The following is a 57,671-nucleotide window of genomic DNA, read 5'->3' on the forward strand; positions in this document are numbered from 1 at the left end:
CGTCCACCCCAAATCCCCGCAGCGCGGTTGAAGGAGGAGCACTCATGATCGACAAGCTGGAATTTTTCATCGCGCTTGCCCGAGCCGGGCACTTCGGACGGGCCGCGGAAGAATGCGGGATTTCGCAGCCGACGCTTTCAGCAGCGATCCGACAGCTTGAGGATCATCTTGGCGTCGTTCTCGTCGTACGCGGGTCGCGCTACCAAGGCCTGACACCGGAGGGCCAGCGCGTTCTCGAGTGGGCGCGAAGGATCGTTGGCGATACACGCACCATGCGTGAAGAAATGCGCGCAGCAAGAAAAGGTCTTGCTGGACATATTAGAATTGCCGTCATCCCTACTGCGCTGGCCATGGTCCCGAGGTTGACGGAACCTTTTCAAGCGCGGCATCCCGACGTTACCTTCTCGGTAACCTCCCGTACCTCCTTGCAGGTTCTCAGCCAGCTTGAAAATCTCGATATAGATGCGGGAATCACCTATCTCGATAATGAGCCACTCGGTCGCGTGACGACGGTTCCTCTCTATTCAGAACGCTATCACCTGATCACCGCTGCTGGCACACCCTTGGCGGATCGCGAAGTCGTGACCTGGAAAGAGGTATCGGACCTTCGGCTTTGCCTATTGACCTCGGACATGCAGAACCGCCGCATTATCAATCAACACATGGCGGAAGCCGGCGCTCCGGTGAAGCCAACGCTCGAATCCAATTCAATGATCGTTCTCTTTTCTCACATACGAACAGGCAAATGGGCCTCGATCATGCCACGTAACGTAGCGGAATCATTTGGCTTTCCTGAACAAATCAGAATGATTCCGATTTCCGAGCCGGATGCCGAGCATCTTGTGGGCCTGGTTGCGACCCATCGGGAACCGCACACCCCCCTTGTCTCAGCGCTCCTGCACGAAGCAAGGTCGCGCGCTGCGGCATCCGCCTTTGATAGAAATTTTCTATCGATCGACGCGAAGGCGTTATTGACCTGATCCAGTCAATTTCGTCATCTTTGACGAGAGCCAATTTAACGGCTTGCGCATTTGCTTTCGGTCGTCGTTTACCGAAAGCGTGGGTTGGCAGAGTTTGAGGTTTCGCCAATCTTGCGTCGGTTTGGGAGGACTGACCATGAACATTCGAGCGGTTGCCGCTACTGAGGCAAGCCGGATATCAGAGATCATCGATCACTGTTGTCACTTGGAAGGGCCCATGCTGCCTATCCTGCATCTTGTGCAGGCGGAGTTCGGCTATATTCCAGAAAGCGCCAAGCAGTTGATCGCTTCCGCGCTGAACTTGTCGCGCGCCGAGGTCCATGGCGTCGTTACCTTCTACCACGATTTCCGCGATCAACCGGCAGGACGTCACAGCTTGAAGCTCTGTCGCGCCGAAGCCTGTCAGTCCATGGGCGGCGATCGGCTAGCCGAACGGGCGAAGGCAAAGCTCGGCCTCGACTGGCATGAGACTGCACCTGACGGCTCGGTCACGCTGGAACCGGTCTTCTGTTTAGGGCTCTGCGCCTCTGCTCCCGCAGCCATGCTGGATGGAGAACTTCATGGGCGATTGGACGAACACTGTCTGGACGACATCGTGGCGGAGGTGAGCAAATGACCATCACCGTTTTCGTTCCCCGCGATGCAGCGGCTCTCGCCGTCGGCGCCGACAAGGTCGCAGCAGCCATCGAGCGTGAAGCAGCCTCCCGTGGCACTTCGATCCGCGTCGTGCGTAATGGCTCACGCGGCATGCTCTGGCTGGAAGTACTTGTCGAGGTGGAGACCGACCAGGGCCGCGTGGCCTATGGGCCAATCAAGGCATCCGACGTTCCTTCTCTGTTCGAAGCGGGCTTCCTGGCGGGAGGTGCGCATGCACTTTGCCACGGCCTCACAGAAGAAATGCCCTTTCTGAAAAGCCAGACGAGGCTGACCTTCGCCCGTTGCGGCATCACCGATCCTTTGTCTCTGGATGATTATCGCCAGCATGGCGGCCTTCAGGGACTGGAAAAGGCCGTTGCGATGGCGCCTGCGGATATCGTCCGGCAGGTCACTGACAGCGGTTTGCGCGGACGCGGTGGCGCTGGCTTTCCGACAGGCATCAAATGGAAAACGGTCGCGGACGCCGCCGCCGATCAAAAGTACATCGTCTGCAACGCGGATGAGGGCGATAGCGGCACCTTCGCCGACCGGATGATTATGGAAGGCGATCCCTTCGTTCTCATCGAGGGCATGGTGATCGCCGGTATCGCGGTGGGTGCCACCAAAGGCTATATCTACACGCGCTCGGAATATCCGCATGGAATCGCTGTCATGGAAGAGGCGATCCGCATCGCCCGTAATGCCGGTATTCTCGGCGCTTGCGTGATGGGCTCGACCTATGCGTTCGACCTTGAAGTTCGCATGGGTGCGGGTGCATATGTCTGCGGCGAGGAAACCTCGCTTCTGAACAGTCTGGAAGGAAAGCGCGGCATCGTCCGTGCCAAGCCGCCGCTGCCTGCGCTTCAAGGACTGTTCGGCAAACCCACCGTCGTCAACAACGTTATGTCGCTGGCGTCCATTCCGGTGATCATGGATCGCGGTGCACAGTTTTATCGCGATTACGGCGTTGGCCGGTCTCATGGCACAATCCCGATCCAGCTTGCCGGAAACCTGAAACATGGCGGCCTCTACGAAACCGCCTTTGGCATGACGCTCGGCCAGCTCGTCAACGATATCGGTGGCGGAACTCTCTCCGGTCGTCCGGTCAAGGCAGTCCAGGTGGGCGGCCCGCTCGGGGCTTATTTTCCGCCATCGCTTTTCGACACCGTCTTTGACTATGAGGCCTTCACCGCCGCTGGCGGCCTGATCGGGCACGCGGGGATCGTCGTTTTCGACGAAAGTGTCGACATGCTCAACCAGGCGCGGTTCGCGATGGAATTCTGCGCGGTCGAGAGTTGCGGGAAATGCACGCCTTGTCGCATAGGCTCGACACGCGGTGTCGAAACTGCCGATAAGATCGCGCAAGGGATCGAGCCCGAAAAGAACCGCCAAATTTTAGCGGATCTCTGCAACACTATGAAGTTCGGCTCGCTTTGTGCGCTGGGCGGCTTCACCCCATATCCGGTGATGAGTGCGATGACGCACTTCCCGGAGGATTTCGCACCCACCCCACTTGTTGAAGCGGCGGAGTGATACAATGACCCTCGTTCCAGAAATCGACTATGGCACACCGGCTTCCAAATCCACCGAAATGGTGACGCTCACCATCGATGGCCGAGACATTACTGTGCCCGCTGGCACCTCCATCATGCGCGCTTCCATGGAAGCAGGCATTCAGGTGCCCAAACTCTGCGCCACAGATATGGTGGATGCTTTCGGCTCCTGCCGTCTCTGTCTGATCGAGGTGGAGGGCCGAAACGGCACCCCCGCCTCCTGCACCACGCCGGTTGCGCCAGGCCTCGTCGTCCACACCCAGACGGAGCGGCTGAAGCAGATCCGCAAGGGAGTGATGGAGCTTTACATCTCCGACCACCCGCTGGACTGCCTCACCTGCGCTGCCAATGGCGATTGCGAATTGCAGGATATGGCAGGCGCTGTCGGCCTTCGCGATGTGCGCTACGGCTATGAGGGCGACAACCACGTCAAGGCCCGTTCGACCGATGGAGCGATCAACGCGCAATGGATGCCGAAGGACGAGTCTAACCCCTACTTCACCTATGACCCGTCGAAATGTATCGTCTGCTCGCGTTGCGTTCGCGCCTGCGAAGACGTGCAGGGAACCTTCGCGCTGACCATCGAGGGCCGCGGCTTCGACAGCCGCGTTTCAGCCGGGGCGCATGAAGCCTTCCTCGATTCCGACTGTGTGTCGTGCGGTGCCTGCGTGCAGGCCTGTCCGACCGCGACACTGACCGAAAAGTCGGTGATCGCCATCGGTCAGCCGGAACATTCCGTGGTCACCACCTGCGCCTATTGCGGCGTCGGCTGCTCCTTCAAGGCGGAAATGCGCGGCGAAGAGCTGGTTCGCATGGTTCCATGGAAGGATGGCCAGGCAAACCGTGGCCATTCCTGCGTCAAGGGTCGATTTGCCTATGGTTATGCCAGCCACAAAGACCGCATCCTTAACCCTATGATCCGCGAGAAGATCTCCGATCCTTGGCGCGAAGTCACTTGGGAAGAGGCCTACGCGCATGTCGCATCCGAATTCCGTCGCATCCAGAACCGGTATGGCAAGGAATCGATCGGCGGCATCACCTCTTCTCGCTGCACCAATGAAGAAACCTATCTGGTTCAGAAGCTGATCCGCGCTGGCTTCGGCAACAACAACGTCGATACCTGTGCCCGCGTCTGCCATTCGCCAACCGGTTACGGCCTCGGTCAGGCCTTTGGCACCTCTGCCGGCACGCAGAATTTCGATAGCGTCGAGCATTCCGACGTGGTGCTGGTCATCGGCGCGAACCCCACGGATGGACACCCGGTCTTCGGCTCTCGGCTGAAGAAGCGGTTGCGCCAGGGCGCCAAGCTGATCGTCATCGATCCACGCCGCATCGACCTTGTGCGCACGCCGCATGTGGAAGCTGCCTTCCACCTTCCCCTCAAGCCCGGCACGAACGTTGCGGTGCTGACGTCGCTTGCGCATGTCATCATTACCGAAGGGCTTTTCGACGAATCCTTCATTCGCGAACGCTGCGACTGGTCTGAATTCGAGGACTGGGCAGCCTTTGTGTCGGAAGAGGAGCACAGCCCGGAAGAGACCGAAAAGTTCACCGGCGTTCCGGCGGCGGACCTGCGCGGCGCCGCACGGCTTTATGCGCGCGGCGGCAACGGCGCAATCTATTACGGCCTGGGCGTAACCGAGCACAGCCAAGGCTCCACCACTGTCATGGCGATTGCAAACCTTGCAATGGCGACCGGCAACATCGGTCGTCCGGGCGTTGGCGTGAACCCGCTACGCGGTCAAAACAACGTCCAAGGTTCGTGCGATATGGGCTCCTTCCCGCATGAGCTGCCGGGCTATCGGCACATTTCTGATGACGCGACGCGCGAAATCTTCGAGAAACTATGGGGTGTCACACTCAATAACGAACCCGGTCTGCGTATTCCAAACATGCTGGATGCCGCTGTCGAAGGCACCTTCAAGGGCCTCTATGTGCAGGGCGAAGACATCCTCCAGTCGGACCCGGATACCAAGCACGTATCCGCGGGACTGGCTGCCATGGAATGCGTTGTGGTGCATGATCTGTTCCTGAACGAAACCGCCAACTACGCGCATGTCTTCCTGCCGGGATCGACGTTCCTTGAAAAAGACGGCACCTTCACCAATGCCGAACGCCGCATCAACCGCGTGCGCAAGGTCATGAGCCCGAAGAACGGCTATTCGGACTGGGAAGTGACGCAGAAACTCGCGCAGGCGATGGGGCTGGACTGGAATTATACTCATCCGTCTCAGATCATGGATGAAATCGCGGCGACGACGCCAAGCTTTGCGAGCGTTTCCTACGATTATCTGGAGAAGCACGGCTCCGTTCAGTGGCCTTGCAACGAAAAATTCCCGCTCGGCTCGCCCATCATGCACATCGATGGCTTCGTGCGCGGTAAAGGCAAGTTCATCCGCACGGAATATGTGGCGACCGACGAGCGCACGGGGCCACGCTTCCCGCTGCTGCTGACAACGGGCCGCATCCTGTCGCAGTACAATGTCGGTGCGCAGACACGGCGGACCGAGAACGTCGTCTGGCACGAAGAAGACCGGCTGGAAATCCACCCGCATGATGCGGAGCAGCGCGGCATCAACGATGGTGACTGGATCAAGCTTGCAAGCCGGTCGGGCGATACGACGCTGCGCGCGCTGATCACCGATCGTGTGTCGCCGGGTGTGGTCTATACGACGTTCCATCACCCCGACACTCAGGCCAATGTCATCACCACCGACTTCTCCGACTGGGCAACCAACTGTCCGGAGTACAAGGTAACGGCGGTCCAGGTCTCGCCCTCTAACGGTCCGACGCAATGGCAGGAGGAATATGAAGAGCTGTCCCGCCAGTCCCGCCGTATCGTTGCGAAACTGGACGCTGCGGAGTAGGACGGGGGATGCAGCGAACCCCCAGCAGAACGATCGAAGAGTGGCGCTTCCGGCAGGGACGGATCGAGGCGGGTCACCGCATTGTTCCGGAAGAAGTGCCGATCGCTTTTTCCTACGGCGGCTCCACGCACGCCGTGATGATGGCAACGCCTGCGGATCTTGTCGACTTCGCATATGGCTTCTCGCTGGCCGAAGAGATCGTAACCTCGGCGCAGGATATTCTGGAGGTGGAGCTAGTCGAGGCTGGGCGCGGGATCGACGTGCAGATCACGTTGCGGGACGCGACTGCCGATGCGCTTGTAGCGCGCCGTAGGCGTATGGCTGGACCAGTCGGCTGTGGCTTGTGCGGCATTGAGTCGATCGACCAGGCAACCCGCTCTGTCAGAACGGTAAACGACCCAGCATCGCGCTGGCAGCCGCGACAGGTCAGCGAGGCCATCCGCATGCTGGCAGACGGGCAGAGCCTCAATCGCGAGACTCGCGCCGTTCACGGCGCGGGTTTTTACCGACCGGAAGGCGGCATTGTCGCCATTCGTGAGGATGTCGGGCGGCACAATGCTCTGGACAAGCTGTCCGGCGCGATCCTTCGATCGGGGCTGTCTCCACTCGAAGGTATTGTAGTGGTTACGAGTCGTCTTTCCGTGGAGATGGTTCAGAAAACGGCTCTCCTCGGCTGCCCTGTTCTGGTCGCGATTTCGGCGCCGACGGCGCTCGCCATTGAGACAGCAGACGGATCCGGGATCAGCCTCATCGGCATTGCACGCGCCGATGAATTTGAAGTGTTTACCAGACCCGATCGTCTGGCATCGGGGGAGACCAGTCATGTCGCTTAGTCACACAGATGAAAAACTCGTTCGCATGGCGAACCAGATTGCCACCTTCTTCCTCTCGCAGCCACAGGACGTGCAGGTGGACGGTGTCGCCACTCATATCAACAAATTCTGGGAGCCGCGCATGCGGCGGCGTTTCTTCGAGATGATCGATGGCAGCCACGAAGGATTTCTGCCGCTGGTTTTGACCGCAGCCAAACAGATCAAGCGTCCAGAAGATTCGACGTCGCAGGCAGTCGGACTTGGTTCAGATGCTGCAAGGGGCGCGCCGGGTGGAAAGGGAGTAGTGGCGGGAGAGTCGCTGTCGGAGCCCAGCATTCCACCAAGTGGAGCATGAGAGTGAAGGGCATCGTCACCGGGTCCACCTACTGTCACAATGCCGTTGAAAAACAAATGGAGACCACTGGCTCTCCGATTTCTCACAGATTTTCAATTCATTGATTGTCGCTCATTGCATTTGAGCGACCATCATTAGAGTAGTCCTGACATTCCAAGAGGGAGGTATTGTCGATGGCAGTTACAGGCGTAAGCGGAGGAGGCATGGCGGGGACCGGTCTTCTCGATCGAGAGCGAATCATCGCCAAACCCGGATTCAATCGTTGGCTGGTTCCGCCCGCCGCACTGGCCATTCACCTGTGCATCGGTATGGCCTACGGCTTCAGCGTATTCTGGCTCCCCTTGTCGAAGGCTCTTCCCGCCACAGATCCAAGCTGCTCGAGCTTGACGCTGATCGGTGCCCTCTTCACGACTGCCTGTAACTGGCGCGTGGCAGATCTTGGGTGGATTTACACTCTGTTCTTCGTTCTCTTGGGCTGCTCTGCGGCCATCTGGGGCGGTTGGCTGGAGCGTGTCGGCCCGCGCAAAGCCGGCTTCGTTTCCGCGTGCTGCTGGTGCGGCGGTATTCTCGTCGCGGCGATCGGTGTCATGACCCATCAGTTGTGGTTGATGTGGCTCGGTGCAGGTGTCATCGGTGGCGTGGGCCTCGGCCTTGGCTATATTTCGCCCGTATCGACGCTGATCAAGTGGTTCCCGGACAGGCGCGGCATGGCGACGGGCATGGCCATCATGGGATTTGGCGGCGGCGCGATGATCGGCGCTCCACTCGCCAACCTGCTGATGGGCCATTTCAAGACCGATACGACCGTTGGCGTCTGGCAGACGTTCGTCGTCATGGCGCTGATCTACTTCGTCTTCATGATGGCCGGTGCTTTTGGATACCGCATCCCACCCGCTGGCTGGCGCCCGGAAGGCTGGACGCCGCCTGCTTCCAAAAGCGCGATGATCACCACGCGCCACGTGCATCTGCGTGACGCCCACAAAACCAAGCAGTTCTGGCTAATCTGGGCGGTTCTTTGCCTCAACGTCTCTGCTGGCATTGGCGTGATTGGCATGGCTTCTCCCATGCTGCAGGAAATCTTCGCCGGTTCTCTCATCGGAGCGCCAGGTGTCGCCTTCGCAGACCTCGATGCAGCGCAAAAGGCACAGATTGCGGCGATCGCAGCTGGCTTCACCGGGCTTTTATCGCTCTTCAACATTGGTGGCCGTTTCTTCTGGGCCTCGATGTCAGACAAGATTGGCAGAAAGAACACTTACTTCTGCTTCTTCATTCTGGGCATCGTGCTTTATGCGCTTGCACCGACGCTTGCGCTGATGGGCTCGAAGGCTCTCTTCGTCCTTGCCTTCGGTATCATCCTGTCCATGTATGGCGGTGGTTTCGCCACCATCCCGGCCTATCTCGCGGATATCTTCGGCACACAGTTTGTCGGCGCCATCCATGGTCGCCTGCTGACGGCTTGGGCAACGGCTGGTATCGTTGGTCCCGTCGTGGTCAACTACATCCGTGAGGCACAGATCGCCGCGGGTGTCGCACCGGGCCCTGCTCTCTACACCAGCACGATGTATATCCTAGCCGGCATGCTGGCGCTCGGCCTCATCGCCAACGCCTTCGTCAAGCCACTCTCCGACAAGTGGTTCATGTCAGACGAGGAAGTTGCCTCGCTTCAGGCAAAGACCGCAGCTGCCAATGCCGGCCCTACAGGCTCCTTCGGCATCGGCAAAGGCGGTTTCGATGGTAAGGCGGCTCTCGCCTGGGCCGCAGTCGGCCTCCCGCTCCTGTGGGGTGTATGGGTTACCCTGAAGAGCAGCTTCGCGCTCTTCGGGTAAGTGCAGCAAGACAGGTCAAAGATCATCGGGAGCCGGTGTAAGCCGGCTCTTTTTTAGCCACTCTGAAGTGATCTGGGCGTGTCGCGACCTTGAGCTTCGCTCATACGCTTTGATCGGATGATGTCACCCCAAACCGCTGCACAGTTTCACGCGACAGGCTCTAAAGATAGGTTGCGATGTGGGATTCGATTGGCAGGAAGGGTGTTTCAAAAAGCTCTTCGCGCTCGAAGCGACTGCCGGTCTTTGAAAAGCGGGTCATCACGCAGCGCCCATCTTCAAGGATGATCGGGGCAATCATCATACCGCCGGACACGATCTGCTCAGTGAAGAAGCGCGGCATGGCGGAAAAGGCGGCGGTGGAAACGATGCGGTCAAAGGTTCCCTCACCCACAAGACCGTTCGAGCCATCGGCCTGACGGATGACCACATTGCGGATGCTGAGATCGTCCATCCGATTCTGTGCCGCTTGAACCAGCGTTTTGTATCGCTCCACGGAGAGTACACGTTCCGCACGTCGCCCAAGGACCGCGGTCATGAAGCCGCTACCCGTGCCGATTTCAAGCACACGCTGGCCGGGCTTCACCTGGAGCCGGGCGATGATCTTCACCGCCATATCGGCGCCTTCCATGAAGGCTCCGCAGTCGATGGGGATTGTGCGGCTGGAATAGGCGTCTGCGGCGAGAGGCGCCGGCACGAAGAGGGAGCGAGGCGTCTGCTCGACCGCCGTCAGAAGATCGAGGTCGGAAATGCCCGCGGCCCGCAGTCTGAGGACAAGCGCGGCGAAGCCTTCTTTCTCCACCATGGGGGATTTCAATCGTTTGCTCCGAATCCAAGTGCCTTGGCGATCCGATCCTTGACCGAGTAGTCGGTAAGGTCAAGCTTGAGGGGGGTTACCGAAATCTTGTTGTGCTTGACGGCATGGATATCGGTGCCCTCCATGAAGGTACCGAGGCGTTCGCCGAAACGCAGCCAGTAATAGGGTAGACCACGGCCATCATGGCGCTCCTCCACCATCAAGCCAAAGTCGAGCTTGCCTTGTCCCGTTACGCTGACACCTTGGACGTCTTCGGGTCCGCAGTTTGGGAAGTTGAGATTGACAAAGGTACCATCCGGTAGATCGACCTGGCTCAACTTGCGAATGAGATCCGGCGCGTAGGATTCGGCAACCTCCCAGGGAACGACCCGCTCGGCTGTACCCGTATAGGCGTAGGCTTGGCTCAGCGCAAAAGAGCGGACACCCTGAAGCGTGCCTTCGATCGCACCAGCAATCGTTCCCGAATAGGTCACGTCGTCGGCCATATTAGCGCCGGAATTGACACCGGAGAGAACCAGATCTGGCTTACCGGGAAGAACTTCACGGATGCCCATGATAACGCAATCGGTCGGCGTGCCGCGTACCGCGTAATGCTTGTCCGATATCTTGCGCAAGCGAAGCGGCTCGGAGAGCGTCAGTGAATGGGCAAGACCGCTCTGATCGGTTTCCGGCGCAACGATCCACACATCGTCAGACAGCGTGCGGGCGATGCGCTCCAGCGCGGCCAGACCCTCCGCGTGGATGCCATCATCATTCGTCAGTAAAATCCGCATGATCTTCTCCCTCATCGCTTCGTCCCGTGCCACCACCGCGCCAGCAACCGCTCAACCGGAAGGCAGGCCGAGCGGGTACACTCCTCATGGTAGAGGTGACTTTCCGCGCCGGTGACGCGGAGAGTAGAATTCAGAACTCAGGCTGCCTTCTCGATTCGCTTCAAACCGCCCATGTAAGGCAGCAAAACGTCCGGAATGGTGACCGAGCCATCTTCGTTCACATAGTTTTCCAGAACCGCGATCAGGCAACGTCCGACGGCGGTACCCGAGCCGTTCAATGTGTGAACGAACGTCGTGGCCTTGTCGCCCTTGCCGCGATAGCGCGCATCCATGCGTCGTGCCTGGAAATCGCCGCAGACGGAGCAGGACGAGATTTCGCGATAGGTGTTCTGGCCGGGCAGCCAGACCTCGAGATCGTAGGTCTTGCGCGCGCCAAAGCCCATATCACCGGTGCAGAGCGTCATCGTGCGGAAATGCAGGCCCAGACGCTTCAGCACTTCTTCGGCACATGCCGTCATGCGCTCATGCTCTTCAATCGAGCTTTCAGCATCGGTAATCGACACAAGTTCGCACTTCCAGAACTGGTGCTGGCGCAGCATGCCGCGGGTGTCGCGACCGGCGGAACCTGCCTCCGAGCGGAAAGAAGGCGTCAACGCCGTGAAACGAAGCGGTAGCTTTTCCTGTTCGAGAATTTCACCGGCAACCAAATTGGTCAGCGTCACTTCCGCGGTCGGAATGAGGTATCGTCCGTCCGTCGTCTTGAACAGGTCTTCCTCGAACTTGGGCAGATTGCCCGTTCCATACAGCGTTTCAGCACGCACCATAAGCGGCGAGGAGACTTCCGTATAACCGTGTTCGCTGGTGTGCAGGTCAATCATGAATTGACCGAGCGCACGTTCCAGCCGGGCAATCTGGCTGGTTAGCACGGTGAAGCGCGAGCCCGAAAGCTTGGCAGCACGATCGAAATCCATGTAGCCCAGGGCTTCACCGATCTCGAAATGCTCCCTCGCCTGGTGGTTCCAACCGGGTTTCTGGCCAACGACGCGCGTCACGACATTGTCGTTCTCATCCTTGCCGACCGGTACATCGTCCAGCGGAATATTGGGAATGCGCGAGAGGGCATCGTTGAGCTGACCGGTAACCTGACGGTCTTCCTCTTCCAGCTTCGGCATGCTGTCTTTGATGTCAGCGACCTCGCCCTTCAGCTTCTCAGCCAGTTCAGCATTCTTCTGCGCCATGGCAGCGCCGATCTCCTTCGAGGCGGCGTTTCGACGGGACTGCATGTCCTGCAAGGTCTGGATGACGGAGCGGCGCTTCTCGTCGAGCGCAATCAGGCCCGCGGACTGAGGTTCGGCTCCGCGCTTGGCAAGCGCAGCATCGAAGGCTTCAGGGTTTTCGCGTATCCATTTAATATCGTGCATCGTCGTTCCAGACCGTGGTTTTTGCGTCTTGGCTTGTTGGAAAACAAAACGCCGGGACAAATGACCCGGCGTCTGGAGAAAAGCGTTCAAGAACCGTTAGACCTCTTCGGGGCCTTCAAGCTCCCGTCCAGCAACTTCGGCAGCGCGCTTCTTCTCCACGAGTCGAGCCATATAGATTGAAACCTCGTAGAGAAGGATCGCCGGCAAGGCAAGACCGATCTGGGACATGGGATCGGGCGGGGTCAGAACGGCAGCGACGATGAAGGCGGCGACGATCGCAAACTTGCGCTTTTCTCTCAGCCAGTCGCTGGTCAGCAATCCAACGCGTGCCAGAAGCGTGGTGACGACCGGTAACTGGAACACAAGCCCAAAGGAGAGAACGAGCGTCATGATGAGGCTCAGATACTCAGACACCTTCGGCATCAGCGAAATAGCCACCTCGCCATCTTGCGGCAATTGCTGCATGGCAAGGAAGAACCACATCACCATAGGCGTGAAGAAGAAATAAACGAGAGCGGCGCCGAGGAGGAACAGCAGTGGAGAAGCGATAAGGAACGGCAAAAAGGCCGCGCGCTCATTCTTGTAGAGGCCGGGTGCCACGAACTTGTAGAGCTGTGACGCAACCACAGGGAAGGAAATCACCATGGCGCCGAACATGGCGACCTTGATCTGGGTGAAGAAAAATTCCTGCGGAGCCGTGTAGATCAGCGAGGATTTCGCAACATCCAGACCGGCCCAGATGACCGCCCACTTGTACGGAATAACGAGTAGATTGAAGAGATGCTTGGCAATGGCGAAGCATGCGAGGAAAGCGATGAAAAACGCGCCGAGCGACCATATGAGCCGGGTGCGCAGTTCCATGAGGTGTTCGATAAGCGGCTGCGGCTTATCCTCGGTATCCTCACTCATGCTTCATCCTTCTTGGCCTTGGCGGTCCGGGTCTTTTTCAACGGCGTTTCTGCGGCGACGTCATCGGATCTGGCGCTTTCGATTTTCGCCTTTGTGACGCCCTGCTTCTTCGGCGTTACGGTCCTTGTCGTTTTCGATTTTGCCGCCGTTGCAGCCATCTCTGTAAGTGCCGGTGTAATGGCGGGTTCGGCTTCCATGTCAGCGATGGAGGCAACCTTCGGCTTCTTTGCATCAGCCTTGGCGGCTATGGTGCGAGACGCACGTTTCGGTTTTGCGGCAACCGTTTCCGCCTCGACTTCCTGAGCAGACTTGGCGGATGCCTTCCGATTGCGCTTGGGCTTCTCGGCGATGGAATTCGCCGTCACCGTTGCATCTGTGGCGATCGAACTGGTGGTGCCGGATGCTGTCGCAGGATACAGGGCGGAAGGTGGCGTATCCGGCAACCTCATTTCGGGCTCGGACAGCGTAACCGCAGGTGCATCGACCGGAGCGCTGGTTGCAGGTCCAGATGGTGGCGTTGCAGCATTCTGCAGGTCGGAGCGGATGTCATTGCCGAGCTGGCGCAGCGGGTTCATCGCATCGCGCAGAGAATTGGTCGGGTTGAGATTGCGGACATCGGCGATCGTCTGGCGCACATCGTCCATGTCGGCCTCTTTCATGGCCTCATCGAACTGAGCGCGGAAATCCCCCGCCATCTTGCGGAAACCGGCCATCGTCTTGCCAAAGGCACGGATCATGGGTGGCAAGTCTTTCGGGCCAACAACCACGATCAGGACGATCGCGATCACCAGCAACTCGCTCCAGCCGATATCAAACATCAAAAAGCTCCCGACACGCGCACCGACGCGCCATGATCCTCAAGGCGCGAAGACCAGGGTGACGACGTTTCCGTCCCACCCCGCGTCAATTACTTGATCTCGTCAGCCTTATGATCAACCGTCTTGGCATTGACGTTGGTATCGGAAGGCTGAGGCGTGGCATCGTCATCGGCCATGCCTTTCTTGAAGCTCTTGATGCCCTTGGCGACGTCACCCATCAATTCGGGAATTTTGCCCCGGCCGAAAAGCACTAGCACAATCACCAGAACGATCAGCCAGTGCCAAACACTAAAAGAACCCATGACGCAAACTCCCTGAATTTTGCTTTGCAACGATGTAAGACGTTTGCAGGGCTTTTTCAAACGACAAAATGGCTATTCAACAAAGTAAGCGAACCGCAAATGCTGTGATGCCGCAGCACGCCGACACATCTGCGTGATCACTATGCTGTTGCAACAAAATCAATCATCTGGATCGCCGCCACTCGGTGCAAGCAGGCCAAGCTCCTCTAGATCGAGCTGCGTGATCGGGTCTTCGTCCTCGGTCAGTTCGTCGCTCATGGAGGGAATCGGAATTCCGAAATTCGGAGGAACGCGACCGGACAAGAGGCCTGCGCCCTTTAGCTCATCGAGACCCGGAAGGTCTCGCAACTCCTCGAGGCCGAAATGATCGAGAAATTCGACGGTCGTTCCCATCGTAACCGGACGCCCAGGCGTGCGGCGACGGCCGCGAAAACGCACCCAACCTGCTTCCATCAAAACGTCCAGCGTTCCACGCGATGTTTGGACACCGCGGATATCTTCGATTTCAGCGCGCGTGACAGGCTGATGATAAGCGATGATCGCAAGCACTTCCAAAGCAGCCCGGGATAGCTTCTTCGGCTCCTTCTCATCGATATGTATGACGAAGGACAGATCACCAGCCGTGCGAAACGCCCAGTTGCCGCCCACCTGCACAAGATTGACGCCGCGTGTTGCGTAAACCTGCTTCAACCGGTTCATCAGAGGTGGCACATCGACACCGCGCGGGATACGCTCAGCGATGAACGCTTCCGACACGGGTTGCGCCGAGGCGAACACCAAGGCTTCGGCAATGCGTTCCGCCTCGGCTTCAAGACGCTGCGAGACCGAGCCGCCCCTAATCTCTGCTGTGTCTTCAGCGACGTCGTTTTCTTGGTCGGCTTCATTCGGCATCATCGGCCCTTTCAGAACGTTCCTTCGCTCTAACCGAGCCTTTACGCATGAAAATCGGTTGAAACGCGCCATCCTGGCGAATTTCCAGTGACCCGTCCCGCACAAGTTCCAACGACGCTGCGAATGCGCTTGCAATGGCGGTGGCGCGCATAGAGGGATCGGGCACATATTGCAGGAGATACCGATCGAGTTCCGTCCATTCTCCGATCTCACCCAAGATCGAGGTGAGCAACTCTCGGGCCTCGACAAGCGACCAGACTTGGCGTTTCTCGATCGTGACCTGGGTGATGGCCTGACGTTGGCGAAGCGTTGCATAGGCGCTCAAGAGGTCATAGAGGCTCGCCTCAAACGCAGAGCGGCTACGGTGGGGGATATGCTCGGGCGCACCACGAGCGAAGATATCGCGCCCAAGCTGATCTCGGCTCACCAGCCTCTCGGCAGCGTCTCGCATGGCCTCCAGTCGCTTGAGCCTGAAAGCAAGGGTCGCGGCCATTTCTTCGCCGCTCGGCCCTTCATCCTTGCTTTGCTGGGGGATGAGAAGCTTGGACTTGAGAAAAGCGAGCCACGCCGCCATGACCAGATAATCGGCTGCAAGCTCGATACGCACCCTCCGGGCGCTTTCGACAAATTGCAGATATTGCTCCGCCAGCGCCAGAACCGAGATGCGGGAGAGATCGACCTTCTGGACGCGGGCAAGATGCAGAAGCAGATCGAGCGGGCCTTCAAAGCCCGCCACATCGATCATCAATGCCGCCTCGCCTGTTGCGCGCTCCGGCTTCACATCCTGCCAGAGCTTGTCCATCGGCGTATTGCCGCGCGATCTTTCTGCTGCCATGGTTCTCTTCGCCGGACCTTTCGCTGACGCTCCGGCCGGCGGTGCATCAGGCAACCGCAAGCATCGCGTTGAACTCTTCTCTCAAGCTTGTCTCATCGGCATCGTCCGGCTTCGGGAAGCCCATTTCCACGGCTTTGGCACGCTCGAGAGACCGGCCCGAAAGGACAGGAACTTCCTTCACGACCTGCAGCATTTCACTCATCACGCCGTTGCAATGCAAGACCATATCGCAACCGCCAGAAATAATATTGGCGGCACGTTCGCCGAGCGTACCCTTGAGTGCATTCATGGAACTGTCGTCGGACATCAGCAGTCCGTCAAAGCCGATTCGCCCACGAATGATTTCCTGGATGACTTTCTCTGACGTGGTTGCGGGGCGCTCGGGGTCGACTGCCTTGAACACGAGATGCGCGCTCATTCCCATCAGTTCCTGATTGAGAGCACGGAAGGGTACGAAATCATGTGTTTCGAGATCGTCGAGAGCAACGTCAACGACCGGCAGTTCGTGATGGGAATCTACCATACCGCGTCCATGACCTGGCATATGCTTCATGACCGGCAGCATTCCACCTGCTTTCAAACCATCGGCGGCCGCCTGCCCCATTTCGGTTACCATCGTCGGATCGAACCCGTATGCACGGTTACCGATAACGTTGCTCGCGCCTTCCACCGGTACATCGAGAACGGGCAAGCAATCGACGGTAATGCCGAAGCGCGTCAGGTCGAAAGCATGCAGGCGCGACATCAGCCATGCTGCACGCAGACCTTTATCCCGATCGCGCGCGTAGATCTCGCCGAGCGCCTGTGCATTGGGATAAGACTGGAGAATTGGTGGACGAATGCGCTGAACGCGTCCCCCCTCCTGATCTATCAGCACGGGCGCGTCGGGCCGTCCCACTGCATCACGCATGGAGGCAACCAGATCGGTGATCTGCTGCGCATCATCAATATTGCGACCAAAAAGAATGAAGCCCCAAGGTTGCTCTGCCTTGTACAGGGCGATTTCCTCCGCGGTCAGCGTCAGGCCGCTACAGCCAAGGATCATAGCTTTCGATTGGGTCATGATGTCGGTCCTGTGCATGAGGTCGAGTTAGAGCGTGGGATATTCTTATAAAAAAAGCCGGGACGGCAAGACCGTCCCGGCTTTCGAGTACTAAAGCGTCGCTCTCACCGCGCGATGAGGCAGCTGCCGCCAGCAGAGCGGAAGCGTTCGCACAATGCAGCAGCTTCGTTCTTGTCACCAGCGGGAATACGAACGCGGTAGAATGTTCCCTTTCCGGCGATTTCTGCGGCCTTGATGTCCACACCTCGTCCGCCGATCACGGAACCGAACTTCGCAGACATGTTCTGATAGGACTTCTGCGCCTCTGCCTGGCTCGGCAGCGATGCGATCTGGATGAAGTAGCCACCGGAAGACGGCGTGCTGGTCGCGGCAGCAGGCGTAGATGTCGCCTGCGGCGCAGGCTGCGGCTGAGACGCCGGACGAACATTGCCCTGGTTCGTTACGGTCGCGACAACGTTGGCTGGCTGGCTGGCCGGGCGGGAGCCAGGCAGCGGTGCCGCAGTTTGCGACGGCTGGGCAGTGGCAGGGCGCGCTGTCGTTTGCGTCGAAGCGGGCTGCTCCGGCGTAACGGGAACGCGCGATGCGGAAACCACCGCAGGTGCGTCTTCCGCAGCCTGTCCGGCAGTTGGCGCCGCCAGCTGCTCAACCTTGTCCTGCTGCGGCGCTGCGGTCGCTGGAGCAGGCACTTCCTGAGCAACGAGAGTACCGTCCGGCTTGACGATCATGGTGCGCACCTTGCGCGGAGACACATTCACACCACCATGACCGGCGTTATCGGCAGCCTGCGCATTATCGTTGCGAGACAGCAGACGCGGATCTTCGGTTTCGCCGACGGGCGTGGATGTACCACCCTGCATCTGGTCGGCCTCGTCTTCCATCGGAAGTTCGGGGATCAGCGTGCGCTGAACGACATCCACAGGTTCTTCGTTGGTCGAAATCAGCGATGGCTGCTTGGGATCTGACGGTGCAGCACCGGCGACGCGATCATAGACCGCCTTGTCCTGGTTCGGGACCACACGGCCACCAGGATTTTCAGGAACCACCTTGGTCGGCTCGCTATCGGCGGAGATGATCACCGGCGCGCCATTTGAACCGGAGTGGGACGCACCGCCACCGATCAAGGCGTAAGTGCCGCCACCGATGAGGATTAGACCGACGGCAGCAGCCACCGGTACGAACCAGCGGCGTGCGCCACCCTCGCGGCTGTCATCCGAATAGCGAACCTCGGCGGGAGACGCATCGTCTCTAGACTGCGAGCCAGCGCGGCCTTCCGCCGCTTCCTGCATGCTTCGGCGAAAGTCTTCTTCCAGCGCACGCTCGAACTCATCCACCTCTTCAGGCGTTGGCTGAGCCTGTTGCACCTGACGGGGCGCGCCATTCTTGTGGCGATCAAGACCGCCTGAAGTTGGCGTTGCAAAGAGCGATGCAAGCTCGGTGTCGAGATCGAGATCCTCTTCTTGACGGCGGGCAACAGGTTTTGGTTCGAAAACGCCGACGGGAAGTTCGGGAACGTCCATCTCCGTAATGGTTTCAGGCGCATCCTCCGTCTCACCGATCTGCGTCGGATCGAAAGGAAGTCCTTCCAGAGACGCGGCGGTAACGACAGCGGCCGGAGCCGGAGGTCGGCGCTCCTCGTAGCGCGTCTGTTCAACCACGGGCTGCGGCTGCGAACGGGTAGCAACGGGTGGCGTGACGCTTGGTGCCGCGACCAGCTTCGGTGCCACGGTAGCCTGCATAACAGGCGCCGTCTGGGCGACTGGTGCAGGCTGGACGGCAGCAGGTTTAGCGACCGCTGGCTTGGCGACCACTGGCTTGGCAACAGGTGCGGGTGCAACATTTATATTGCTGATTTCGGAGAGGTCGATATCGAAATCGATATCCTCAAGCGCAAGCTCGAAATCGGCATCATTGAAGGCATCGAATTCATCGGCCACCGGCGTCTCTACTGCTGGCGCAACAGGCGGCTTGACGACCTGCGCAGTAGCAGCGCGTGCAACAGACGCAGGCGTGGCAACAACACCCTGCTGTGAAGCGACCGGCTTGGGTGCTGCAACGGGCGTTTCGAAGACAGGTTCCGCACGGACCGGCGCCACGGGCGGTGCGTCAGGCTGCGCTTTTAAGACAGGCGCGACAGACGACAAGACAGGCGTTGCTGTCGCAACCGGCTCCATCCTCGCAACAGGTGCGGCAGCGTTCACGCTCTTATTGCTGATCTCATAGCGCGCCACGTCGGAAATGAGTTCATCCATTGCCGACAGCTTATGTCCGGCAGGAGAAGGCATCACAACATCATCGGCAACAGGCTTGGCAGATTCAAGGACAGGTGCAGTAGCGGTAGCAGGCTTGGCTGCAACTGGGGTTGCGCGTGGAGCGCCGAAGTTCGCCAGCGGAAGGCGCAGGCTCGAGAAGTCGAGCGAAGATTTGCGCAACGATGGAGCTGCTGGCTGAACTGGCGTAGAAACGTCGTCCGAAACGGAGAGCTCCAGTTCGCTTGCGAGATCGATCGCAGTTTCACCGGACGTCTCGGCCATCAGCTCCCAATTGGGCTGCTGTAGCTGAGCCGGCTGTTCGTACGCGCGAGGTTCGGGCGCAGCGGCGATGGGTGCCGCCGCGATCTCTGCTTGCGCCACATGGGAAGGCTCTTCAACCTGCGTAACCGTATCGCGGCGCGTAACATCAAAAACTGCAGCAACCGAATGCGGATCGTCGCTAAAATCGTCTCTCAGATCTGAATGCGGTGCGGACTCACGATGCTCGGCAATAAGATAGTCTTCGCGATCGACAGGAACCTGCTGCGCGACCGGCTCTAGCTCCGGCTCGCGGCGAGAAAAAACCGATTCCACACGCTGCATGAATTCGCTGGCTGGAACGGGTGAGCGAACATCGTTGGCAGCATCCAGTGCGATGGGCTCATGACGCGGCGCATCGTAGACGGCAAACTCACGAAGCAGCTCATCTTCCAGGTTGAATTCGGGTTCCCGACGCACAGACGACGCGGCAGCGCTCCGCGCGGCCGGCGGCGCGACATGGGAAGAACGATCCTCTTGCGCACCAAGGCGCGCCAATTGGGCCAGAGGATCGTTGTCAGCGAATTCCTGCGACCGAGAGTCTCGGTTAAACGCGACATTTTTTTCGACCATTACGTGTTCCACCATCTACGCATCACAGCACTTGCCAGCGTATTGTGAGCAAATAATGGTGAGGATGTCATCGCATCTCGTCAGGCGCGTCCGCTCCCAAAAGCGTCAATCCGGACTTCAGCACATTCGCGACAGCACTCACCAGCCCTAGTCTGGCAACGCTCAATTCTCGGTTTTTATCGTTAACAAAACGTAATTCCGGCTGATCTTTACCCTTGTTCCAGTGTCCGTGGAAGGAGCTAGCCAGATCATAGAGGTAAAATGCCAGGCGATGCGGCTCATGATTCTGTGCCGCGGACTCGATCAGACGCGGATACTCCGCCAGCTTTGCGATCAACTGCAACTCATTGACATCGTTAATCAAAACCGATCCGGAAGAGAGATCGGAAAGGTCCAGATCCAACCCCGGAAAAGCCTCGTTCGCCTGCCGGAAAACCGACTTGCAACGGGCATGAGCATATTGCACATAAAATACCGGATTGTCTTTAGATTGCTCGGTTACCTTGGCAAAATCGAAGTCCAAGGGCTCCGAATTCTTCCGGTAGAGCATCATGAATCGCACCGGATCGCGTCCGACTTCGTCGACGACGTCCCGCAATGTGACAAAATCGCCGGAGCGTTTCGACATCTTCACCGGCTCGCCATCACGGAAAAGCTTGACCAACTGGCACAGCAAAACGGTCAGTTTCGCTTTGCCTTCCGACACCGCCCGCGCCACCGCTTCCAGACGCTTGACGTAACCACCATGGTCTGCGCCCAGAACGTAGATCATCTCGGAGAAGCCGCGATCGTACTTATCCTTGAAGTACGCCACATCGGCTGCAAAGTAGGTGTAGGTGCCGTCCGACTTCATCAGCGGACGGTCCATGTCGTCACCAACTTCGGTGGAGCGGAAAAGCGTCTGCTCGCGGTCTTCCCAATCTTCGGAAACCTCACCCTTGGGCGGCGGTAGCGTGCCCTTGTAGACATGGCCCTTGAAGGTGAGGTCGTTGATCGCAGACAGAATGGGACCGGCATTGCCAGCATGCAGGGTCCGCTCGGAATAGAAGACGTCGTGCTTGACGTTGAGAGCTGCCAGATCCTCACGGATCATCGCCATCATTGCATCGATCGCCTTGTCCTTGACGATCGGCAACCACTGCTCCTCAGGCATGGCGCGCAGCTTGATACCGAACTCATTGGCAAGCGCCTGACCGACGGGAACGAGATAATCGCCCGGATAAAGACCTGGCGGGATGGTGCCAACATCCTCACCGAGCGCTTCGCGGTAACGCAAGAAGACTGACTTCGCCAGAACATCGATCTGCGAACCGGCGTCGTTGATGTAGTATTCCTTGATGACGTCGTAGCCCGCGAATGCAAGCACATTTGCAAGCGTATCGCCAACCACAGCACCGCGGCAGTGACCGACATGCATCGGACCTGTTGGATTGGCGGATACATACTCAACGTTAATTTTCTTGCCCGCACCGACTGTGGACCGGCCAAAATCCAGACCCTGCGAGATCATGCCAGCCAAGAGGCGCTGCCAGTAGCCAACCGAAACGCGGATATTGATGAAGCCGGGGCCCGCCACATTGACGCTATCGACATCGGCATCCTGTTCAAGTGCCGGCACGATCAGCTCAGCCAGCGCGCGCGGGTTCGTGCCAAGCGGCTTGGCCAGCACCATTGCCGCGTTGGTCGCGACATCGCCATGGCTTGGATCGCGTGGAGATTCCACGGTGATACGGCCAAAATCGACAGCATCGCGATTGGCTTTGACGAGATCGATCGTCTCGAGAGCTTTTTTGATTCGTGCGTCAAAATCGGCAAAAAGGTTCATGGTCATCTACCTTCGCGAAGGGCTTTCAGTCATCCGGGTATCGGCTTCGCAATCGCGCGCTGCCTATCGCAAATCGGGTGTATGGTCAAACAGCCGCTGATGCGTCCTGAGCGCATAGCTATCGGTCATGCCTGCCAGATAATCGCCCACATGGCGCGCCCTTGCGGCTTCCGTCATGCCGGGAATGCTGTCCACCCAGTAGTGACTCTGCATCTCGGCCGGCGTTTCCATATAGCGATGGAAAAGGTCGGTAACGATCTGTGTCGCGCCTGCGCGAATACGCATGATATCCGGGTGGCGATAGATATGCCCGAAGAGCAGCTTCTTGATCTGCTTGTCGGTCTCGGCCATGGCCGGCGAAAAGGTCGCGACGGTGCGGTCGGCGGCGCGAATATCGGCAGCATTCTTCGGTTTCAGGAGATCGAGGTTGTGCTGCGCCACACCAATCACATCTTCCACCATCCGCGTAATCTGGCGGCGCATGATTTCATGCGCGAAACGATCATCATCGAGCGACGGATACTTTGCACGAACCTCAGCCATGAGGCCGGAAAGGAACGGCACGTCCTCCAGCATATCAAAGGTCAGATAACCTGCGCGCAGACCATCGTCGATATCATGTGTATTATAGGCGATGTCATCGGCGATGGCGGCGACCTGGGCCTCCAGGCTGGCGAAGGTGCCGATCTCCAGATCCTGAAGCTGGCAATATTCGAGGATCGGCAATGGCACCGGACCATGCGTCCCCTCACCCGCCGCAGTCAACAGCGGGCCATTGTGCTTCACCAGACCTTCCAGCGTTTCCCAAGTCAGATTGATACCGTCATACTCGGCATAGCGCCGCTCAAGCTTGGTGACGATGCGCAGCGACTGGGCATTGTGATCGAAACCGCCATAGGGCTTCAGAACTGCATCCAGCGCATCTTCGCCGGTATGGCCAAATGGCGTGTGCCCGAAGTCATGTACGAGCGCCACGCCTTCAGCCAGATCCTCATCCAGTTTCAGTGCGCGAGCAAGCGCGCGGGCGATCTGCGCCACTTCGATCGTGTGGGTCAGACGCGTGCGATAATGATCGCCATCGGGGCTGATGAACACCTGCGTCTTGTGTTTCAGTCGTCGAAAAGCGGTGGTGTGAACGATGCGGTCGCGATCGCGCTGGAATTCCGAGCGTGTCAAACTGGATGTTTCGGGAAACAGGCGTCCGCGAGTCGTCCATGGATCGGCGGCGTAAACCGCTCTTTCTCCGCTCCCAAAACCCAACGCACGCTGATCGATAATCATGTCTGTCCTGCCATCGGCCCATTGACCTTTTACATTGCTCTTCATACCTATCGCGAAGGTTGCCGCAAAGCGGGTTTGCGATCGTTAAGCCTATAGACGGTGAATTTGACTGGTTTATAATCGGTCTTACACAGAACTTTGCTCGCCGGTTCTTGACCCCGGTTGGAGAAACGACATGACCACGGACGTTACACTCTCTGAATCCGCCGCAAAACGAATCGCCCAGATCGTTTCGGCTGAAGCGGGAAAACAGGCACTTCGCGTCTCCGTCGAAGGCGGCGGCTGTTCCGGCTTCTCCTATAAGTTTGACCTGGATGGCGCGCCGACCGAAGATGACATCGTTATCTCGCGCGGGGATGCGAAGGTCCTGATCGACAGTATGTCGCTCGTCTACATGGCAGGTTCGGAAATCGATTTCGTCGACAATCTGCTGGGCCAGTCCTTCCAGATCAAGAACCCCAACGCGGTTGCCAGCTGTGGCTGCGGCACCAGCTTCTCGATCTAAGCTTGCTTTTGAAACAGTGAAAACCGATGGCATTCGCCGTCTCATGGGGTAAAACAGGTCCAAAGAAAATGGAGCCTGCGATGAAGATTGCCACCTGGAACATCAACGGCGTCAAGGCGCGCATCGAAAACCTCTGCGAATGGCTGAAGGATTCGTCGCCCGACATTGCCTGCCTCCAGGAAATCAAATCGGTCGACGAAAACTTCCCGCGTTTGGAGATCGAAGCACTTGGATACCATGTGGAAACGCACGGCCAGAAAGGTTTTAACGGCGTTGCCCTTCTATCGAAGATGCGCCCGGATGAGGTCAATCGCGGTTTGCCAGGCGACGATGGCGATGAACAGGCGCGCTTCATCGAAGGGGTGTTCTCCATACAAGGCGGCGTAATCAGGGTCTGCTCGCTCTATCTGCCGAATGGCAACCCGCCTGACGACCCGGTGAAATATCCTTACAAGCTGGCATGGATGGAACGGCTTCGCCGCTTTGCCGAGGAACGTCTGCAATTGGAAGAACCGTTGATCCTTGCAGGTGACTACAACGTTATCCCCGAGCCATTCGATTGTTATGACCCACGAGCTTGGGAAGGTGATGCACTATTCCTGCCGCAGACTCGCGCGGCTTTCAGAAGTCTGGAAAACCTCGGCCTCACCGATGCCACCCGCGCCACATCCGACGAGGCCGGTCTCTACACATTCTGGGATTACCAAGCGGGCGCTTGGCAGAAGAACAATGGCATCCGCATCGATCATTTGATGTTGTCATCGGAAGCGGCAGACAGGCTTCAATCGGTCTCGATTGAGAAACATGCCCGCGCCTGGGAAAAACCATCCGACCATGTGCCAGTCTCAGGTTATTTCGACTTTCAGCCAGCCTGAAGGCTGACGACCCAGTAATCCGCGGCTAACACATAAGCTTGGTAAGAAAGCCCGACGAGTGCATGTAACGCGTTGGCCGTGGCAGCGCCTGTCCGTTGTCTCATTTTTTGTGGAGCATCACCGGGACAATTGCGTCGGCCAGAAAGTAGTCCGGAGACACAAGCGCAACCTGCGGCCTACTTTCGCGCTTCAACGTTATCGTGACAAACCAGTATACTAAACGAAGCGGCGCTTTTTCTGATCAATCAGCATCGCTGGAAGCGATGTTACGGGCCAGCTGAATAGCAACGCGGCGATCATTTTCCGCTGCCACGGAAAAAGCCTGTTCCTGGAGGTTCTGTATCCAGATGCAATTGGCTGCGGCGCATTTGTCGAGAGCTGCGGTCATGAATGCCAGTCCGCGAACTGTCTGTCCTTCCTGGAAGAGAAGATTTCCGAAGATCGACATGGCACCGGCATGACCATGCTTGCGAGCCTGATTAAGCCACTTTTTGGCCTGCTGCGTATCCGCGCGGCCACCCTCACCCGCGAGGATCATCTGCGCAAGCTGGAACTGCGCCTCCGCTACGCCGAAGGTCGATGCGACCTGAAAATAGAGTTGGCGGGCCTGTCCCAAATCCATCTTGACCGGACTGCCAGGAATGCCGTGGCGATAATAATCTGCGAGAGACAGGAGTGCGTTGACGAAGAAGCCCGTATCCTCCGACCCCGGCTCCACGCCCTGGCTGGCAATCTCGCTGTAAATCTTGAAGGCCTCGAAGTCGTTTTTCGCTACACCGTCGCCGTAGGCATACATATTGGCAAGCGCCCAACGCGATCCAGTGTGACCTTTTTCTGCAGCGTAGCGATAAGCCTCAACGGCATCTTCTTTCTTGCCGTCCTTGTAGGATTTGAAGCCGAACTTAAAGAGATCGAAAGGCCCAGATTCTTTAGTGACGCCGGAATTGATATCGAATGCCAGAACCGGCACGGACAGTGACGCAAGCAGCAGTCCCAGACATAGCGGTTTCAAAACGTTGATGTCACATTTCAGCATTTCAACGAACTTCTCTCACTCTTCCCGGCAAAAGCCGAGATGCGATCTTTTGAACAAACTGCACCCGCCCGACAACAGCTTTCATGCTGCCGCCGGTGATCTTGAGCGGTCGTAAACTGGTAATCTCATGAGCACAGATATAAGTACCGTTTCCGGCAACATCGCGGCGTTTCACTGCCGTATGGATTCTTCCAAGCAAGCCGTTCCGGACCAAACCCGTGTTTACTTGCTTACAGCCTGAATCCGCACCTGTTTTCACTTCCACCACTTCCGCAGAACCAGTTTTGATGTCTGCATATTCTTCCATTCCCGCACCGTCGCCAGCATTCAAGCACATGCTTTGTGGCGGGAAATGGACAAATCTGCCCACATTCTTACGCTACGTGAAGGTTGCAGAAATTTGTTGCCAAATCGTCACAATATTGCGGATTGGCAACAAAAAACCCGGCCGATGAGGCCGGGTTTGGATTGATTGTTTTACGAAAGTTAGAACTTCACCTTTACCGAGGTGTTAATCGCAGCAACGACGTCATTGCCGAAGTCGTACGTGGCGTCAGTACCGTAAGTCACACCGCCGCGCGTGACCTGACCTGAACTACCGCTAGTTAGCAGACCGACAGCCGCGCCCAGACGCCATTCAATATTATCGGTAACGGCATACTGAACCCCTGCACCAAGTGTCCATGTGTCAGTCGATGCGCCAATACCAGTGCTCGTACCACGGTCCCAGGTCACGCTAACGGCACCTGAAAGCTTATCGTTGAACTTGTGCCCGATACCGCCGCTGACGGTCCAGCCGTCTCTATATAGCAGATCGAGCGACGTCACACCCGTAGCGGGGCAGCCAAAGGCGCCATTCTCTTCACAGAAGCGAATAGACTGGATCAAGCTCCAGTTCGTCCATTTCACCGAACCAAACGCCAGCCAGTCAGGAGCGATACCGCTCTGAACTTTTAACTCAATCGAGTCCGGGGCTTCAGCAGAGCCAAAAACGTTGAAGCGCCTTCCCGCGTACGGATTGCCAGGAATCGTCGGAAGCTGTGTAAGATCGAGTGTGCCGGTAAGATCATATTTCACCCGACTATTGTACACTAAGCTTGTTCGAAGCGCGTACTCAGGGATTTCATAAGCTACGCCAGCTCGCCAACCAAAAGCCTCGTCCGCAAGGTCAAGTCTTCCATTACCATTTATGGGCGCGCCAGGCGGAACGTATAGGACATTCCGGGTCTTGAAACCCTCTATCTCTTGATAGAAGCCGCCACCAATAATTCGAAACTGACCTGGACCTGCATCAAACTTATACGAACACGTCAGCCCGTAATTATCTGTCCGCAGTTTGGTCTCAATATTGCTCTGCGCACCCGCCCAATTTGCGCCTGGATTGAGATGGGCCCCAAATGGCTGAGAATAGTCGACCAAGCAATCGACATCGCCGTAACTCCCCTTGAACCCGACATAAGGGATGGCGAAATTCTCAGTATCATCTGCAGTAGTTGTGCCGCCAACGAACGTGTTACCACCGGGTCCGTCTTTGGCGTTCTTCAGCTTTCGCTGAGGCGCAACATATGTAACGCCAGACTGGAACGTGAAGGGCGAGGCGTCAAACAACTGGTCGATGTTATAACCGCCACGCTCGAGGCCGCCCGCAAATGCAGGCGTAACCGAAGTGATGCCGACAGCAAGGCATACCGCACCATTTATGATTGAAATTCGCTTTGCCATCTCTCTCCCCAATCAAGGCAATGTGATGTTTGGAAATTGAAATGCTTTCGAGGAAATGACAATCGGCACTTTGCGAAACAGAGCTCGATTAGTTAGTCGATATTTTACGTGAGAAATCCAGGCACTAATGGATTCGCAAAAAAATTAGAAAAAAAACCTTATAAATGACTTTCAATCTTGCTCTTGTAGACTTTTTTTGCGCCCAAGGCTTCGTGTGTGTCTACAAGACAACATCCACTGTTTTCACTCAAAAAAGTCAACGTTCTGTCATGTTTTGAGGCACTTGCGTGGTTTTCCGGCAGCTTGATCGTTTGAAGGCGACTCGTCGGCAAGAAGATTTTCGACGCCAACAAAAAAAGCGCCTCCGTTGTGAAGGCGCTCTCATGATCGTTTTGATATCTTATTACCCGGCCTCGTTAACCCGTTGCAAGGCAACTTTCAGGCTCTTGATCTGAAGCTCAAGCTCCGCCTTACGCTCACGGTCCGCTGCAACCACCTCTGGATCAGCATTGGCTACGAACTTCTCATTCGACAGCTTCTTGTCGATGCGCTCTAGCTCCGCCTCCGCTTTACCAATCGTCTTTTCGAGACGGGATCTTTCAGCCGAGACATCAATGAGATTGCCGAGTGGAATGCACACGGTTGCTTCACCGACAACGATCTGTGCCGAACCCTTTGGTGCCGCATCCGCAGCAAGAATTTCATCGGCACGGGCTAGACGACGGATCGCTGCAGAGTGGCGGTCAAGACGCAGTTCGGTGGTCGGATTTGCGGCAACGACAACCAGTGGTGCCATGGCACCAGGTGGTACGTTCATTTCCGAGCGGGTTGAACGGATGCCCGAAACAAGTTCGATCAACCAGTTGATTTCAGCCGCCGCCGCTTCGTCGGTAAACTCCGGGGCAGGCCAGTCGGCATGGCAAAGCAGTTGGTCGCGGCTTGCGCCTTCACCAGCCGTGTGCGCCCACAGTTCTTCCGTCATGAATGGCATAAACGGATGCAGAAGCTTGTAGATCTCTTCGAGTACGTAAGCCGCACAGGCTTGCGCCTCTTTCTTGGCCGCCTCATCCTCGCCGTTGAACACCGGCTTCAAGAGTTCGAGATACCAGTCACAGAACTGGTTCCAGACGAAGCGATAGAGCGTGGTGGACGCATCATTGAAGCGATAGCTCTCGATCGAAGCGGTGACGTCCTTGGCCGTATTAGCAAGTTCAGTCAGGATCCAGCGGTTGATCGTCTGTGTGGCCGCCTCGGGTTTAAAGCGCGGATCGCGTTTTACGCCGTTCATTTCGGCAAAGCGCGTGGCGTTCCAGAGTTTGGTACCGAAGTTGCGATAACCCGCAATACGTGCCGGATCGAGCTTCACGTCGCGGCCCTGCGCCGCCATGATGGCCAGCGTAAAGCGCAGCGCGTCTGCACCATACTGGTCGATCAGTTCTAGCGGATCGATGACGTTGCCCTTGGACTTCGACATCTTCTGGCCGTTCTTGTCGCGAACCAGCGCGTGAACATAGACGGTGTTGAACGGCTCGACGGCGTGACCGGCATCATCCTTCATGAAATGAAGACCCATCATCATCATCCGGGCGACCCAGAAGAAGATGATATCGAAGCCCGTGACGAGAACGTTGGTCGGGTAATAGCGCGCAAGCTCCGGCGTCTTGTCCGGCCAGCCAAGAGTGGAGAACGGCCAAAGTGCGGAGGAAAACCATGTGTCCAGAACATCTTCGTCGCGTGTCAGGATTTCGCCCGGCTTGAAGTTTTCAAGCTTCTCCTGCACCCACGCCTTCCACGGGCCTTCATGGGCAAGATAGTGCTGGACGGCAGCGTCGAGTGCTTCTTCCTCCGTCTTCTCAACGAAGACCTGACCATCCGGACCATACCAAGCAGGGATCTGGTGACCCCACCAGAGCTGACGCGAAATGCACCATGGCTGGATGTTCTCCATCCATTCGAAATAGGTCTTGTCCCAGTTCTTCGGAACGAAGTTCGTGCGACCTTCGCGCACCGATGCCATCGCAGGCTCGGCCAACGTCTTCGCATCGACGAACCACTGGTCGGTCAGCATCGGCTCGATGACGACGTTGGAACGGTCGCCAAAGGGCTGCATGATCTTCTTGTTCTCGACGTAAGGCACGTCGTTGCCTTCAGCGTCCTTGGTCGTGACGGCAAGACCATCGGCATTGATGGCGGCGACGACGCGCTTGCGAGCCTCGTAACGGTCAAGACCGCGATACTCGTCGGGAACGAGGTTGATAGCATCGACATCCGCTTCCGACGGCAGCTTGCCGGAGCGCGTGATTTCGCCTGCAAGTTCCGCGCAGCGCGCATAGGGCTCGCCATCGTCGCGCATCTGTGCCTGCGTATCCATCAGGCGATAGAGAGGAATATTGTTGCGGCGGGCGACCTGATAGTCGTTAAAGTCATGCGCGCCTGTGATCTTGACGGCGCCGGAACCGAAGGTCGGATCCGGATACTCATCGGTGATGATCGGGATCAGGCGGCGGCTTTCCTTCGGACCGACAGGAATTTCGCAAAGCTTACCAACGATTGGCGCATAGCGTTCGTCCGACGGATGAACGGCAACAGCGCCGTCGCCCAACATGGTTTCCGGGCGAGTGGTCGCGATCGCGATATAGTCGCGCTCTTCCTGGAAGACGATGTTGCCGTCGGCATCCTTCTCGACATAGGTATAGGTCTCACCACCGGCGAGTGGATATTTGAAATGCCACATATGGCCGTCGGTTTCGCGGTTTTCGACCTCGATATCGGAAATCGCGGTCTCGAAATGCGGGTCCCAGTTGACCAGACGCTTGCCGCGGTAAATCAGGTCCTGCTTGTAAAGCGTGACGAAGACTTCAAGAACCGCCTTGGACAAGCCTTCATCCATGGTGAAACGTTCGCGCGACCAGTCACAGGATGCGCCAAGGCGCTTCAACTGGTTGAAGATCAAGCCACCCGACTCACCCTTCCACTCCCAGACCTTGTCGATGAAGGCTTCGCGGCCCATGGCGCGACGGCCAGGCAGCTGGTTTTCCATCAGCTTGCGCTCGACAACCATCTGGGTTGCAATACCCGCATGGTCCATGCCCGGCTGCCAAAGAACATCCTTGCCGCGCATGCGCTCGAAACGCACCAGAATGTCCTGAAGCGTATTGTTGAGCGCGTGTCCCATATGCAGAGAGCCGGTGACGTTTGGCGGCGGGATGACGATGGTGAAGCTTTCGGCATCCGGCTTGGCGTTCGCGCCAGCGCGAAAGGCGTCTGCCTCATCCCAGGCTTTGGCAATTTTGGGTTCTACGGATGCGGAATCGTAGGTCTTGTCGAGCATGTTCTGACCTGAAATCTGGAGTTCTATTTTTGGTTTGTAAATAAGGATGGGCGGTTGAGAGTCAACAGCAACCGAAAAGGCATCGGGCTCATGCGTGACCGCTTTGTCACTGGAACTCGAATATCTGCCGGAAAACGCCAGGAGCAATCAGGGACAGAGGATTGATCTGCAACCGCGGTGTCGCTGTCGGGCCCGTCAATTTGAAGGTAATGCCGAGAAGGCCACGATCACGACCATTGCCCAGGAAAATGCCGATAAACGGCAACTCGCCAAAGAGGCGATTGAGACCATAGGCCGGCATGAAGGTCCCGGTCATATCGATATTGCCGTTCTGGTCTTTCAAAACGCCCTGGAAGGTAGCTCCGATCTGCTCGCCACGCACCACACCGTTCTCCAGTGCCACGACGCCGTTGACGTAGACGACACGCGCAAAGCCTCGCTGGAACTTTTCCGAACTGACATCGATGTTGCGCCGAACAGCCGCGTTCAGGCTGCGGCCATCCTGGCCGGACGGGGTCGCAACAATGTCCTGAAGCTTGGCTTCATTGAGCACGGCGAAATTTCGCAGATCGAGAGAACCGCTCCACGACGTCCCGTTGGACGTGGTCAGAACCAGATTTAACAGGCCACCACGGATACGGGTGTAGAGATTGGTGAAACGCGCAAACGCGCCTGCGTCGCTGCTGGTCAGATTGATCGTGCCGCCATCCCCTTGGTTGGTCGTCTGTGCGACCACGGCCTGCCCACGACCGGACACGCCCTTGAAATCAACGGTGCGCACCTTGCCGTCCCTTACCCCGATGCTGGCGGTCACATTGGAAAGTGCCTCGTCGTTGAAGCCATAGACGCGGTCGAGATCCGCCTTGATGTTGAGCGAGCCGAGATCTCCACTCGGTACCGCACCGGCTGATGCTCCGGACTGCCCGCTATCGGAACTGCGCAGCTTGGCGATGATGGGTCTGAGATCAGCCGACTTGCCGTTGATGCTGACGGAGTAGCTTCTTTTCGCGGCAGAAACGGAAACCGCATAGTCATCCTGTGGCGACAACTGGAAACGGGAGAAGTTGGCGGAGATCAAACCGCCCTTGTCAAAGGCAAGGTCGCCAGTCACACCAAAGCCATCGCCTTTGAGCGCCAGATCATGAATGTTCGTACGGCCATTGACCGTCTCCATGTTGAAGGACGCATTCGCCTTGACGCCAACACCCTTTGTCCAGCCAATACCCGGCAACACCATGGAAGCATTGGAGAGATCGAGTTTTACATCCTGTCGGTCGGGATCAGTGCTGTCGATTTCAAGCAAGGTCGTTCCACCGAGCACGCTGGAGAGCTCCGGTGCAAGCTTGGCAATCTGGCCTGGTTCCAGGACGGCATTCAGCACCAGCTTTCGGCCTGTCGTACTGCTTTTTCGGATGGGCTGGGTCAGGTTGATATTCATCGCAACGTCGTCGATCCGCCCCTTGCCCAGCAGGTGAAGCGTATCATTGTTGAGCTTCAGGCTTCCGTTGACAGACGATACCTTCCGATTGGAGATGGGGCGAGACAACGACACGTCATTCAGCGACAGATCAGCCGACCAAGCAGGCTCTGGCGGAGACTGGCTTTTCAGCAAACCGACGCGCAGCTTTGCGTGGGCCGTTACGGTTCCGGAGAAATCATCCGGCTTAAATTCGGTGTCTTTCAGCGCGTTGAGCGGCTGGAAGGAGGCAAGCTCCGCGACGCTGTCGGCCGATCCGCTGACGTTGAGATCGAGGTCCGCCATCAGCGGTTTGTCATAGACGTCGACAATTGAAAAACGGCTATTTTCCAGCTCAAGATTGCGGTTGGATGGGAAGTAGGACGTCGCTTTGGAGACATTGACGTCGATCTTTTCGCCCACCAGTTCAAAACGGGCATAGACGTCGCGAAGCGGCGGGATGTCACCGGCAACGTTAAGCCGCGTATTGTCGACATCAAACTTGATCTGCAACTCGCTCGCTGCAAGTTCCAGCGAGCAGTCCGGCCCGCACATTCTGCCCGCGGGAATGAAGACGGCTATGGAGCCGTTGCGCACCGTGCCGCCGAAAAGATTGGCGATTACCCAAGGCCGCGCCTTCCGCGCCATCCAGAAGGGCCAGAGCTGCTTGACGGCGGTCGTTTCCATTTTGGGAATTTGCCCGCCAAAACTGATCTCAGGTGAACCCTCTCCAAAGCGAACCTTCAGCGACCCCGCCATATCCCCATGCTGACTTGCGACGTAAAGCGAGGGCACATTGATCTCGCGTGTTGCCCGGTCATAGGTCCCATCTGCCGTCAGGTCGAACGTCACTGGCTCTTCACCACCTGCATCAGCGACGGCAACGCCTTGCGGTAGGCGCAGAGCAAGATTGAAACCTTTGTCGTTGTCGCTGATCTTGCCTTGGATCGGAAGCGTTGTGCGCCCCAATACGAGGCTTGAATTGCCTATCATGATGGCCTTGTCATCAAAATCATAGCGGGCATTGATCACGCCGCTGGACACTGGCTGCGCCTCGCCGCCGATGTAAAGTTCACCATTACCGAGCGCAAACGAGAGGTCGAGCATGGGTTTTTGACCGCTTGCGCCCCGGCTCGCGTCGATAATGACACCTGCCTTGACGTTGAGCCCCTGATGCATGAGGCCATCGCCATCATATTGCTCCACAAGCGGACCGATATCGAAGCCGTCCAGCCGCGCGGAAAACTTATCGATGCCGCCACCGCTGGCGGTGGCAGCAAGCGCCAGTTCCGCAATCTGCCCGTTGAAAGCCACGTCGCCATCCAGCTTGTAGCCGCCATCGCCATCAGGAACGAGCGACAGTTCGCTTAAGTTGATTGTGCGCGGCTTGCCGTCCTCGCGCGGCGGCAAACGGATTGCGATATCTGAAAGATCAATTTCCTCCGTACCACTGCGCTGGAAAGTCTGAGACAGCCGGTCGAGATGGGCGAACGCATTTTCCAGGAGACCCGGCAGGGTATCAACACGTAGCTGCGAGAGGTCGAAGCCCTCCCCCTTCGGCAAGAGGGACGTATCGAGTTCCATTCCGTTGGCTTCAAGGGCGGCGATCGATACGCGACCTGTCAGCAGGGCCAAAGGATCGAGCGCCATCCCGATGGAACGCGCCCGGCTGAGATGCTGACCCGACTCGCTGTCGATGATGTCAACATCCTGCGCCACGAGCGCCAGCTTCAGCCCGGAAGAAAAGCGAATAGCGGTGGAGCCTATACGGGCCTCGTACCGAGAACCGAGCGCCCTCTCAAGCGCCTGCTGAGCCTGGCTGGACAGGGTGTTGTCCACAGAGCCGGTTTCCACCGAAAGTATTATGCCGCCAATGGACAGGAAGGCGAGGATGAAGAGAGCGACGAAAACCTTGGTGAAAGCGCGCAGCATGGAGCGCGGCGGAGGGCAGTGGACGATGATCGGGTCTTCGGCTTGCGCAGACGGCAAATCGTGAAGGGGCACGATGTCTCGCTTGCTGAAATTGACCTTCTCCCCTCGAATTTCCGCCATCCGTCCTGCCCGCTCCCGGAAACATCATGAATCCAAAGCCAATGGAATGAATTTGACATTTGATACCCATACACGGCCATCTTGAAGATCAAATGTCGACTTCGAAAATTCCACTGGAAACAAAAACTTACTAGCGAATTTCACAACCATGACATTTGCTCTTGAGGCCTTCGCAGGCGGCAACAAGTGTCAAAATCAGACCACTAGCACTCCATCAGTTTGGCGGTGTCACCCTGCCATTCCGCTTCAAACGCAACAAGACTGGACGAAGATGTTATTCGCACTATATCGAGTAGCAGCCCCCATGCTCAACAATCCGGGCAAAAGAAAGGTGAACCATGGCAGAACTGACGATTGGCGACGAAGCACCCGATTTCCGTCTTCCCAGAAATGGCGGTGGTGACATTTCTCTCTCCGATTTGAAGGGTAAAGCGGTCGTCCTTTATTTCTACCCCAAGGACGACACATCCGGTTGCACGGCAGAAGCTATCGATTTCAGTGCGCAGGGTGGAGAATTCGAGAAGGCCAATAGTGTCGTCATCGGCATATCGCCTGATTCGGTGAAGAGCCATGACAAGTTCGCTGCGAAACATTCACTGAGCATCATGTTGGCCGCCGATGAGGATAAGACCGCCCTGGAAGCCTACGGGGTCTGGAAAGAGAAGAGCATGTACGGAAAGAAATACATGGGCGTAGAGCGCACGACCTATCTGATTTCTCCGCAGGGCAAAATCGCGAAAATCTGGAACAAGGTGAAGGTTCAAGGCCACGCACAAGCGGTTCTCGGCGAAGTGAAGGCCCTTTGAACGGCAAAAAGCTGATTGCGGAACCATGACATTTACCGTGACATCGCTACGCGGCGGAGCAATAGACGCCATTGCCTCAGCCGATCTCGATCGAAAAACCGCGCTTACGCAGGAGACGGCAACGCGCTGGCTCGAGCGGCGTCTTTCTTTACGCTCGCCGCTCGATCCAAAATTGCCCGAACGTCCTGGACGCCCTGAGAAACCGGAACTCGTTCCACCCACCGCTGTGAAGCGGCGTTCGCTTCACAGCGTGAAGGGACGCATAGCCCTTTTGCACGCCATCGCGCATATTGAACTCAACGCGGTCGATCTCGCTCTCGACATCGTTGCCCGATATGCCAGCGAGCCCGTCCCGCACTCGTTTTTCGATGGCTGGATGCAGGTGGCCTTCGAAGAGGCGAAGCACTTCACGCTGGTGCGGGACAGGTTGCGCGCCTTAGGTGCCGATTATGGCGACCTCCCCGCCCATGACGGTCTGTGGCAGGCAGCGCACGCCACCCGCAACGATCTAACGGCGCGGCTTGCCGTCGTTCCCCTGATTCTCGAAGCGCGTGGTCTCGATGTCACGCCCCAGCTTCAGGCGAAGATGCGAGAGACAGGAGACATGGAAAGTGCGTCCGTCCTCGATGTGATCTATAATGACGAAAAGGGCCACGTTGCCATCGGCGCGAAATGGTTTCGATTTCTGTGTGCTCGAGAAAAGAAGGATCCAGCGGAAACCTTCAAGCATCTCGTCCGCGTCAACTTCCGTGGCCCTTTGAAGCCCCCCTTCAATGACCTTGCGCGCGCGGAGGCTGGTCTGACGCCCTCGTTCTATCGGTCGCTTACCGCCGTCAGCCAGAGCTGACTGCGTTTGTAAAAGCTTCGTTAACCTTAACAAAGTATGTTTTTCAGCGAGCTGAAGCGTGCCGCGATCGCCCGGATTCGTGCCTCACGCTCGGACTTGATGTTGATCGCATGTCGCCATCGCAAGACCGCTTCACGCTTTTGCACGACATGCTTCAGAAACCGCTGGAGCTGAAATGACGGAAGCGAGGACAAACCTGGCGTTTGGCAAGAAGCGCAAACAGCACGTCCTCATTCTGGCGAGCGGCGAAAGAGTTCGCCATGTCACGATCCGGCCTCTGCTGGTCGTCCCCACTCTTGTCATTATCCTCGTCATGACACTCGGCTTTGTCGGCTCCACCGCCTACCTGGTATTCCGCGATGATATGCTTGGAGCGATGATCGCGCGCCAGTCTCGTATGCAAAAGGACTATGAGGACCGCATCGCCGCGTTACGGTCACAAGTAGACCAGATCACCTCGCGTCAGCTTCTCGATCAGCAAGCGGTTGAAAAGAAGGTAGAAAAGCTTCTGGCTCAACAGAACGCCCTTTCCTCGCGTCATGGTCGGGTGAACGATCTTTTGAATGAGAACGATGGACCCGCCTCACGCGAACAGGAAAGCGCTGCTCCATCGGCAAATGCATTTGCGCCTCAGAAGAGGGCAAGCCTTTCGGGAGCTGCGTCCGCCATCGATCACGCGCTACGCGGGCCGGGAAAGGAACCGGGCCTAAAGGGAAGCCTGACATACCTTGATAACAAGGATGCTATTTCCGGCCGGGCGCTGACTCGTATGCTGGCATCGCTCAATCGAATCGAATCGGAACAGCTCGGGCGAATCGCTTCGCTAACGATAGGCGCAAACAATCGCGCAGACGCCATGGCCGATATCATTCGCAGCACCGGCATCAAGATCGATGACAAAGCGGACGATGCAATTGGCGGTCCCTATGTCGAGGCCTCCTCTAGTCCTTTCCAGTCCTCACTTGCCGATCTCGACAATGCGCTGGACCGGCTGGAAACCGTCCGTGGCGCCGCCGAGCGTTTGCCGCTTGGCAATCCGGCACCGGGTCGCGATATCACCAGCCGCTTCGGCAACCGCATGGACCCCTTTTTAGGTCGGCTTGCATTGCATACCGGCATAGATTTTCGTGCGGAAACAGGCGCGGATGTGCGCGCCACCGGTGCGGGTACCGTTTCTTTTGCAGGTTATTCGGGCGGTTATGGCAATATGGTGGAAATCGATCACGGCAAGGGCGTGAGCACCCGCTACGGCCACCTTTCCCAGATTCTGGTTAGAACCGGTGAGAAAATCGAAGTTTCCGACGTCATCGGCAAGGCAGGCAGCACGGGCCGCTCGACCGGTCCGCATGTCCATTACGAAGTGCGGCTGCACGACGAGGCTGTCGATCCGATGCGGTTTCTCATGGCGGGCACGGAATTGAAGACCTATCTACAGTAACGCTCACGCCCCTCGGCAGAATTCAGACCGGTTTTTCTTCCCCGGCTACGATTTCATGTGTCGTTTTGGCACAAATCCCCGTTTCCTTGACTTTTCGACGATTTAAGCCTAAGTCGCGGACCACGATCTGCGGCACTAACGCTACGACAGTCGTTTGTTCTTCGAACCAGAACGGAAACAGTTTTTCCTTTGACAACATTCTCTGATCTTGGCCTGAGCCAAAAAGTCCTTTCCGCTATTGCCGATGCCGGCTACAACACGCCGACACCCATCCAGGCGGGCGCCATTCCCCCGGCGCTGGAAAGACGCGACATTTGCGGCATTGCACAGACGGGAACCGGTAAGACCGCCTCCTTCGTGCTGCCGATGCTCACCCTGCTGGAAAAGGGTCGAGCGCGCGCACGAATGCCCCGGACACTCATTCTGGAACCGACGCGCGAACTCGCCGCCCAGGTTGCCGAGAATTTCGAGAAGTATGGCAAGAATCACAAGCTCAATGTCGCGCTGCTCATCGGCGGCGTTTCGTTCGAAGAGCAGGATCGCAAGCTGGAGCGTGGCGCGGATGTCCTGATCTGCACCCCCGGTCGCCTGCTCGACCATTGCGAGCGCGGCAAGCTTTTGATGACGGGCGTGGAAATCCTTGTCATTGACGAAGCCGACCGCATGCTCGACATGGGCTTCATCCCCGATATCGAACGCATCGCGAAGATGATCCCCTTCACGCGCCAGACACTGTTCTTCTCGGCCACCATGCCGCCGGAAATTCAGAAGCTCGCCGATCGCTTCCTGCAGAACCCGGTCCGCATTGAGGTTGCAAAGCCTTCTTCGACGGCAAAGACGGTCACGCAGCGCATCGTCGCAACGCATGACAAGGATTATGAGAAGCGCGCCGTGCTTCGTGATCTCATCAAGGCGCAGACCGAGCTCAAGAACGCGATTATCTTCTGCAACCGCAAGAAGGATGTCGCCGATCTCTATCGTTCGCTTGAACGTCACGGCTTCTCCGTCGGTGCTCTGCATGGCGACATGGACCAGACCTCGCGCACCAAGATGCTTGCCGGCTTCAAGGACAATCAGATCACGCTGCTGGTCGCGTCCGACGTTGCCGCGCGCGGTCTCGACATTCCAGATGTCAGCCACGTCTTCAACTTCGACGTTCCGATCCATGCGGAAGATTATGTTCATCGCATCGGCCGTACCGGTCGCGCTGGCCGTTCGGGTGCCGCCTTCACGCTCGTCAATCGCCGCGACACCAAGTATCTCGACGCCATCGAAAAGTTGATCGGCGAGAAAATCGAGTGGCTGAACGGCGACCTTTCGGAACTTCCCGCCCCCATGGAAAGTTTTGCTACCGACCGTCCGCGCCGTGGCAAGGACAAAGACAAGGATCGTGGCCGTGGTCGCGACCGGAACCGCCGCGACGCGCCACAGCAGATCGAGGCAGAAATCCCGAATGTAAAACCGGCTGACAACACGCACGTTGCGGCAAATGGAGGCGACAAGGTGAAGGCAGAGCGCAGGCACGAGAAGGCACCTCGCAATTTTGAGCGGAGCCCCGGTGCTTCCCACGCCAATGACGACAACCGTGACCGTCGTCGCCACTACCGCGACCATGACGACGGCCCGACACCTGTCGGATTCGGCGATGACATTCCGGCTTTCATGCTGATTGTCGCAAACGCCAAAGGCTGATGGCACGACCGGGCATCGATTTTCCCGGTGTGGGATGCGGGCTCGTCATTAGACGAGCCGGCAAGGTTCTTCTATATAAGCGCGTCAAGTCACCTGAAGCCGGTCACTGGAGCATAGTGGGCGGTAAAGTCGACCATATGGAGCACGCTCTCGATGCTGCCCGGCGGGAGGCTGAAGAAGAAAGCGGGCTGACGATCGGTAACGTCCGCTTCTTGTGCATCAGTGAGCAAATCATGCCTGCGGACGGCCAGCATTGGCTCTCGCTCATCTACGTAACCGACGATGCGACAGGAACGGCGCAATTGACGGAGCCGGATAAGCTTTCAGACATGGGCTGGTTCGATATAAACGACCCACCCTCCCCGCTTTCCCTTTTCGCTCAGGACGCGTTTCGTCATCTTGGATCCTGGCAGGGTCAAGACTGAACGATCCGCGGCGCTATACCCATCGCGCGCTAAGCAATCATTCTTAGCCATAAGACGTTTTTTCTCGGCATTTAGCCTTTTGCATCCTGCTCAGCCTCGATAACATCGGACAATCGCACAGGATAATGCCGTCCATGAATTCACTCCGCCTGCTCAGTTTTGCCTTTAGCATCAGCGTGGCCAGCGTCGCACATTCGGCGACTATAGCCGTTGTTGCGCCCCAAAGCGGCCCGTACGAGATATTGGGTTCACAAATCCGGCAGGGTGTGAAGGCGGCAGCGGCGAAGGTCGGGCTCGATGTGATGGAGATCCATGAAAGCTGCGAAGATGGCAGCGGCGGCGCGATAGCTGATGGCCTTGTCGCATCCAAAGTCTCTGTCGTGGTTGGCTTCCTCTGCACAGAAACGCTTGCGGATGCCTTGCCAACCCTGAAGGGCGCAGCCATTCCAGCAATCACGCTGTCCAGCCGGGCACCGATCGTCATGGAAGATTCGGTGAAGCGTGGCTGGCCTCTGTTCCGTATGGCCGCTTCGGAGACCGCAGAATCATCTGCCATCGCTGATGTCATGTTGCGCGACTGGAAAGGCCTGTCCTTCGCCCTTCTCGATGACGGCACGATCTACAGCCGCGAGCTGGTGGATCGGGTTCGTGCGCGACTGGAAGAAGCCGGGCTGAAACCGACATTCACCGATACGCTGCGCCCGTCGCAGGAACAACAAATCTCTCTTGTTCGACGCCTCAGCCGTACGGGTGTGACACATGTCTTCGCTGCTGCCGAACGAAATGACGTATCGATTATCGCGCGGGATGCAACGGCAGAAAAAATATCGCTGGTGCTGTTGGGAGGCGATGCACTGCGAGCGGCAAACACACCCGTTCCGCTTCAGCCAGGCGTTCTGGCTATGGCGCTACCGGATTATGCGACACTGCCATCCGCAAACGAAGCCGTACAACAATTGCGCAGCGCCAATGTCGAGCCAGACGGTTATGTCCTGCCAGCCTATGCAGCGACGCAACTCTCCGCCCAAGCGCTGGAAATGGCTGCGGAACAATCGAAGTCAACGCCTGCGATCATGATCGGAAACACCTTCACTACGGTGATCGGCCCCATCATCTTCACTGATCGCCACGAGTTGCAGGATAATCCCTATCGGTTGCAACGCTGGACAGGGACTGAGTTTACGCCTGTCGATAGGGCGATAAATTAAAGCGTTTGCCCGCCGTATGGAAACGTCACCGTCATGCTCGATTGTCTTACGACCCAATCGACTGGAGACTGGTCCTATCCTTAGCCAATCTTGTTGCGCCAGACATCCGATGATAAGGGGCAGCAACGCCTTGCCACTCAGGAGCATTTGCCAATGACACTGCCCGTCAGGATCGCCCCCTCCATTCTCGCCGCAAATTTCGCAAAGCTCGGGCAAGAGGTTGCCGACGTAACGGCGGCTGGAGCCGACTGGATCCACCTGGACGTCATGGATGGTCATTTCGTGCCGAATATCTCGTTCGGACCGGATGTCATCAAGGCGCTACGCCCGCACAGCAACGCCTTTTTCGACTGCCATTTGATGATTGCGCCAGCCGATCCTTATCTTGAGGCTTTCGCCAAGGCTGGCTGCGACGGCATCACGGTTCACGCGGAAACCGGACCTCACCTGCATCGCTCTCTGCAAACCATCCGTTCGCTTGGCAAAAAGGTTGGCGTCACGCTTAATCCCGCGACACCGCTTTCGGTGCTCGAAAACGTGCTGGACGATGTCGACCTCATCCTCATCATGAGCGTCAACCCGGGCTTTGGCGGCCAGAAGTTCATTCCGGCGATGCTGGACAAAATTCGCGCTGCAAAGTCGCTTATCGGCGACCGGCCGATCGAACTCGAAGTTGATGGCGGGATCACCATCGAAACAGCAGGCAGCGCCATTGCCGCTGGCGCCAATGCACTCGTCGCTGGTTCTGCCATCTTCAAGGGCGATGGCGTAGATGACTACAGGAAAACCGTTTCGGCGCTGCGGGCATCCGCCGAAAGTGGCAGGACCTGAGTGTGATCACTCCACGCGTCGGGATTTACCCTGCCGCGCCGAATGCGTTGAGATTGCCGGAACACTTTGCTAAACGGCATCAGATTTCTCAGTTCAAAAAGGCTTTGCCATGATCCCTCGTTATTCCCGGCCGGAAATGGTCGCTATCTGGTCGCCGGAAACCAAGTTCCGCATCTGGTTCGAAATCGAGGCGCATGCGTGCGACGCGCTGGCCGAGATCGGGGTGATCCCCAAGGAAGCGGCAAAGACCATCTGGGAAAAGGGCGGCGCTGCAGAGTTCGATGTTGCCCGCATCGATGAGATCGAAGCCGTCACCAAACATGACGTCATCGCCTTCCTGACCCATCTTGCGGAGTTCGTCGGTCCTGACTCGCGCTTCATCCACCAGGGCATGACCTCGTCCGACGTGCTCGATACCACGCTGAACATTCAGTTGGTCCGCGCCGCCGACCTGCTGATCGCCGGCATGGACCGCGTTTTGACGGCACTGAAGACCCGCGCTTTCGAGCACAAGAACACCGTTCGCATCGGCAGAAGCCATGGCATTCATGCCGAGCCGACCACGATGGGCCTGACATTTGCCCGTTTCTATGCCGAGATGGACCGCAACCGCAACCGCCTCGTCAATGCCCGTGCGGAAATCGCAACTGGTGCGATCTCCGGCGCTGTCGGCACCTTCGCCAATATCGATCCGTCGGTTGAAGAGCATGTTTGCAAGGCGCTTGGCCTGTCGCCGGAGCCCGTTTCCACTCAGGTCATCCCGCGTGACCGCCACGCCATGTTCTTTGCTACACTCGGCGTCATCGCCTCGTCGATCGAGAACGTTGCCATCGAAATCCGTCATATGCAGCGCACCGAAGTTCTGGAAGCGGAAGAGTTCTTCTCCCCCGGCCAGAAGGGCTCGTCGGCCATGCCGCACAAGCGCAACCCTGTTCTGACCGAAAACCTGACCGGTCTTGCCCGTCTGGTGCGCATGGCTGTGGTTCCCGCCCTGGAAAACGTCGCTCTGTGGCATGAGCGCGATATCAGCCACTCATCCGTCGAGCGCGGCATTGGCCCGGATACGACCATCACGCTGGATTTCGCTCTCAACCGCCTTGCCGGCGTGATCGAGAAGCTGGTGATCTATCCGGAAAACATGTTGAAGAACATGAACAAATTCCGTGGCCTCGTCCATTCGCAGCGTGTGCTGCTGGCTCTGACGCAGGCCGGCGTTTCGCGCGAAGATTCCTACCGTCTCGTTCAGCGTAATGCGATGAAGGTCTGGGAGGAAGGCAAGGACTTCCTCGAAGAACTGCTGGCGGATGAGGAAGTGCGCGCAGCGCTTCCGGAAGAGACGATCCGCGAAAAGTTTGACCTAGGCTACCACACCAAGCACGTCGATACGATCTTCAAGCGGGTGTTCGGCGAGGCTTGATCTTCAAGCCGAAGACAAAATCGGCGCTTCGCGTCACTTAAAGATCATCGCTCACTTCGGCCAGGACCGAGGTGAGCGTCAGGCGTGCAAGAGTTCGTCCTATGGGCATTTCCGGGTCTCAGCATCTTGATAACGCCAGCCAACACACCAAGATAAGCGGTATGAAAGCATCAGAAGCAGATATCCTCATCGTTCCCGGATATACCAATTCCGGTCCTGATCACTGGCAAAGTCGCTGGCAGGAGAAGCTGTCGACGGCGCGCCGCGTTGAGCAGGCGGAGTGGTCGAAGCCGGTGCGTGAAGACTGGGTGGCCCGCCTCGTGGAGGAAGTGAACGCCTCGACGAAGCCAGTGGTCCTCGTCGCGCACTCGCTCGGCGTGCCCACGGTGATCCATGCGCTGCCAAACATCGGCTCGAAAGTGGCGGGTGCGATGCTCGTGGCACCGCCAGACGTCGCGAATCCGGACATTCGGCCAAAGCATCTGATGACGTTCGGACCTTATCCGCGCGATCCGCTTCCCTTTCCGGCAATCACGATCGCCAGCCGCAATGATCCGTTCGGAACATATGAGCATGCCGACGACATCGCCGCAGCCTGGGGCTCGCTTCTGATCGATGCCGGCATGTCGGGACATATCAATACGGAATCGGGCCATGGCCCATGGCCTGAAGGCACCATGGTTTTCGCCCAGTTTCTGAGCAGGCTCAAACCGCCTCCTGGCTTCGTCACTGCTGAGTAACAGTGAACGAAATCACCTGTTTTTACCCAGAAATTTCATGGATTGAGAGTAAAACGAAAAATCCGCGCAAGCAAATCTCGCGCGGATTTAATCTGTCGATATGTGTGATCAAGACCGATAACGTCAGGCAACGCGCTTGTTGCCGAATTGCGAGATCCCATCACGCAGTTCGTCGGCGGCACAGCGTAGCAGGCTACTCATCTGGTCATGGATCGCGTCGTCGGTAACGCCGACACCGGCTGCGATGAAATCGTCATGCAGCTTGTTGAACACAGCTTCATCGCCTTCGCTACCGATGGAAGTGGCAACGATCTCTGTTGCATAGGAGTTCGCGTCTTCCTTGTGCATCAGGGAGGCGGCCCACAGCCCCATCAACCTGCTGCGCAGCCCGTGAAGGCGGAAGCTTAGTTCTTCTTCGTGAAAATAAAGATTCTCAAGCGCTTTACCGCGCGTTCTCAGACCCATGACTATACCCCGTTTTACTTGTATCGTTATTTGCGTCCTCTTGGTCGGGACAACACTGTTCTACAATACAACTGTTGAAAAAGCGTAACTTTGGAATGATGCCTTGGAAGAGCCAAAAACAGGGTTGAAGAATTGCAAACAACCGCGTGCCGTCGCATTGTGAAGTCGCTTCTTTTCCGTTATGGGACCGCTTCAAGAAACGAAACGACCGCCACCCGCACCGGCGCTAAAACAAGAGATATGTCGCTATGAACCGTCGCCGCCGAATCTATGAAGGCAAGGCCAAGATCCTTTATGAAGGTCCGGAGCCGGGAACGCTCATCCAGTTCTTCAAGGACGACGCGACCGCTTTCAACAAGAAGAAGCATGAAGTCATCGACGGCAAGGGCGTTCTGAACAATCGCATCTCGGAATATGTCTTCACGCATCTGAACAAGATCGGCATTCCGACACACTTCATCCGTCGGCTGAATATGCGCGAGCAGTTGATCAAGGAAGTCGAGATGATCCCCCTTGAGGTCGTCGTGCGCAACGTCGCCGCCGGCTCGCTTTCGAAGCGCCTCGGCATCGACGAAGGCGTCGTGCTGCCACGCTCGATCATCGAGTTCTATTACAAGTCGGACGCGCTGGAAGACCCTATGGTCTCGGAAGAGCACATCACGGCGTTCGGCTGGGCCAACCCTGCCGAACTTGACGACATCATGGCGCTCGCCATTCGCGTCAACGACTTCCTCTCCGGCCTTTTCCTCGGGGTTGGCATTCAGCTCGTCGATTTCAAGATCGAATGCGGACGCCTGTTTGAAGGCGATATGATGCGCATTATCCTTGCAGACGAAATTTCTCCGGATAGCTGCCGCCTGTGGGATATCGAGACGCAGGAAAAGATGGACAAGGATCGCTTTCGCCGCGATATGGGTGGACTGCTGGAAGCCTACTCGGAAGTCGCGCGGCGTCTCGGCATCATCAATGAAAATGAACCGATCCGCGGCACGGGCCCGGTTCTCGTCAAGTAACATCAGGAGACCATCAGGTGATCAAGGCACGGGTGACTGTTACGCTGAAGAACGGCGTTCTCGATCCGCAGGGTAAAGCAATCGAAGGCGCGCTGGGCAGCCTCGGTTTCGATGGCGTCGGTCAGGTCCGTCAGGGCAAGGTCTTCGATCTTGAACTGGACGCCACCGACAAGGCGAAGGCCGAAGAAAACCTGAAGGCGATGTGCGAGAAGCTTCTCGCCAACACCGTCATCGAAAACTACGCGATCGCCATCCTCTAGAGCAATTTGCGTGAACGGTGTTCACCTTTATAGCTCTCAACTCTTTGTTTGACGCATTTCCACATGCAAGATCGCAGGCGCTTCTGCTGGAAATGCTCTGAATTTCGGAGCCAAGGCCCATGAAATCCGCAGTCGTCCAGCTTCCTGGCCTCAATCGCGACCGTGACATGATCGCGGCCTTGACGAAGATTTCGGGTCAGGCGCCCGTCACCATCTGGCAGACGGAAACGCAAATTCCGGATGTCGATCTGATCGTGATCCCCGGCGGCTTCTCCTATGGCGATTATCTGCGTTGCGGCGCGATCGCCGCCCGCATGCCGGTCATGCAGGCGATCCGCGAGAAGGCAGAACAGGGTGTGAAAGTTCTGGGTGTTTGCAACGGCTTCCAGATTTTGGTCGAAGCCGGGATGCTGCCAGGCGCCTTGATGCGCAACGCCTCGCTCAAATTCGTCTGCCGCGAAGTCAAGCTAGAAGTCGTCAACAACGATACCGAGTTTACCCGCACCTATGACAAGGGCCAGATCATCCGCTCGCCCGTTGCTCATCACGACGGCAACTATTTCGTCGAAGCTGACGAATTGAAGGCGATGGAAGACAATGGCCAGGTCGTCTTCCGTTACGCTGAAGGCACTAACCCGAACGGCTCGTTGAACGATATTGCCGGCGTCATCAACGCCAAGGGCAATGTTCTCGGCATGATGCCGCATCCGGAAAACCTCATCGAAGCTGCCCATGGCGGCAAGGATGGGCGCGGCATATTTGCCTCGGCGCTTGGCGTTATTGCCGCCTGATATCGCAAGCATCGAGCCGGGCGGATCAGCCCGGCTTTCTTTTGCCGCTCATGCTGGATTGAAGAATGAACCGCACCGCTCCCACACGTTCCGTCGGCATTGTCGCTCTTGGCTTCGCAGCAATCGCACTTGCTGCATGCCAGCCGAAGCCTGAGCCACCGAGGGCTGCGTCGCAGGCTGCCCTTCCTGTGATGGAGCGCATCGCGCTCGGCGCCAATGCCTGCTGGTTCAAGTCCGGCGATCCAGCTTTCAAGGCCTACCGCCTTGCACCGGAACTCAACTCTTTCTCTGGCCGTCCTCGCATTCTGCTGGTTCCACGCAACAGCCCGGAATCGCGCCCGATGCTGGTGGTACAAGCCGAAGGTAATCCGGCCAATCTTCAGGCTTTCGGTCCGGTGATGAATGACGGTCACGCACCGCGCATCTCCGCAGACATCAAGCGATGGGCCAATGGTGGCAAGGGCTGCTGATCGTCCGTAGACTGGATACGGTCTCTTGTGACGTTGATAGGGAGCAGGCCGGAAATTCTCTTTCGCCTCTCCACAGGCAGCTTGAGCAAGATCACGATCGCTGCAAACGCACAGACTTGCTTTTTGCCGTTTCTTGCCGCTATTAGCCAAAGCCATCAGCAATTGAATGAGATGGCAGACACCCATGTCCCTTCCCGATAAAGCCTTCCCAGTGTCCTGGGATCAGTTTCACCGCGATGCCCGCGCGCTGGCGTGGCGTCTTGCCGGCCTGAACCAGGAGTTCAAGGCCATCGTCTGCATCACCCGCGGCGGCCTCGTTCCAGCGGCGATCATCTCCCGCGAGCTTAACATCCGCCTCATCGACACGGTCTGCATCGCCACCCGTCACGATTACCTGAACCAGGGCGATACCGTTCTGCTAAAGGGCATCTCCCCCGAACTGTTGGAAAAGTCCGGCGAGGGCATTCTGGTCGTCGACGATCTGACAGATACGGGCAAGACAGCATTGGAAGTGCGCGAGATGCTGCCAAAGGCACATTTTGCCTGCGTCTATGCCAAGCCAACCGGCGTTCCCACCATCGACACCTTTGTGACCGAGGTCAGCCAGGATACCTGGATCTACTTCCCATGGGACATGGGCTTCACCTATCAAGAGCCAATCGCCAAGGGCGCGCCCGGCTGATCACCACACATTGATCGGGTCGCGCCAGGCCTTGAGTTTTGGCGCGACATCGTCTCATCGCGCTATCATAGCGCATCTCCCCTTACGGCCCCGGCTCCGGCTCCAGCAGCACCGGCCCGGCACCCTTATCACCCAGTATATCTGCCGGATTGCGCAGCGGACACTCATCCGTCGAAAGACAGCCACAGCCGATGCAGCCGGTCAGCTGATTGCGCAGCCGTGTAAGACGCGCAATACGGTCGTCCAGTTCGGCCTGCCAATGGGTGGCAAGCCTCTGCCAGTCCTTTCCCGTTGGCGTGCGACCATCCGGCAGAGTATTCAATGCCTGCTGAATCTCCTTGAGCGGAATCCCCGCCCTCTGGGCCACCTTGATGATGGCGATGCGCCTCAGCACATCGCGCCCGTAGCGACGGTGATTGGAGCTATTGCGCCAGCCTTTTATCAGCCCTTCGGCCTCGTAAAAGTGAAGCGTCGAAACCGCCACCCCCGCCCGCTCGGCAACGTCCCCGACAGATAGATCGCGCACCAGCGGAATCTGCTGAAGTTTTCTCGTCATGTCTGCTGACCTCAACTTTACTTGAGGAATTACCACATGGCGATCAACCGTCCAAGGAGAGCCTACATGTCGTCGCGCCTGCGACCGTAAGGGCCATCTACTCAAATGCTTAGAGGAGAGAGCTGCACAGACCGCTAGATGTAGTCGTAGGCCTGTGCATAAAGGCCGCTCACGCTACAATTGGCTGTAGAACGACATCCCATGTTGCCGCTTGGCAACATCGAGAATCTTCCCGGAAACGCTCGATTTCACGCCCTGCGCTGCGACAGGCAAGCTTCACGCAAGGTAAGGGCATAGCTCTCATTCTGTGCAAGTCACTGAAATCTATAGAGGGTTTTTCTTTCCCCGTTTTCCACAACCTATCCACACCATATCTTGTGGTAAATAAACACTTACAAACTAGCACTTGACGGAATCGGCTCGTTTTCTAAAAGTAGCCCCACGTTGCGGCGGCAACGGAATCGGCAGGTTCATCTGCGGTTCTTTCCTGTATCTGTTCACGCGTTGTCTTGCGTTCCAACCATGAGGGGTGAGGAACGTGAGGGCGTGTCCATGTGTCGGGGATGCTGCCAAAACGTGCGGCGGGGTCTGGCAACAAGAAACTGTTAATACTATATATAGTATGCTTGCGGCCATAATAACCACGACATAAGGGAACGACATCCAAAGATGAACGTTTCCAACTCATCGGCGAACAACTGGTGGCGCATGGCCCATGCGACACCGGAACGATATTTTGCGCCCGACCAGGCGCCAACTGACAAGGACACCAACGATGCGCATCGAACGCCGCTTTACGAAGCCCGGCCAGTCGCCTTACGCGGAAATCGAATTCCGCAAGGCCATTAGCGAAATCAAGAATCCGGACGGTTCCGTCGTGTTCCGTCTTGCGGATATTGATGTGCCGGCGCAGTTCAGCCAGGTGGCGACCGACGTTCTGGCGCAGAAGTATTTCCGCAAGGCTGGCGTTCCCAAGGTCCTGAAGAAGGTCGAAGAGAACGACGTTCCATCCTTCCTGTGGCGTTCCGTTGCCGATACGGCTGCCATGAAGGACCTGCCTGAGGCTGAGCGTTATGGCTCGGAAATCGACGCGCGTCAGGTTTTCGATCGCCTCGCCGGCACCTGGGCCTATTGGGGCTGGAAGGGCAAGTATTTCTCGTCCGAAGAAGATGCTCTCGCCTTCCGCGACGAGCTCGCCTACATGCTCGCCACCCAGCGCGTTGCGCCGAACTCGCCGCAGTGGTTCAACACTGGCCTGCATTGGGCCTATGGCATTGATGGTCCGGGCCAGGGCCACTTCTATGTCGACCCCTTCACCGGCAAGCTGACCAAGTCCAAGTCCGCTTACGAGCATCCCCAGCCGCATGCCTGCTTCATCCAGTCCGTTGAAGACGATCTGGTCAACGAAGGCGGCATCATGGACCTTTGGGTTCGCGAAGCCCGTCTGTTCAAATACGGCTCCGGCACGGGCTCCAACTTCTCCTATCTGCGTGGCGAAGGCGAAAAGCTTTCCGGCGGCGGCAAGTCCTCCGGCCTGATGAGCTTCCTCAAGATCGGCGACCGCGCAGCTGGCGCCATCAAGTCCGGCGGCACCACCCGTCGTGCGGCCAAGATGGTCGTCGTCGATGCCGATCACCCGGATATCGAAGCCTATATCGACTGGAAGGTGAACGAAGAGCAGAAGGTTGCTGCCCTCGTCACCGGCTCCAAGATCGTCGCCAAGCACCTCAAGGCCATCATGAAGGCCTGCATCAACTGCGAAGGCGATAACGGCGATTGCTTCGATCCTGCCAAGAACCCTGCCCTGAAGCGCGAAATCCGCGCTGCCAAGAAGGATCAGGTTCCGGAAAACTACATCAAGCGCGTCATCCAGTTCGCCCAGCAGGGTTATAAGGATATCGAATTCAAGACCTATGATACCGACTGGGATTCGGAAGCCTACCTGACTGTGTCTGGCCAGAACTCCAACAACTCCGTTTCGTTGAAGGACGATTTCCTGCGCGCTGTCGAAAGCGACGGCGACTGGAACCTCACCGCCCGCCGCGACGGCAAGGTGATGAAGACGCTGAAGGCACGCGACCTGTGGGAAAAGATCTCGCATGCCGCTTGGGCCTCTGCCGATCCGGGCCTGCACTTCAACACCACCATGAACGACTGGCACACCTCGCCTGCCGCCGGTTCCATCCGTGCATCCAACCCATGCTCAGAATACATGTTCCTGGACGATACGGCCTGCAACCTTGCTTCGCTGAACCTCCTTCAGTTCAAGGACGCCGCTACCAAGAAGATCAACATTGCCGATTACGAGCACGCCGTTCGCCTGTGGACCGTCGTTCTCGAGGTCTCGGTAATGATGGCGCAGTTCCCATCGCGTCAGATTGCCGAACGCTCTTACGAATACCGCACACTGGGCCTCGGCTACGCCAACATCGGCGGCCTGCTGATGTCGTCGGGCATTCCTTATGACAGCGACGAAGGCCGTGCGATTGCAGGCGCCCTGACCGCCATCATGACCGGCGTGTCCTACGCGACCTCTGCCGAAATGGCAGGCGAGCTTGGCCCATTCCCAGGCTTTGCGCCGAACCGCGACAACATGCTGCGCGTCATCCGCAACCACCGCCGTGCAGCCCAGGGCCTCGCCTATGGCTACGAAGGCCTGTCGGTAAACCCGGTTCCGCTGATCCATGCCGATTGCACCGATCAGGAACTGATCAAGCACGCCGTTGCTGCCTGGGACAAGGCGCTGGAACTTGGCGAGCAGAACGGTTACCGCAACGCCCAGACCACCGTTATCGCGCCAACTGGTACGATCGGCCTCGTCATGGATTGCGACACCACCGGTATTGAGCCTGACTTTGCGCTGGTGAAGTTCAAGAAGCTCGCAGGCGGCGGCTACTTCAAGATCATCAACCGTGCGGTTCCGGAATCGCTGCGTTCGCTCGGCTACTCCGAAAGCCAGATCGCCGAGATCGAAGCCTATGCTGTCGGCCACGGCAACCTGAACCAGGCGCCCGGCATCAACCCCGGCTCGCTGAAGGCAAAGGGCTTCACTGATGAGAAGATCGAAGCCGTCAACGGCGCGCTGAAGAGCGCCTTCGACATCAAGTTCGTCTTCAACCAGTGGACACTCGGCGCCGACTTCCTGAAGGACACGCTGAAGGTTTCCGACGAGCAGCTGTCCGACATCAGCTTCAACCTGCTGGAGCATCTCGGCTTCTCGAAGAAAGACATCGAAGCGGCAAACGTTCACGTTTGCGGTGCGATGACGCTGGAAGGCGCGCCGTTCTTGAAGGACGAGCATCTGTCCGTCTTCGATTGCGCCAACCCCTGCGGCAAGATCGGCAAGCGTTATCTCTCGGTGGAATCGCACATCCGCATGATGGCGGCGGCACAGCCCTTCATTTCGGGTGCGATCTCCAAGACGATCAACATGCCGAATGATGCGACGGTGGAAGATTGCGGCGCAGCCTACATGCTTTCCTGGAAGCTGGCGCTGAAGGCCAACGCCCTTTACCGCGATGGCTCCAAGCTTTCCCAGCCGCTCAATGCTTCGCTTGTCGAAGATGAGGACGACGAGGACGCCATGGAAGAGCTGCTGGCTCAGCCACAGGCAGCCCAGGCCGTCACCATCACCGAAAAGATCGTCGAGCGCATCATCGAGCGCGTCGTTCGCAGCCAGGAAAAGCTGCCGACCCGCCGTAAGGGTTACACCCAGAAGGCCAAGATCGGAGGTCACACCATCTTCCTTCGCACCGGCGAATATGACGACGGTCGTCTTGGCGAAATCTTCCTTGATATGAACAAGGAAGGCTCGGCACTGCGCGCCTTCATCAACAACTTCGCAATTTCCGTGTCGCTCGGCCTGCAATATGGCGTGCCGCTGGAAGAATATGTCGACGCCTTTACCTTCACCAAGTTCGAGCCTGCCGGCATGGTGACGGGCAATGACGCGATCAAGAACGCCACGTCGATCCTCGACTACGTGTTCCGCGAACTCGCCATCTCCTATCTCGGCCGCCACGACCTGGCGCATGTCGATACGTCGGACTTCTCCAACACTGCACTCGGTCGCGGCGTGTCCGAAGGCAAGGCAGATGTCGTCTCCAAGGGCCTGACCCGCGGCTACAAGCCAACGCTCGTCTCCAACAATGGAAGCGAACGCGCCTCCGCGGAAATCAAGGGTTCTGCAACCGCAGCCCCTGCCCGCGCCTCGGCAAACGTGACAGCCATCTCCGGCAATACAGCCCGCAAGCTGGAGGCGACCGTTTCAGTCGCCACCTCGGACGTCGTCGCCTTCAAGCGTGACTATGAGGAACGCGCCCGCGAACTGGCCGAAGAGATTGCAGAAGAAGTCACCGAAACCGAACAGAGCGCCACCGGCCTCTTCTCGGACAAGGCGGCTGCGGATGCCGCCACTGCCAAGGCCGACGCCAAGAAGGTGGAAAACGAACGCCGCATGCGCTCGATCGCCCAAGGCTATACGGGCAACATGTGCTCCGAGTGCCAAAACTTCACGATGGTTCGGAATGGAACTTGCGAGAAGTGCGACACCTGTGGCGCAACGAGCGGCTGTAGCTGATGGACTAAATGAGATGAGGCGGCTCGAAATATTCGAGTCGCCTGCCCTAGCTAATCTTTTTAGCCTACTTCCGCTATTCCGCGCTAAACAAGGGATCAGGGGTATGTAGCCTTCGCCTCTTGTTACGAGATTAGATCAAGATCGGTCTCCTGAGGAGTAATTATAGCTATATCACGAGCATTTTCGAGGATAAGGCGCTGACCTTGACGTTGCAAATCACCTTGGACGCTTATCCACTTCCGCCCTTCTGCCGCCTCGTATATCAGCGCACGGTCTCCAGGTGTGAATTTCATGCGAACTTTTCGTAGTGCCCCGGCTAAAACAGTCTCCACGATCACTGAGCCTTCAGACTTTTGCGATGGATCGGAGATAAGTGTAACAAGCCCTTCAATTGTGAAATTTGGCTCCGCCTCCTGACTAGCTAGCAGCACTGATGCTTCCGTCAGGACTGCAGCATCCTCTCTCCGCAGCGATAAATTCACTACTTTATCTTTTGGGGCGGAGGGACTCCATGCTAGCCCCACATCCACTCCGTCTCCCTCGGCAGCCAGTCGCGCTAGCGCCGCGCAGAAATTGGAACTGATGCCGGATTTATAAGAGTCAACAATTGGTTGAGCGCCCTGCACCACAGACTTTCTAAGGGCCCTTTCTGTGGCTGAAAGTGCCGCCGCCAACGAGTTAGTGACTCGTCGGCCAAATGATGGTTCGCTCAGATCAAGCGATACCTGATTTCCAGAAGAGAAGTCCCATGGACTGAGGACGTTCAACACAAAGCTGCCTATTTGCGTTTGGCCCAGCCGGACATTTCCAAGATAGTCATTTACCTCGTCGAAACTGCGGCCTCTCCAACTCCTACGGGGTATGTTAGACGCCGCGGCGTTAGCTGCCGCACGCAACAGATTTTTTGACTCTGCGTGTAGATCAATTCCCGCTGAAAATCTAATCGAGCCATAGTCGTCAGCGTCGGGAGACCTCACCTTAACTACATCAAAAGGCGCCATGTACAGATCGGTCATAACTTCGTTTGATCGACGTTCCTCATACTCGGACAAATCTTCGATCAGTTGACGCATTCTGATGACGAAGTCGCGAGTGCTTGGCGACGTAGGTAGAAGTAGCTCCTGTTCATTGTCGTGTTTCGTTCGACGAAACAGAGCACCATATTCGCCTACCGAACCGATATGTAAAAAACCGCGCATTCGCAGCCAGCCAGCAACATCCCTCGGAGACAGTGATAAAAGACCTGACTGCTCGACGAATCCGGTTCTCACTGGCCCACCTCCTGTTCCTGGTTGATGGCATCATAAGCCTTTTGCATCATAATCTGGAGCGCTTGCACGTCGAAGATTTGGCTTCGGGGAATCGAGATTGTGACTGATGTTTCGTTTCGAACAGGAGGCGAGCCTCTTAAATCAACCCAATAGGCACACCTTTTAATCAACAATGAATTTTCGTCAGACACTAACCAGTCCAGCTCTGCCGGCTCGAGTACAAGAACAACGAGGAAGTGGAGAGCAGTTGATACACTTGTCCGAAGATCATCATAATTCTTTATAGGAAGCGGAAATGAAATTTCATTTTCCTTCAAGCAGTCCCTTGAGGTAGACTTTAACTGAAGATCTACGGAAATCTTACTACCACTGATCGGCCGCACCGTGGCGTCAATGCTTTGTTTGTCGACATGGAGATGGATTATTTGACACCCCGCACGTGCCGCAACTGCGGTAACATAGGCTACTGACAAGCGCTCCTTGATGTCATTTGTGTGTGTTCTGATAGGCATTAGAGCAACTCGATAAGAACTCAACTAATAAGGGAATCTCATTTTCGCCTTAAAAAATCATGACTGAAATACGCCATAAGACCTAACGTAAAAAGGCCCGCCTAAACGGGCCTTTCTCACCTATTCCGAAAACCTAAAATCAAATCTCCGGACAACCGCGCTGGTTGGCGAAGGTGATGGTGTCGGGGCCGCGGCGGGTGTCGCCTTCGACGACCACGCGGCGTGGCGTCATGCGGACGACTTCAGGATCGCGCAGGCCAGAGGCGCGGGCGGCGGCGCGGGCTTCGCGTTCGCTGCAGCCAGCCATACGTGGAGGACCGCGGCGGTCCAGATCACGATCGCGATCGCGGATGACCGGGCGGACGCCGTCTGGGCCGATCCGCAGCTCGACATCCTGCGCCTTTGCAACGGTAGATACGGCGACGCTTGAAACTGCCATAGTAACAGCAAGTCCTGCAACTTGAATAATCTTTCGCATGTTGCCTCCTCAGTGCCATTACTTCGGCACACGTCAATGTTCACAGCGCTATAACGTCGAGAAGCCTCACTGGTTCCTTTGCAGTAATCTTGGGATGGCAAGCAGACTACAAGAAAATGCCCCGCCGAAGCGGGGCATATACGATCGATAGTACGTATTGCGCTATCACCACCTCAGGCCGCGACATCCGCAGTGAAAGCGGATTTGATCAGCGTCTTGGTGTAGTCGGCAGATGGCGCGTTGAAGATCGCGTCGGTCTCTCCTTCTTCCACGATCTTCCCATCTTTCATCACGATCACGTAATCCGAAATCGCCTTGATGACCGAAAGGTCGTGGCTGATGAAGATGTAGGAAAGCCCGTGCGTTTTCTGCAGCTCGCGCAACAGATCGATCACCTGCCCCTGCACCGAACGGTCGAGCGCCGATGTCGGCTCGTCCAGCACGACGACGTCGGGCTTCAGGATGATGGCTCTGGCAATCGCAATACGCTGGCGCTGGCCGCCGGAGAATTCGTGCGGATAGCGGTTTCTGGCTGCCGGATCGAGGCCGACTTCCTTCAGCGCTTCGATGGCGCGCTTATCCCGCTCGGCGCGGGTCAGTTGCGGTTCGTGAACGAAAAGACCTTCGGTTATGATCTCGCCCACTGTCTGGCGGGGCGAAAGTGATCCATAGGGATCCTGGAACACGAGTTGCAGCCGACGACGCAGGGGGCGCATTGCCTTGCGGTCCAGCCCCGTAATCTCCTTCTTCTCGAAAGTGATGCGTCCGTTGGCGTGGGTTAGCCTCAGAAGCGCGCGGCCAAGCGTCGATTTGCCTGAACCGGATTCACCGACGATACCAATGGTCTGGCCCTGGCGCAGATTGATACTCACGCCATCGACCGCACGAAACACGCTGGCCTTCGACAGGAAGCCACCAGGAATATCGTAATCGACGGTGACATTCTGGCCCGACAGTACGACGGGCGTGCCATCTGCCACCGGCGGCTTGTGGCCGCTCGGCTCGGCATCGAGCAGCATCTTTGTGTAATCCGCTTGCGGGCGCTCGAAAATATCCTCCGTCGTGCCTGCCTCGACCACCTCTCCGCGCCGCATTACCGTAACGCGATCGGCAAAATGGCGCACCACGCCGAGGTCGTGGGTGATCAGCACCACGGCCATGCCGAAGCGTTGCTGCAAGGACTTCAACAGATCGAGGATCTGCGCTTGGATCGTGACGTCCAGCGCCGTAGTCGGCTCATCCGCAATCAGGATATCGGGCTCGTTTGCCAGCGCCATGGCAATCATCACGCGCTGGCGTTGCCCGCCGGAAAGCTCATGTGGGTAGCTGTCGATGCGGCGTTCCGGCTCGGGAATGCCGACCAGCTTCAACAGTTCGAGAACGCGCGCACGCGCCTCGCTCTTGCTGCCGCCGCGATGGTGCAGGATCGGCTCGGCAATCTGCGCGCCGATCCGGTAAAGCGGATCGAGCGAGGTCATCGGCTCCTGGAAGATCATGGTGATCTTCGCGCCACGGATGGTGTTGAGCTCATCGACCGGAAGACCGACAAGCTCGCGGCCACGATATTTCGCCGATCCCTGGATGACACCATTTGAGGCGAGAAGCCCCATAATGCCCATCATCGTCTGGCTCTTGCCGGAACCGGATTCACCGACGACAGCAATGGTCTCACCTTGGCGAACATCGAGGTCGATACCCTTGACGGCATTGACCATGCCGTCCGGCGTGGTGAAATCGACCTTGAGATTGCGAACCGAAAGAATGGTTTCAGATGTCGTCATATCAGCGATCCTTTGGATCGAGTGCGTCACGCAACCCGTCACCCACAAAGTTGAGAGAGAACAGGGTCAACACGAAGAACAGCGCCGGGAAGATCAGAAGCCAAGGTGCCGACTGCATGTTGTTGGCGCCTTCTGAGATCAACGCACCCCAACTCGTCAACGGCGCCTGAACGCCAAGGCCGAGGAAGGAGAGGAAACTTTCCAGCAAAATGACCTTCGGCACGACCACAGTGACGAAAACAACGACCGGGCCGATGGTGTTGGGAATGATATGACGGCGAATGATCTGCCAATCGCTCAAACCCAAAGCCTGTGCCGCACCGACGAATTCCCGTCGCTTGAGTGCAAGCGTCTGGCCTCGGACGATACGCGCCATATCCAGCCATTCCACCGCCCCGATCACCAGAAAGATCAGGATGAAGCTTCGGCCAAAGAAGACGACGAGCACCACGACCAGGAAGACGAAGGGTAGCGAATAGAGAATTTCGACAAAGCGCATCATCACATTGTCTACGCGTCCACCGATGTAACCGGCTGTCGCGCCATAGACGACGCCAATACCAAGCGACACGAGGCTCGCCAGAACGCCGACCGCAATCGAGATCTGCCCGCCAAGCATGACGCGGGCCAGCATATCGCGCCCGTTGGTATCGGTGCCGAAGAAGAAGTATTCGCGGTTCACCTCGCCTTCCAGCTTCAGTGTCCGGCCATCGTCTTCGGTGGCAACGACCTTGGTGTTTTCGAACTCGTTGGCACGGTCGAAATAGCGTGTCGTGCGCGGATCGATGGCGGAGCTGGAGGTCACGGTCGCCGTAAAGGTCTGTCCGCTGACAGCAAACTCCTTCAAGTCAACACGCGCCCGGCTTGCGACGCCTTTCATCACCTCCTGCAGATTGTTCACGTCCGGACGCGGTTCCAGGCTTGGCGGCACAGAGACGTAGGAAGAGAACACCTGATCGTAGGTGTGGGTCAGGAAATGTGGACCGATGAAGGAAAAAAGCGTGATCAGCACCAGCATGACGGAACCCGCCATCGCTGCCTTGTTGCGCCGGAAGCGCATAGCCGCCAGCTGGAAGAGGCTTCGGCTCTCCACAGTGGATACAATTGAAGGATTGGTTGCGATATCAGTCATGTCGGACCCTCGGATCGAGCAGGCCGTAGAGAATATCGACCACGAGATTGAACAGGATGACGAAAATGGCGACGAGAACGACGGTTCCCATGACCAGCGTGTAGTCGCGGTTGATGGCGCCAAGAACGAAGTACCGGCCGACCCCTGGGATCGTGAAGATGGTTTCGATCACCGCGGAACCGGTGAGAAGTGCCGCTGC

General features: G+C 57.4%; 49 protein-coding genes (1 of these 49 running past the window's edge). 24 read left to right on the forward strand and 25 right to left on the reverse strand.

Annotated features, from left to right (window positions below):
* Nucleotides 1-44 precede the first annotated feature (44 nt).
* From QZ869_RS17935 to QZ869_RS17965, 7 genes are all read left to right on the forward strand, one after another.
* A complete protein-coding gene (locus QZ869_RS17935) occupies nucleotides 45-980 on the forward strand; it encodes a LysR family transcriptional regulator (RefSeq protein ID WP_296021953.1) in 936 nt (311 codons plus the stop codon).
* 136 nt (nucleotides 981-1,116) lie between these two features.
* Entirely contained in the window at nucleotides 1,117-1,596 is a 480-nt protein-coding gene (locus tag QZ869_RS17940) for a formate dehydrogenase subunit gamma (protein WP_296106326.1), read from the forward strand.
* Nucleotides 1,593-3,149 (forward strand): NADH-quinone oxidoreductase subunit NuoF, encoded by a 1,557-nt coding sequence (locus tag QZ869_RS17945; protein WP_296106327.1) that lies wholly within the window; start codon nucleotides 1,593-1,595, stop codon nucleotides 3,147-3,149. The genes QZ869_RS17940 and QZ869_RS17945 overlap by 4 nt, the downstream gene beginning before the upstream one ends.
* Before the next feature lie 4 nt (nucleotides 3,150-3,153).
* The gene (gene fdhF, locus QZ869_RS17950; protein ID WP_296106328.1) at nucleotides 3,154-6,036 is read left to right on the forward strand and encodes a formate dehydrogenase subunit alpha; all 2,883 of its coding nucleotides are present in this window, start codon (nucleotides 3,154-3,156) and stop codon (nucleotides 6,034-6,036) included.
* 8 nt (nucleotides 6,037-6,044) lie between these two features.
* Nucleotides 6,045-6,869 carry a formate dehydrogenase accessory sulfurtransferase FdhD gene (gene fdhD, locus QZ869_RS17955; protein WP_296106331.1) on the forward strand — a complete coding sequence of 275 codons (825 nt, stop codon included), beginning with the start codon at nucleotides 6,045-6,047 and terminating at the stop codon, nucleotides 6,867-6,869.
* Nucleotides 6,859-7,203 carry a formate dehydrogenase subunit delta gene (locus QZ869_RS17960; protein WP_296106333.1) on the forward strand — a complete coding sequence of 115 codons (345 nt, stop codon included), beginning with the start codon at nucleotides 6,859-6,861 and terminating at the stop codon, nucleotides 7,201-7,203. Before fdhD ends, QZ869_RS17960 begins: the two co-directional genes overlap by 11 nt.
* A gap of 173 nt (nucleotides 7,204-7,376) precedes the next feature.
* On the forward strand, nucleotides 7,377-9,029 hold the full coding sequence (locus QZ869_RS17965) for an OFA family MFS transporter (RefSeq protein ID WP_296098359.1): 1,653 nt from the start codon (nucleotides 7,377-7,379) through the stop codon (nucleotides 9,027-9,029).
* Nucleotides 9,030-9,189: 160 nt separating this feature from the next.
* Here the strand turns inward: QZ869_RS17965 and QZ869_RS17970 are convergent, their stop codons facing one another.
* The 12 genes from QZ869_RS17970 to QZ869_RS18025 all read right to left on the reverse strand — a co-directional run bounded on the left by QZ869_RS17970 (nucleotide 9,190) and on the right by QZ869_RS18025 (nucleotide 23,101).
* On the reverse strand, nucleotides 9,190-9,843 hold the full coding sequence (locus QZ869_RS17970) for a protein-L-isoaspartate(D-aspartate) O-methyltransferase (protein WP_296039469.1): 654 nt from the start codon (nucleotides 9,841-9,843) through the stop codon (nucleotides 9,190-9,192).
* On the reverse strand, nucleotides 9,840-10,616 hold the full coding sequence (gene surE, locus QZ869_RS17975; protein WP_296106335.1) for a 5'/3'-nucleotidase SurE: 777 nt from the start codon (nucleotides 10,614-10,616) through the stop codon (nucleotides 9,840-9,842). Before surE ends, QZ869_RS17970 begins: the two co-directional genes overlap by 4 nt.
* A gap of 137 nt (nucleotides 10,617-10,753) precedes the next feature.
* Nucleotides 10,754-12,037 carry a serine--tRNA ligase gene (serS, locus tag QZ869_RS17980; RefSeq protein WP_296085495.1) on the reverse strand — a complete coding sequence of 428 codons (1,284 nt, stop codon included), beginning with the start codon at nucleotides 12,035-12,037 and terminating at the stop codon, nucleotides 10,754-10,756.
* Between the two features lie 96 nt (nucleotides 12,038-12,133).
* Nucleotides 12,134-12,946, reverse strand: a complete 813-nt coding sequence (gene tatC, locus QZ869_RS17985; RefSeq protein WP_296021930.1) for a twin-arginine translocase subunit TatC — start codon at nucleotides 12,944-12,946, stop codon at nucleotides 12,134-12,136.
* The gene (gene tatB / locus QZ869_RS17990; protein ID WP_296106337.1) at nucleotides 12,943-13,764 is read right to left on the reverse strand and encodes a Sec-independent protein translocase protein TatB; all 822 of its coding nucleotides are present in this window, start codon (nucleotides 13,762-13,764) and stop codon (nucleotides 12,943-12,945) included. The genes tatC and tatB overlap by 4 nt, the downstream gene beginning before the upstream one ends.
* Nucleotides 13,765-13,853: 89 nt before the next feature.
* Complete coding sequence (locus QZ869_RS17995; protein ID WP_296085497.1) at nucleotides 13,854-14,066, reverse strand: twin-arginine translocase TatA/TatE family subunit; 213 nt, start codon at nucleotides 14,064-14,066, stop codon at nucleotides 13,854-13,856.
* Nucleotides 14,067-14,225: 159 nt separating this feature from the next.
* Entirely contained in the window at nucleotides 14,226-14,957 is a 732-nt protein-coding gene (gene scpB, locus QZ869_RS18000) for an SMC-Scp complex subunit ScpB (protein ID WP_296022155.1), read from the reverse strand.
* Complete coding sequence (locus QZ869_RS18005; RefSeq protein ID WP_296106339.1) at nucleotides 14,947-15,792, reverse strand: ScpA family protein; 846 nt, start codon at nucleotides 15,790-15,792, stop codon at nucleotides 14,947-14,949. The genes scpB and QZ869_RS18005 overlap by 11 nt, the downstream gene beginning before the upstream one ends.
* Before the next feature lie 46 nt (nucleotides 15,793-15,838).
* Complete coding sequence (gene nagZ, locus QZ869_RS18010) at nucleotides 15,839-16,855, reverse strand: beta-N-acetylhexosaminidase (protein ID WP_296106341.1); 1,017 nt, start codon at nucleotides 16,853-16,855, stop codon at nucleotides 15,839-15,841.
* A gap of 104 nt (nucleotides 16,856-16,959) precedes the next feature.
* On the reverse strand, nucleotides 16,960-19,995 hold the full coding sequence (locus QZ869_RS18015; protein ID WP_296106343.1) for an SPOR domain-containing protein: 3,036 nt from the start codon (nucleotides 19,993-19,995) through the stop codon (nucleotides 16,960-16,962).
* Nucleotides 19,996-20,062: 67 nt separating this feature from the next.
* Nucleotides 20,063-21,820, reverse strand: coding sequence for an arginine--tRNA ligase (gene argS, locus QZ869_RS18020; RefSeq protein ID WP_296106346.1), 1,758 nt, complete (start codon nucleotides 21,818-21,820; stop codon nucleotides 20,063-20,065).
* A gap of 63 nt (nucleotides 21,821-21,883) precedes the next feature.
* Nucleotides 21,884-23,101: a deoxyguanosinetriphosphate triphosphohydrolase gene (locus tag QZ869_RS18025; protein ID WP_296106348.1), complete on the reverse strand. Its 1,218-nt coding sequence runs from the start codon at nucleotides 23,099-23,101 to the stop codon at nucleotides 21,884-21,886.
* Nucleotides 23,102-23,276: 175 nt separating this feature from the next.
* Between QZ869_RS18025 and erpA the strand changes: the two genes are divergently transcribed.
* Nucleotides 23,277-23,606, forward strand: coding sequence for an iron-sulfur cluster insertion protein ErpA (gene erpA / locus QZ869_RS18030; RefSeq protein ID WP_296021921.1), 330 nt, complete (start codon nucleotides 23,277-23,279; stop codon nucleotides 23,604-23,606).
* Nucleotides 23,607-23,686: 80 nt separating this feature from the next.
* Nucleotides 23,687-24,481 (forward strand): exodeoxyribonuclease III, encoded by a 795-nt coding sequence (xth, locus tag QZ869_RS18035; RefSeq protein WP_296106350.1) that lies wholly within the window; start codon nucleotides 23,687-23,689, stop codon nucleotides 24,479-24,481.
* Between the two features lie 241 nt (nucleotides 24,482-24,722).
* On the opposite strand, the gene exoR is transcribed toward xth, so the two are convergent.
* The 5 genes from exoR to QZ869_RS18060 all read right to left on the reverse strand — a co-directional run bounded on the left by exoR (nucleotide 24,723) and on the right by QZ869_RS18060 (nucleotide 34,078).
* On the reverse strand, nucleotides 24,723-25,517 hold the full coding sequence (exoR, locus tag QZ869_RS18040) for an exopolysaccharide production regulator ExoR (RefSeq protein ID WP_296021916.1): 795 nt from the start codon (nucleotides 25,515-25,517) through the stop codon (nucleotides 24,723-24,725).
* 1 nt (nucleotide 25,518) lies between these two features.
* A complete protein-coding gene (locus tag QZ869_RS18045; protein ID WP_296106352.1) occupies nucleotides 25,519-25,824 on the reverse strand; it encodes a hypothetical protein in 306 nt (101 codons plus the stop codon).
* Nucleotides 25,825-26,003: 179 nt separating this feature from the next.
* Nucleotides 26,004-27,239, reverse strand: a complete 1,236-nt coding sequence (locus tag QZ869_RS18050) for an OmpP1/FadL family transporter (protein WP_296106354.1) — start codon at nucleotides 27,237-27,239, stop codon at nucleotides 26,004-26,006.
* A 403-nt stretch (nucleotides 27,240-27,642) separates the two neighbouring features.
* Nucleotides 27,643-30,570, reverse strand: coding sequence for a valine--tRNA ligase (locus QZ869_RS18055; protein ID WP_296098325.1), 2,928 nt, complete (start codon nucleotides 30,568-30,570; stop codon nucleotides 27,643-27,645).
* 106 nt (nucleotides 30,571-30,676) lie between these two features.
* Nucleotides 30,677-34,078, reverse strand: coding sequence for a DUF3971 domain-containing protein (locus QZ869_RS18060; protein WP_296106355.1), 3,402 nt, complete (start codon nucleotides 34,076-34,078; stop codon nucleotides 30,677-30,679).
* 338 nt (nucleotides 34,079-34,416) lie between these two features.
* Here QZ869_RS18060 and bcp point away from each other — a divergent pair, with 338 nt between their 5' ends.
* The 9 genes from bcp (at nucleotide 34,417) to QZ869_RS18105 (ending at nucleotide 43,482) form a co-directional block, all read left to right on the forward strand.
* Nucleotides 34,417-34,884 (forward strand): thioredoxin-dependent thiol peroxidase, encoded by a 468-nt coding sequence (gene bcp, locus QZ869_RS18065; protein ID WP_296106356.1) that lies wholly within the window; start codon nucleotides 34,417-34,419, stop codon nucleotides 34,882-34,884.
* 25 nt (nucleotides 34,885-34,909) lie between these two features.
* Nucleotides 34,910-35,731 (forward strand): ferritin-like domain-containing protein, encoded by an 822-nt coding sequence (locus QZ869_RS18070; RefSeq protein WP_296106358.1) that lies wholly within the window; start codon nucleotides 34,910-34,912, stop codon nucleotides 35,729-35,731.
* Nucleotides 35,732-35,906: 175 nt separating this feature from the next.
* Nucleotides 35,907-37,169 (forward strand): M23 family metallopeptidase, encoded by a 1,263-nt coding sequence (locus QZ869_RS18075; protein WP_296106360.1) that lies wholly within the window; start codon nucleotides 35,907-35,909, stop codon nucleotides 37,167-37,169.
* 189 nt (nucleotides 37,170-37,358) lie between these two features.
* Nucleotides 37,359-38,861 (forward strand): DEAD/DEAH box helicase, encoded by a 1,503-nt coding sequence (locus tag QZ869_RS18080; RefSeq protein WP_296083281.1) that lies wholly within the window; start codon nucleotides 37,359-37,361, stop codon nucleotides 38,859-38,861.
* Nucleotides 38,861-39,286 carry an NUDIX domain-containing protein gene (locus tag QZ869_RS18085; RefSeq protein WP_296106362.1) on the forward strand — a complete coding sequence of 142 codons (426 nt, stop codon included), beginning with the start codon at nucleotides 38,861-38,863 and terminating at the stop codon, nucleotides 39,284-39,286. The genes QZ869_RS18080 and QZ869_RS18085 overlap by 1 nt, the downstream gene beginning before the upstream one ends.
* Before the next feature lie 134 nt (nucleotides 39,287-39,420).
* Nucleotides 39,421-40,494: a branched-chain amino acid ABC transporter substrate-binding protein gene (locus tag QZ869_RS18090; protein WP_296106363.1), complete on the forward strand. Its 1,074-nt coding sequence runs from the start codon at nucleotides 39,421-39,423 to the stop codon at nucleotides 40,492-40,494.
* Between the two features lie 153 nt (nucleotides 40,495-40,647).
* The gene (gene rpe, locus QZ869_RS18095; protein ID WP_296106365.1) at nucleotides 40,648-41,325 is read left to right on the forward strand and encodes a ribulose-phosphate 3-epimerase; all 678 of its coding nucleotides are present in this window, start codon (nucleotides 40,648-40,650) and stop codon (nucleotides 41,323-41,325) included.
* Between the two features lie 109 nt (nucleotides 41,326-41,434).
* Nucleotides 41,435-42,742, forward strand: a complete 1,308-nt coding sequence (purB, locus tag QZ869_RS18100; protein WP_296106369.1) for an adenylosuccinate lyase — start codon at nucleotides 41,435-41,437, stop codon at nucleotides 42,740-42,742.
* A 161-nt stretch (nucleotides 42,743-42,903) separates the two neighbouring features.
* A complete protein-coding gene (locus tag QZ869_RS18105) occupies nucleotides 42,904-43,482 on the forward strand; it encodes an alpha/beta hydrolase (protein WP_296021884.1) in 579 nt (192 codons plus the stop codon).
* 123 nt (nucleotides 43,483-43,605) lie between these two features.
* On the opposite strand, the gene QZ869_RS18110 is transcribed toward QZ869_RS18105, so the two are convergent.
* Nucleotides 43,606-43,947, reverse strand: a complete 342-nt coding sequence (locus QZ869_RS18110; RefSeq protein ID WP_296039434.1) for a DUF1476 domain-containing protein — start codon at nucleotides 43,945-43,947, stop codon at nucleotides 43,606-43,608.
* A 248-nt stretch (nucleotides 43,948-44,195) separates the two neighbouring features.
* Between QZ869_RS18110 and purC the strand changes: the two genes are divergently transcribed.
* From purC to gpt, 5 genes are all read left to right on the forward strand, one after another.
* Complete coding sequence (purC, locus tag QZ869_RS18115; protein WP_296021880.1) at nucleotides 44,196-44,960, forward strand: phosphoribosylaminoimidazolesuccinocarboxamide synthase; 765 nt, start codon at nucleotides 44,196-44,198, stop codon at nucleotides 44,958-44,960.
* Between the two features lie 17 nt (nucleotides 44,961-44,977).
* Nucleotides 44,978-45,220 carry a phosphoribosylformylglycinamidine synthase subunit PurS gene (gene purS, locus QZ869_RS18120; protein ID WP_296021878.1) on the forward strand — a complete coding sequence of 81 codons (243 nt, stop codon included), beginning with the start codon at nucleotides 44,978-44,980 and terminating at the stop codon, nucleotides 45,218-45,220.
* 119 nt (nucleotides 45,221-45,339) lie between these two features.
* On the forward strand, nucleotides 45,340-46,011 hold the full coding sequence (gene purQ, locus QZ869_RS18125; RefSeq protein ID WP_296021875.1) for a phosphoribosylformylglycinamidine synthase subunit PurQ: 672 nt from the start codon (nucleotides 45,340-45,342) through the stop codon (nucleotides 46,009-46,011).
* A 65-nt stretch (nucleotides 46,012-46,076) separates the two neighbouring features.
* Entirely contained in the window at nucleotides 46,077-46,481 is a 405-nt protein-coding gene (locus QZ869_RS18130; protein WP_296039433.1) for a hypothetical protein, read from the forward strand.
* Between the two features lie 184 nt (nucleotides 46,482-46,665).
* Entirely contained in the window at nucleotides 46,666-47,163 is a 498-nt protein-coding gene (gene gpt / locus QZ869_RS18135) for a xanthine phosphoribosyltransferase (RefSeq protein WP_296021871.1), read from the forward strand.
* Between the two features lie 82 nt (nucleotides 47,164-47,245).
* On the opposite strand, the gene soxR is transcribed toward gpt, so the two are convergent.
* Nucleotides 47,246-47,719, reverse strand: a complete 474-nt coding sequence (gene soxR, locus QZ869_RS18140) for a redox-sensitive transcriptional activator SoxR (RefSeq protein ID WP_296106371.1) — start codon at nucleotides 47,717-47,719, stop codon at nucleotides 47,246-47,248.
* 775 nt (nucleotides 47,720-48,494) lie between these two features.
* On the opposite strand from soxR, the gene QZ869_RS18145 reads away from it, so the two are divergent.
* On the forward strand, nucleotides 48,495-52,298 hold the full coding sequence (locus QZ869_RS18145; RefSeq protein ID WP_296106373.1) for a vitamin B12-dependent ribonucleotide reductase: 3,804 nt from the start codon (nucleotides 48,495-48,497) through the stop codon (nucleotides 52,296-52,298).
* Between the two features lie 122 nt (nucleotides 52,299-52,420).
* Here the strand turns inward: QZ869_RS18145 and QZ869_RS18150 are convergent, their stop codons facing one another.
* From QZ869_RS18150 to oppB, 6 genes are all read right to left on the reverse strand, one after another.
* On the reverse strand, nucleotides 52,421-53,569 hold the full coding sequence (locus QZ869_RS18150) for a hypothetical protein (RefSeq protein WP_296106375.1): 1,149 nt from the start codon (nucleotides 53,567-53,569) through the stop codon (nucleotides 52,421-52,423).
* On the reverse strand, nucleotides 53,566-54,081 hold the full coding sequence (locus QZ869_RS18155; RefSeq protein ID WP_296106377.1) for a DUF4365 domain-containing protein: 516 nt from the start codon (nucleotides 54,079-54,081) through the stop codon (nucleotides 53,566-53,568). Before QZ869_RS18155 ends, QZ869_RS18150 begins: the two co-directional genes overlap by 4 nt.
* 139 nt (nucleotides 54,082-54,220) lie before the next feature.
* Complete coding sequence (locus tag QZ869_RS18160; protein ID WP_296106379.1) at nucleotides 54,221-54,559, reverse strand: hypothetical protein; 339 nt, start codon at nucleotides 54,557-54,559, stop codon at nucleotides 54,221-54,223.
* Nucleotides 54,560-54,732: 173 nt separating this feature from the next.
* On the reverse strand, nucleotides 54,733-56,340 hold the full coding sequence (locus QZ869_RS18165; RefSeq protein WP_296106380.1) for an ABC transporter ATP-binding protein: 1,608 nt from the start codon (nucleotides 56,338-56,340) through the stop codon (nucleotides 54,733-54,735).
* A gap of 1 nt (nucleotide 56,341) precedes the next feature.
* On the reverse strand, nucleotides 56,342-57,472 hold the full coding sequence (locus QZ869_RS18170; RefSeq protein WP_296106382.1) for an ABC transporter permease: 1,131 nt from the start codon (nucleotides 57,470-57,472) through the stop codon (nucleotides 56,342-56,344).
* Nucleotides 57,465-57,671, reverse strand: partial view of an oligopeptide ABC transporter permease OppB gene (gene oppB, locus QZ869_RS18175; protein ID WP_296017268.1) — the final stretch only. 717 nt of this gene lie beyond the right edge of the window; the window shows 207 of its 924 coding nt (coding positions 718-924); its start codon lies beyond the right edge, outside the window; its stop codon occupies nucleotides 57,465-57,467. The genes QZ869_RS18170 and oppB overlap by 8 nt, the downstream gene beginning before the upstream one ends.

Origin of the sequence: uncultured Agrobacterium sp. (genome assembly GCF_913777885.1) — a bacterium.
Taxonomy (GTDB): Bacteria; Pseudomonadota; Alphaproteobacteria; order Rhizobiales; family Rhizobiaceae; genus Agrobacterium.

Coding starts and splice junctions, on each gene's coding strand:
- QZ869_RS17935 (WP_296021953.1), top strand. CDS start 45: ATGATCGACAAGCTGGAATTTTTCATCGCGCTTGCCCGAGCCGGGCAC.
- QZ869_RS17940 (WP_296106326.1), top strand. CDS start 1,117: ATGAACATTCGAGCGGTTGCCGCTACTGAGGCAAGCCGGATATCAGAG.
- QZ869_RS17945 (WP_296106327.1), top strand. CDS start 1,593: ATGACCATCACCGTTTTCGTTCCCCGCGATGCAGCGGCTCTCGCCGTC.
- fdhF (WP_296106328.1), top strand. CDS start 3,154: ATGACCCTCGTTCCAGAAATCGACTATGGCACACCGGCTTCCAAATCC.
- fdhD (WP_296106331.1), top strand. CDS start 6,045: ATGCAGCGAACCCCCAGCAGAACGATCGAAGAGTGGCGCTTCCGGCAG.
- QZ869_RS17960 (WP_296106333.1), top strand. CDS start 6,859: ATGTCGCTTAGTCACACAGATGAAAAACTCGTTCGCATGGCGAACCAG.
- QZ869_RS17965 (WP_296098359.1), top strand. CDS start 7,377: ATGGCAGTTACAGGCGTAAGCGGAGGAGGCATGGCGGGGACCGGTCTT.
- surE (WP_296106335.1), bottom strand. CDS start 10,616: ATGCGGATTTTACTGACGAATGATGATGGCATCCACGCGGAGGGTCTG.
- serS (WP_296085495.1), bottom strand. CDS start 12,037: ATGCACGATATTAAATGGATACGCGAAAACCCTGAAGCCTTCGATGCT.
- tatC (WP_296021930.1), bottom strand. CDS start 12,946: ATGAGTGAGGATACCGAGGATAAGCCGCAGCCGCTTATCGAACACCTC.
- tatB (WP_296106337.1), bottom strand. CDS start 13,764: ATGTTTGATATCGGCTGGAGCGAGTTGCTGGTGATCGCGATCGTCCTG.
- QZ869_RS17995 (WP_296085497.1), bottom strand. CDS start 14,066: ATGGGTTCTTTTAGTGTTTGGCACTGGCTGATCGTTCTGGTGATTGTG.
- scpB (WP_296022155.1), bottom strand. CDS start 14,957: ATGCCGAATGAAGCCGACCAAGAAAACGACGTCGCTGAAGACACAGCA.
- QZ869_RS18005 (WP_296106339.1), bottom strand. CDS start 15,792: ATGGCAGCAGAAAGATCGCGCGGCAATACGCCGATGGACAAGCTCTGG.
- nagZ (WP_296106341.1), bottom strand. CDS start 16,855: ATGACCCAATCGAAAGCTATGATCCTTGGCTGTAGCGGCCTGACGCTG.
- QZ869_RS18015 (WP_296106343.1), bottom strand. CDS start 19,995: ATGGTCGAAAAAAATGTCGCGTTTAACCGAGACTCTCGGTCGCAGGAA.
- argS (WP_296106346.1), bottom strand. CDS start 21,820: ATGAACCTTTTTGCCGATTTTGACGCACGAATCAAAAAAGCTCTCGAG.
- QZ869_RS18025 (WP_296106348.1), bottom strand. CDS start 23,101: ATGATTATCGATCAGCGTGCGTTGGGTTTTGGGAGCGGAGAAAGAGCG.
- erpA (WP_296021921.1), top strand. CDS start 23,277: ATGACCACGGACGTTACACTCTCTGAATCCGCCGCAAAACGAATCGCC.
- xth (WP_296106350.1), top strand. CDS start 23,687: ATGAAGATTGCCACCTGGAACATCAACGGCGTCAAGGCGCGCATCGAA.
- exoR (WP_296021916.1), bottom strand. CDS start 25,517: ATGCTGAAATGTGACATCAACGTTTTGAAACCGCTATGTCTGGGACTG.
- QZ869_RS18045 (WP_296106352.1), bottom strand. CDS start 25,824: ATGGAAGAATATGCAGACATCAAAACTGGTTCTGCGGAAGTGGTGGAA.
- QZ869_RS18050 (WP_296106354.1), bottom strand. CDS start 27,239: ATGGCAAAGCGAATTTCAATCATAAATGGTGCGGTATGCCTTGCTGTC.
- QZ869_RS18055 (WP_296098325.1), bottom strand. CDS start 30,570: ATGCTCGACAAGACCTACGATTCCGCATCCGTAGAACCCAAAATTGCC.
- QZ869_RS18060 (WP_296106355.1), bottom strand. CDS start 34,078: ATGGCGGAAATTCGAGGGGAGAAGGTCAATTTCAGCAAGCGAGACATC.
- bcp (WP_296106356.1), top strand. CDS start 34,417: ATGGCAGAACTGACGATTGGCGACGAAGCACCCGATTTCCGTCTTCCC.
- QZ869_RS18070 (WP_296106358.1), top strand. CDS start 34,910: ATGACATTTACCGTGACATCGCTACGCGGCGGAGCAATAGACGCCATT.
- QZ869_RS18075 (WP_296106360.1), top strand. CDS start 35,907: ATGACGGAAGCGAGGACAAACCTGGCGTTTGGCAAGAAGCGCAAACAG.
- QZ869_RS18085 (WP_296106362.1), top strand. CDS start 38,861: ATGGCACGACCGGGCATCGATTTTCCCGGTGTGGGATGCGGGCTCGTC.
- QZ869_RS18090 (WP_296106363.1), top strand. CDS start 39,421: ATGAATTCACTCCGCCTGCTCAGTTTTGCCTTTAGCATCAGCGTGGCC.
- rpe (WP_296106365.1), top strand. CDS start 40,648: ATGACACTGCCCGTCAGGATCGCCCCCTCCATTCTCGCCGCAAATTTC.
- purB (WP_296106369.1), top strand. CDS start 41,435: ATGATCCCTCGTTATTCCCGGCCGGAAATGGTCGCTATCTGGTCGCCG.
- QZ869_RS18105 (WP_296021884.1), top strand. CDS start 42,904: ATGAAAGCATCAGAAGCAGATATCCTCATCGTTCCCGGATATACCAAT.
- QZ869_RS18110 (WP_296039434.1), bottom strand. CDS start 43,947: ATGGGTCTGAGAACGCGCGGTAAAGCGCTTGAGAATCTTTATTTTCAC.
- purC (WP_296021880.1), top strand. CDS start 44,196: ATGAACCGTCGCCGCCGAATCTATGAAGGCAAGGCCAAGATCCTTTAT.
- purQ (WP_296021875.1), top strand. CDS start 45,340: ATGAAATCCGCAGTCGTCCAGCTTCCTGGCCTCAATCGCGACCGTGAC.
- QZ869_RS18130 (WP_296039433.1), top strand. CDS start 46,077: ATGAACCGCACCGCTCCCACACGTTCCGTCGGCATTGTCGCTCTTGGC.
- gpt (WP_296021871.1), top strand. CDS start 46,666: ATGTCCCTTCCCGATAAAGCCTTCCCAGTGTCCTGGGATCAGTTTCAC.
- soxR (WP_296106371.1), bottom strand. CDS start 47,719: ATGACGAGAAAACTTCAGCAGATTCCGCTGGTGCGCGATCTATCTGTC.
- QZ869_RS18145 (WP_296106373.1), top strand. CDS start 48,495: ATGCGCATCGAACGCCGCTTTACGAAGCCCGGCCAGTCGCCTTACGCG.
- QZ869_RS18155 (WP_296106377.1), bottom strand. CDS start 54,081: ATGCCTATCAGAACACACACAAATGACATCAAGGAGCGCTTGTCAGTA.
- QZ869_RS18160 (WP_296106379.1), bottom strand. CDS start 54,559: ATGCGAAAGATTATTCAAGTTGCAGGACTTGCTGTTACTATGGCAGTT.
- QZ869_RS18165 (WP_296106380.1), bottom strand. CDS start 56,340: ATGACGACATCTGAAACCATTCTTTCGGTTCGCAATCTCAAGGTCGAT.
- QZ869_RS18170 (WP_296106382.1), bottom strand. CDS start 57,472: ATGACTGATATCGCAACCAATCCTTCAATTGTATCCACTGTGGAGAGC.